Source organism: Pandoraea anhela, from assembly GCF_902459655.1.
In the GTDB taxonomy this organism is placed as follows: domain Bacteria; phylum Pseudomonadota; class Gammaproteobacteria; order Burkholderiales; family Burkholderiaceae; genus Pandoraea; species Pandoraea anhela.
The window spans coordinates 1-54,796 of sequence record NZ_CABPSB010000023.1 but is presented as its reverse complement, the minus strand read 5'-3'; the positions used below and the strand labels follow the sequence as shown (position 1 = coordinate 54,796).

Genomic DNA, 54,796 nt, shown 5'->3' with positions numbered 1-54,796 from the left:
GCCTACCTCGTGTCCAAGGCGATTCGTGCGGCCCGCGTGCTGGCCTTCGAAGACCTCGGCATGGAAGCCATCTACGAGTTCGACGTCAAGGACATGCCGGTAACGGTGGCCGTCGATGCAACCGGCGTGTCGGTGCACCAGACCGGACCGAAGGAATGGCAAGCCAAGATCGGCAAGATTCCGGTCGCTGCGGAATAAGTTTCATCTTTATCCGCATCGCTCGGATGTCACGCGCGCAAGGGCCGACGGCTTCGCGCCATCGGCCCGCAAGAGAAAGCCCGGCATGGTCCGGGCTTTTTTTCGTCTGACGCCGCTCGGGAAATCAGTGACGCAACCACCCGAAAATGTCATGTAACAAAGCGAGAATGGATCGCATTACCATTCGCACCTCGGTTCACGAAAAGCCTTGCAGGGCTTGGCTTTCCGAGCTTTTCAGGCTACTCTTCAACCGCTTGCAAAACTGCATAAACAGGGATCCGAAATGAAAGGCGACAAGAAAGTCCTCCAACTCCTCAACGAACAGCTCACCAACGAGCTGACGGCGATCAACCAGTACTTTCTGCACGCCCGGATGTACAACCATTGGGGGCTGACGAAGCTCGGCAAGCATGAGTACGATGAATCCATCGGCGAGATGAAGCACGCCGACAAGCTGATCGAGCGTATCTTCATGCTCGACGGCCTGCCGAACCTGCAGGATCTGCACAAGCTGCTCATCGGCGAGAACACCGAAGAGATCCTGCAATGCGATCTCAAGCTCGAGTACCTCTCGCAGAAGACCTGCAAGGAAGGCGTGGCGCATTGCGAAAGCGTGAAGGACTTCGTCTCGCGCGAAATTTTCAACGAGATCCTGCACGACACCGAAGAGCACATCGACTGGCTGGAAACGCAGATCGAACTCATCGGCAAGGTCGGTCTTCAGAATTACCAGCAGTCGGGCATGGCGTCGTTCGAAGAATAAGCCCGACACCCCGCAAAACCCAGATAAGAAAAGCGCCTCGCCGCACCGACATCGGTTCGCAGGCTTTGCGCTAGAATTTCGGGGCCGGCCACTTGCCGGCCCTTTTTCATTTGCCATGCCCTCCAATGCGCCGATTGGCGTCTTCGATTCCGGCCTCGGTGGACTCTCGGTTTTGCAGGCCGTTCGCGCCCGGCTTCCGCACGAGTCGCTGCTTTACGTCGCCGACTCCCGATACGCTCCGTACGGCGAACGCCCCGACGCGTTCATCGAGCAGCGCAGTCTCGCCATCGGCCGATGGGTGCGAGCGCGTGGCGCCAAGGCATTCGTCGTCGCCTGCAATACGGCAACGGCTCATGGCGTAGCCGCACTGCGGGCCGACGACTCATGGCCGGTGGTCGGCGTCGAGCCGGGCATCAAGCCCGCGGCGGCAGCGTCGCGCAGCGGCGTGATCGGGGTGCTTGCCACCGCCGCCACGCTGCGCAGCGCCCGCTTCTCGGATCTGCTGGCACGTCATACGGCGCAGGGACAGCGCTTCCTGTGTCAGCCAGGGCATGGACTGGTCGAGCGCATCGAAGCCGGTGACGTCGATTCGCCCGAGGTCATGGCGTTGCTGGATAAATACATTGCGCCCATGCTCGCGCAAGGCGCGGATACGCTGGTGCTCGGCTGCACGCATTACCCATTCCTGATTCCGGTCATCGAGCGGCATTTCGGCACGGCCCTCACGCTCGTCGATACCGGCGCCGCCATCGCACGCCAGCTTCAACGGCGGCTTGAGGCGGACGATCTGGCGTTGCCGGCAAACACCGGTGTTGTCGGCAATGTCGAGTTGTTCACGACCGCCAATACACACGCGTTGCAGACGATGGCGGACCGCTTGCTCGTCGACGCCCCCCAGGTGCAGCCGATCGAGATCGCGCTGGCCGCGCCGCACGTGGCAATGCCGGTAGCGCCCTAGGGCCATTGGCAGCGATGCACCAGCAGGCATCGGTAACACGGATAGCGCCGATAAGTGCCGATAAGTGCCGATAAGTGCCGGTAAGTGCTGGTAAGCGCCAGGGCACACCATCACCGCGTCGCCCTCCCGATGGACACGGCTCCCCGCCCCGCGCTCAGGTGCGGCAGCGCCGTCGGACCGTCCCCCGCCCGCCAAGGCGTGACGCGTCCGGCATCCGGCGAAAACCTTCCCATCATTCCCCGCGACACCCGCGCCACATATCCCTGTACGTACCATGGGATAGGTCGATGGCGCTTGCAAAAGGCGTCGACTTAAATAATAATTATTCTCATTAGTGTTACATTTTGACGTTTTCACCATGATCGTCTGCGTATGTAAATCCGTTTCCGACCGTCAGATCAAGGCTTGCCTCGACGCCGGCGCCACCACGATGGAAGATCTCCAGGTCGACCTCGGCGTTGCGCTGTGCTGCGGCAAGTGCGGTCCGTATGTTCAGGAAATGGTGAGCGGCGCCACGCCATGCTGTGGCCGCGCCTGCGGTGGCTGCTGCCAGTCCGCTCGCGTGGAAACGACGACGGAAGTCGTGGTGGTGCGTCAGGAACTCGCGCTCGCGGCGTAAGCGCTCGCAGTTCATCGGCGAGGCCCTGCCCTCGCGTTGTGCAACAGGTTGTTACCGGTTTCGAACGATTTGGAATTTCGCCCGCGTGGCAGACGATGCGTCAGCCACGGGGTAGTGGAGCCAGCCAGGCGTACCGCGACATTGCGGCGTCATGCGCCAGCCAGCGACGTTGTCACCCTGGAGGTGTCGGATGGAACTCCTGATTGGCTTTGTTTCGACGTTATGTTTGTCGTTTTTCCTATTTCGAAGGTGAGTTTGCGCACCGTTTTTGACTCACAGCGTTCGCCGACCGCGCCCCATGGCGCGGTTTTCCTTTGATCGTACGTCCGGCCTATCCGCACCCCGAGGCTTCGCACACCGCGCTTCACTCACCGTTCATCGCCGCAATTTAGCGTACCCTAGCCGTTATCATGTCGACCGCCGTGCCCCCCGCCGTGCCCTCATCCGGCCTTGCGCTCACGCAATTCCGCGATCCGCTGACGTCGCCGCGAGCTATCGCGATTGCCGCAGCGATCGTCGTCGTTCACATTGCTGTACTGGTCGGACTGTCGCACCTGCGCAACGAACCTGAAAAGGCGACGATCGAGCCGACGACCTTCACCGCGACGATCATTCCGCTCACCCCCGCCCCGACGCCGCCGCAACCCGCGCCGCCCAAACCGCAGCCGGAGCCGCCCAAGCCGAAGGTTGCGCCGCCGCCGCCCAAACCGCGCGAGCAACCCAAGAACGCCATCACGCAGAAGGCTGAGCCGGTGGCGCCGCCGCAACAAACGACGACCGAGCCGGTGCAGCAAGCCGCACCGACGCCCCCGGCACCGCCCGCCCCCGCTCCGGCGCCCGCGCCGTCCGGTCCGATCGAAGGTCTGGCGGTGAAGTGCGACGAGCCGCGCGTGGTCTACCCGACGCAGTCGCGCCGCGTGGGCGAAGAAGGCACCGTCACATTGCGCCTCGTGATCGACACCCGGGGTGTGGTCTCGAGCGCCAATGTCGTCAAGTCGAGCGGCTTTCCGCGTCTCGATCAGGCTGCGCGTACCGCCGCACTGGCGATGCGCTGCGCCCCCCCGATGCAAAACGGCCGCGCGGTCGAAGCCGCTGCGACCAAACCGTTTAACTTCAATCTGAACGATTAACGTAACGATCTACGAACTGGATCTTCCGAGGAACGAAAAATGCAAGAGTATGGTTTGAGCCACGTCTGGTCACAGGGCGATTTCGTCACCCGCGCCATCGCGATCGTGTTGCTGCTGATGTCGGTGCTGTCCTGGACGGTCATCATCATCAAGGGCACGCAGGTCTTCCGCCTGACCCGCCTCACGCGCACGGCCGAGCCGGACTTCTGGCACTCGGAGAATTTCTCCGCCGGCTTGCAAAAGCTTGGCGAGTCGGGTCAGAACAACCCGTTCCTCGCACTGGCGCTGGCCGGTCAGGACGCGGCCGAACATCACCGCCAGAGCCAGCCGCATCTGCACGACAAGATGGACGTGAGCGACTGGATCACGCGTGCCCTGAAGAACTCGGTGGACGATACGGTGTCGCGCCTGCAAAGCGGTCTGGCCATGCTGGCCTCGATCGGCTCGACCTCGCCGTTCGTCGGTCTGTTCGGTACGGTGTGGGGTATCTATCACGCCCTGCTGGCCATTGGCGCATCGGGCCAGACGACCATCGACAAGGTGGCCGGCCCGGTGGGCGAAGCCCTGATCATGACGGCCTTCGGTCTGTTCGTCGCCATCCCCGCCGTGCTCGGCTTCAACGCCCTGACGCGCGCCAACAAGGGCATCGTCTCGAAGCTCAACCGCTTCGCGCACAGCCTGCACGGCTACTTCCTGACGGGCGCCAGCGTGCACTCGACGCAGTTCGCCAGCAATGTCACGCCGGTGCGCAAGCCCACGTCGGCCAGCGCCAGCTAAGCCGCCGCGCAAGAGAAGGAGTTCGCTATGGCTATGGGTTCATACAGCAGCGACGACAGCGCCGATGACGCGATGATGAGCGAAATCAACATGACGCCGCTCGTCGACGTCATGCTGGTGCTGCTGATCATCTTCATCGTGACGCTGCCGGTGCTCAATCACGCGGTCAAGCTCGATCTGCCGCAGGCGAGCAGCCAGCCGGAAGACACCAAGCCTGCCAAGGTCGACCTGTCGATTCAGGCAGACGGCAGTGTCTTCTGGGACAAGCAGCAGATCGACGACGACACGCTCAAGGCGCGTCTGGCACAGGCCGCCGATGCGCAGCCGCAACCGGAACTGCACCTGTTCGCCGACAAGAACGTGCGTTACGAGAGCGTCGCCAGAGTGCTTTCCGAAGCCCAGGCGGCAGGCGTTACCAAACTCGGCTTCGTGACCGAACCGGCTAAGTAAGCCGGTCCCTGCACGAATCGCAGAAGCTCAGGCGCGGTGCCGGTCACCGCGCTTTTTTTCGTTCATACGGTTCATTCGACGCGAAAGCGTCGCTATTGCGATCGACTTCTCGCTAACTGTTCCAATCCGGTAACAATCCTTCCTGCGTTACGGACTACTCCCGGTGCCATCGCCCCCGATATAGTGGGGACATGACAACGGATACCCACGTGCCGCAAGTCCCAAGGCGGGTATCCCCACAGGAGAGTTCCTCATGAGCACCCCCTACGCCCGTCCGGTCGCCCGTGTCTTTACGGCAGCGAAAACGCAGGAAGGCGCCGGTTTCTACGTCAACCGCCCGTTCCCGACACGCATGCTGATGGACTTCGATCCGTTCCTGCTGCTCGACGAAATGGGGCCGATGCAAGTGGCCCCCGGCGATGCCAAGGGCGCCCCCGATCATCCGCATCGCGGCTTCGAGACCGTCACTTACCTCCTCGCCGGCCAGATGGAGCATCGTGACTCGCAAGGTCATGCCGGTAAGCTCACGCCCGGCGACGTGCAATGGATGACGGCCGGCGCCGGCGTGATCCACTCGGAGATGCCGTCGCAGGCGTTTCAGCAACGCGGTGGCGAAATGCATGGCTTCCAGTTGTGGGTGAACCTGCCGAGCGCCGACAAGATGATGACCCCGCGCTATCAGGAACTGCCGGCTGCCGGTATCCCGACGGCGACGAGCGACGACGGCAAGGTCGCCGTTCGCGTGATCGCAGGCGAGGCGCTCGGTACGCGGGCGGCCATCGAGACACGAACACCGATCCTGTATCAGCATTTCACGCTCCAACCGCAGGCGCTGCTCGATCATCCGGTGCCGGCCGACTTCAACGTCTTTGCGTATGTCATCGACGGCGAAGGACATTTCGGCGCAGAAGCCACCGCAGCGAAGGCTCATCAGATGGTCGTGTTCGGCAACGACGGCGAAGGCGTGACCGTGCGTAACGACAGCGACGCGCCGCTGTCGTTTCTGCTCATCGGCGGCAAGCCGATCGGCGAACCGGTCGCGCGCTACGGCCCGTTCGTGATGAACACGGAGAGCGAGATTCGTCAGGCGATTCTCGATTTTCAGGCCGGACGCATGGGGCATATTCCGGCATCCGTCTCGCGAACCTGAAGGAAGACGCGCGAGCGAGCGTTGGAAAACACGCGCCCGAAGGTGCCGCCAGCGTCGTTTTCGCCGGCCCGGTGAAATTGGGTCACAATGACACTTAAAGTACGCAGAGTGTGTTGTGGCCCGCGGTTTCGCCGGGCCGCTTTCATTAGCACCCGTCTGGACCCACAGGAGCCACCATGGCCGCAGAAGCGATTGTCACCGCCCATCTGGGCGCTGCCGGATATACCACCCATCTGTCGGACGGCAAGCACGAATGGATCGCCGACGAACCCGAGTCACTCGGTGGCGGCGATCTCGGCCCCGCGCCGGCGGCGTTGCTGCTGTCGAGTCTGGGTGCCTGCACGTCGATTACGCTGCATATGTACGCGCGCCGCAAGGAATGGCCGCTCAAGGACGTGAAAGTCACGCTCGCGATGAATCCGGACGGCAAGCCGCCTGCGGGCACCACGCAAATTACGCGCAAGATCGAGCTGGCCGGCGATTTGTCGGAGGAACAGCGTCAACGCCTCTTGGAAATCGCCAATGCGTGCCCAATTCACAAGGTGTTGTCGGGCACCGTCGCCATCGAGAGTTCGCTGATCGAGTAAAGGTCAGGTCGCGGTCAAATCAAGGCCGAGCCAACGCCCGGCGCTGTGCGCTAACGCGCAATGCGTTGCCGTCAGGGCACGGCATTGCGTCACGGCGCGTACCGGCTCACATGGCAACCGCTTACCGTCGGGCGATTCGCGGTCATCAACGCCATCTAGGGGAAATAGTCTTGCAGTACGAACACCTGATCGAGGTCAACGACCTCCTGAACCCGCTGGCCCTCGCACTCACGCGCGATCAACTGTGGCGTGGCCTCGTGCTACGCGCCGAACAGCCTGAGGCGTTCGTGCTGGGGCTCGACGCGTGCGTGATGCACGAACGCACCGAGAACACGCTGAACCGCGAACTGCGTTTCGGCGAGACGGTGGTGCTCGATCGGGTCGTCTTCGAGGCGCAGCAATCCGTGCGTTACGAGACGGCTGCGACCGACGCCCACGCTGGCGGCACCCTTACCATGCGTATCGAAGAGCCCAACCCCACGCATTACTTCGTGCGATTTACGTACAGCACGACATTGCCGGAAGACGCCGCGACCGCCGATACGCGCTATAGCGAGTTTGTGAAATCCGCCTATCGCGAAGCGGACATCGACACCGTTCGGCGTATCCGTGAACTCGCCGAGCGAGGCGCGCTGGGCTAATCCGGCGTTAGCGGCCCATTTGCCGGACGATGGCGTCCACTCGTCCGGCCCCATCATTTAGAAAAAACTACCGAACAAATAAATCAATAGTCAAATTCAAATATAAATGGGAATGATTCTCATTTAATATTCTTCTCACAGTCAGCCACACGGATGAGCGAGATGACCGCAAGCCACACCACTGCCCGCCAGACCACGCCCGCCACGGCGCCACGCCGCACCTTGTCGGTGTCGCGTTCGCAAGTGGCCAGCCCGGCGGCGGAAAAGCCGGCGAGCCAGGCCACCGGTCGCGTGCTGACGAGCGATCACCTGTTGCAGGGCACGCAATGCGTGAACATCCTGCACAACGGACAGACCTACCAACTGCGCGCTACGCGTTACGGCAAGCTGATCCTGACGAAGTAAGTTTCTGGATTTGAAGCAGTCAAGCATTTTGGCGGTGGCAAGACCACGACCTTGCCGCCACCTTCACCGAGTTTTGTGGGGACCACCTCGCCTAAGAGGTGTTTGGCAGTAGCCAGCGAACGCAACGCGATCCCATGTAGTTACGGCAAGCCCCTCTCTACCTGCGTTGCGCGCCAGCCAAGCCGCTTTTTTTGTCCGTCCACTCGGGTTTCATTGATGTTCTCCTCGTGGCGCAACCTGCCAAGCCTCAGGTTGTGCCGGCCGGCCTGACAAGCCTTTGACCCGCTCCAACGAGCGGGTTTTCTTTTTGGGCTTCATCGTCTGCCGCAACACGCTCGACGATGTCCGTCCGCAAAAAAAGCATCGCCGACGTGAGCTGGCGATGCTTTTTTACGTTCGTTGGCGCCCGTTGGCGTCCGTTTGCGAGTCCGTTACCGCCCCCCCGTTCACGAAGGCACGGTCCCGTCTCAAGCGATATCAGGCACCTGTCACGGCGGCGATACCGGCGCGAGCGATCTGCGCGTCCTGCGCCGACTTCACGCCCGACACGCCCACAGCGCCGATGACGTTGCCGTCGACGACGATGGGCACACCGCCTTCGAGCATCGCCGTGTTCGGTGCGCTCAGGAACGCGTAACGGCCACCGTTGATCATCTCTTCGAACGCGCCGCTCTCGCGACGGCCGACCGCCGAGGTCTGCGCCTTGCCCAGCGACATCATGGCCGTGCTGGGCGCCGCGCCGTCCATGCGGTGCAGCGACAGCGCATGACCGCCGTCGTCGACGATGGTGATGCACACGTTCCAGCCGTTCGCGGTGGCTTCCGCCACGGCGGCCGCGTTGATCTTCTGCACATCTTCAACGCTCAGGACAGCTTTCGTCTTCATACGTCTCTCTCGTTTAAGGTTGGCAACTCAAGGGGCACGCAGTAGCGCTCCACCCCGGAAAATCGTTCCTGCGTTTTGTGCCGCGCCGACCCTGCCGGGCAGGCTTAACGCGTTACAGGCGGCGCGGTTCGCTCAGTGTCCTACGCTCAGCGCCATCCATTCACGCAGCGTGGCACGCGTGATGCGCAGACTCTCGAGGGTGGGCCACCAGCCGGGGGCGGCGTCGGCTTCCAGCGCATTGGCGTGGCAGCACGGTGCAGGTACCACCGTCAGACCCGCTCGCTCGAACTGATCGCGAGCCCGGCGCATATGCCAGGCGCTCGTGACCAGATAAACGCGCGATACGCCGACGTTCGTCAGCATGCGCGCGCTGAAGACGGCGTTTTGCGCCGTGTTCAACGACTGTCCTTCCACCCAGCGCACCGGTACGCCGAACTCCTCGGTGGCCACCTGCGCCATGACCGGCCCCTCCGACACGCGACCGCTCGGACTGCCGCCGGACACCAAAACGGGCAACTGCGCACGCCGGGCGAGGAATGCACCGTAGCGCACGCGGGCCAGCGTGACATCGCTCAGATCTGCGCCCTTTTCGCGACCGTACTCCGGCGCACCGAGGCTCATGCCGCCGCCCAGAATCACCACCGCCTGCGGCAACTTGGCGACAGCGCCGGGCGCCTGACGCGCAGCATCGAGCGTGCCCGGATCGACCGCCGCCCCGATGTCGAGCGACTGCGAGAGCTCGCGGGCGACCCACGGCATCGACTGCGTCCATAGCACCAGCACGGCAATGACCGCCAGCGCCCTGCCCGCGCGCGGAAAGCGCCGCCAGAGGACGAGCGCCAACCCTGCGAGCACCAGCACGTTGGCCGGTGGCAGAAACACGCTGACGAGAAGATTGCGGGCGAGCCAGTCGAAAGGCATCCGGCGAGTGTACTGGACTGGCCCGTCGAGTGCACCCTTTCTCTATACGGCACTCCCATGCGATAGCACACGAGAGTTGCGGGATGAGAAAACGCGGCAGTCGTGCGGTTGCGCCAGTTGAACCCGAAAGCAAAAAGCCCGTGCAAGGGCACGGGCTTTTGCGGCGTTGAAGCTGAAGTCGAAACCTTGGTCGAAACCGAGGCAGGCGCCGGAACCGCTTACGCCAGCAGGCTGCGCAACATCCAGGCGTTCTTCTCATGCAGTTGCATGCGCTGCGTGAGCAGGTCGGCGGTCGGCTCGTCCGATGCGGCGTCGACGATCGGAAAGATGCCGCGTGCGGTGCGTGTTACGGCCTCCTGCCCTTCGACCAGTTGACGAATCATCTCGTCGGCCGCCGGCACACCGTCGGCCTCGGGAATCGACGACAACTTCGCAAACTCCTTGTAAGTGCCCGGGGCCGGATAGCCCAGCGCACGAATTCGCTCGGCGATCTGATCGACGGCCAGCGCAAGTTCGTTGTACTGGCCTTCGAACATCAGATGCAGCGTGTTGAACATCGGCCCCGTCACGTTCCAATGGAAGTTGTGCGTCTTCAGATACAGCGTGTAAGTGTCTGCCAGAAGATGGCTCAATCCCTCGACGATGCGCTTGCGATCCTTGTCGCTGATACCGATATTCACGCTCGCCACGTGGGTCGCATTGCCTTTCTTTGCCATGATTTGACTCCATTTGCTGTGCCGTCTCCGAAAAATCCGAAGACATGCTGAATTGAAATTGCCGATTTACCGATGCCCGGCAAGCACCGCGCGAGTGTACCGGCCCCGTGTGGGCGTCGTATGACACCGCATCCACCCACCGATGCGCATTCGGCTGTGATGCCATCGAGCGCGCAATGTTCCACGCGGCCGATCTCCGTACTTTCCTCAAGACGTTCGGCACGGTATTCCGGTTACACTGCGTCCATACTTCCGACACCACCCGATATCAGCGACACCGCCCCGCCGAGACGTCTGCCGCCTCGTACGATGCCGCGATTCAGACGACGCGACGGACCCAAGCCGACTCCGCCTACCGCCCCTCGATGCCCCTACGTCCCGCAGGAACGTCGCGCGTGAGCGCCAAAACCCACCACGATGCCAGCACTTCCCCCGGCCACCCCCTGACCGCGGCACTGCCTCGCCAGTTGCTGGTGACGCCGGATGTCACCTCGCGCACGCACATCGCCGAGTTCGCCTCGCAACTCGCGCAGGCGCTGGCGCGCGGCACGCGTCTCGTGCAGCTTCGCAATCGTTCGCTCGACGCGGACGGCTACCGCGCGCTGGCCGAAAGTGCGCTCGCGCTCACCCACGCGGCCGGGGCGCAACTCATCCTGAACCCGCCGCACGATGTCGCCGACCGGTGGCTCGCCGCCGATGGCGTTATCGCCGGCACGGTCCCGCAAGCGGACGGCTGGCATCTCACGAGCGAACGCCTGATGAGCTGCGCGACACGCCCCGTCGGCTGGAAGATCGTCAGCGCCGCCTGTCACGACGCCGCACAACTCGCCCAGGCCACACGGCTCGGCCTCGACTTCGTCACGCTGTCACCGGTGCTCGCGACCGCAACGCACCCCGACGCCACGCCGCTCGGCTGGCCGACGTTCACCACGCTCGCGGCGCAAACGTCGCTGCCGGTGTTCGCGCTTGGCGGCATGCGTGCCGAGACGCTGACGAGCGCCCGCAACGCCGGCGCGTACGGTATTGCCGCGATCCGCGCCTTCTGGCCCGCCGGCTGAACGACGCCCATTCCGGACCGCCGCGAGCGAGTCGCGCCCGACAACTCACGCGTCACGATTCGCAATACGCGCCACGGACGCCATAAACATCACAAACGCCACAAACGCCCGCGCGGGGACGGCATTCGCCGCCCCCGCTGTACTTTCCTCACGTCCTGCGCGATCCCCGGCAAACCTTCTGCCGGCGCATCCGAACCGCGATGCCTTACTTCGCCAGCGCCTTGCGAGCGGCGATCACGCCTTGCGCATACGCAGGATCGATCTTCGCGAAGTGACCGATCTGACGCTCGGCGACGTCGTCGGGCACCCCCTGCATCGACGCTGCAATGTTGCCGAACAGACGCGCCTTCTGGGCGTCGTCGAACAGACGGAACAGCGCGCGCGGCTGCGAGTAGTAATCGTCATCGTCGCGGTGATCGAAGCGATCTGCCACGGCGCCCACCGCTTGCTGCGGCTCGCGATACTCGGGCTGCTCGGCAAATGCGCCGTACCGGTTCGGCTCATAGTTCGGCGTGCTACCGAGGTTGCCGTCCACACGCATCGCACCGTCGCGGTGGAAGCTGTTGTGGAACGGGCACTTCGGCGCATTCACCGGAATGGCGCTGTGATTCACGCCAAGGCGGTAGCGCTGCGTATCGCCGTACGAGAACAGACGCCCCTGCAACAGGCGATCCGGCGAGAAGCCGATACCCGGCACCACATTGCCCGGATTGAACGCGGCTTGTTCGACATCGGCGAAGTAGTTCTCCGGATTGCGATTCAGCTCCAGGACACCCACGTCGATCAACGGGTAATCGCCATGCGGCCATACCTTGGTGATGTCGAACGGATTGAAGCGATACGTCGCCGCATCCGCCTCCGGCATCACCTGCACCTGCATGCGCCAGCGCGGGAAGTTACCGGCTTCGATGGCCTCGAACAGATCGCGCTGATGGCTTTCGCGATCGTCGCCGACGATAGCCGCCGCCTCGGCGTTGGTCACATTCTCGACGCCCTGCATCGACTTGAAGTGGAACTTCACCCAGAAGCGCTCGTTGGCGGCATTGATGAAGCTGAACGTGTGCGAGCCGAAGCCATGCTGCTGGCGGTAGTTCTTCGGCAAACCGCGATCGCTCATGAGGATAGTGACCTGATGCAGCGATTCGGGCGAGCGCGACCAGAAATCCCAGGCAGCCGTCGGGCTACGCATGTTGGTCTTCGGATCACGCTTTTGCGTATGGATGAAATCGGGGAACTTGAGCGGATCGCGAATAAAGAATACCGGCGTGTTGTTGCCGACGAGATCCCAGTTGCCTTCGTCGGTGTAGAACTTGAGGGCGAAGCCGCGAACGTCGCGCTCCGCGTCGGCGGCGCCACGCTCGCCGGCTACGGTCGAGAAACGCAGGAACACCGGCGTTTCCTTACCGACGGCTTCGAACACGCGGGCACGGCTGTACTTGGTGATGTCGTGGGTGATGGTCAGCTTGCCGAATGCGCCCGAGCCTTTCGCGTGCACGCGACGCTCAGGAATCACTTCACGGTCGAAGTGGGCGAGCTTTTCGATCAGCCACATGTCTTGCAACAATGCCGGGCCGCGCGGGCCGGCCGTCAAGGTGTTCTGGTTGTCGGTGACCGGTGCACCGGCTGCGGTTGTGAGTTTCTTCGTATCGGACATGTGACGCTCTCCTGTTTCCTGGTTCCTGATCGGGCAAACGTTTGCGACTTGGTAAGTCAGGCGCCCATCAGCGCAAAGTCGGCAAGTACGTGTTCCAGCGTGGTTTCGATGTCGTGCAAATAAGCCTTGAGTTGGGTCATCTCGGGCACCTTCGAATGCGTCTTGCTGCGGGGGACTCGTCGGCGTTCGGTCATGCGCGCCTCGGGAGACGTCGGTTTCGAACGCGTGTTGCTAGATTAATTATTTATATTAAAACGGTCGAATTAATCGTTTTTATATATGTCATAGGCAAAAACAATACGCCGCGGCACAAGGCGGCGGCGTATTGATTGGCGGCGGGTAGGGCGAGCGGGGCGAGCGCCGCCCTGGGTCCGATCAGTTGGATGTGGCGGGAAGATCGAGCGGGATCACGCCCGGCAAGTCGCACTTCGCGATGGCCTGTGCGACTGCCTCGATGGCCGGCAGCCGCGTGAAGCTCTTGCGCCACGCCAGCACCACACGGCGATCGGGCACCGGCGCCGAGAACGGCACGTAACTCAGCAGGCTGTCCGGCGATTGCGTCTCCGGCACCGACGTCTTCGGCAACACGGTAATGCCGACGCCACTGGCGACCATGTGGCGAATCGTCTCCAGCGACGAACCCTCGAACGTCTTCTGAATACCGTCGGCATTCTGCGAGAAGCGCATCAACTCGGGACACACCCCGAGCACATGATCGCGGAAGCAATGACCGCTGCCGAGCAGCAGCATCGTTTCCTGCTTGAGATCGCCGGCGTCGATTTGCGTTCTGCCGGCCCACGCATGCGAGCGCGGCATCGCCACGACAAACGGTTCGTCGTACAGCGGACGCACCATCAAACCGCTTTCCGGGAACGGCAACGCCATGATGGCTGCGTCGATCTCGCCCTGCTTGAGCAACTCGATGAGCTTGAGCGTGTAATTCTCCTGGAGCATCAGCGGCATCTGCGGCGTGGTCTCGATCATTTGCTTGACGAGCGCCGGCAGCAGATACGGTCCGATCGTGTAGATGACGCCGAGACGCAGCGGCCCCGCGAGCGGATCGCGTCCCTGTTTGGCGATTTCCTTGATGGCGATGGTCTGTTCGAGCACGCGCTGCGCCTGCGCCACGATCTGCTCGCCAAGCGGCGTTACGCTCACCTCGGCCGCGCCGCGCTCGAAAATCTGTACGTTCAGCTCGTCTTCGAGCTTCTTGATGGCCACCGAGAGCGTCGGCTGGCTGACGAAACACGCTTCCGCCGCCCGACCGAAATGGCGTTCACGCGCCACCGCCACGATGTACTTGAGTTCCGTGAGGGTCATGTCGTCCTAACCTGTGTAAATTAATCGAACAACCGCAATCGATAGATTTTGTTTTTTATAGCACAATCGGGCGGCCAATGCCCGTTTTCACCGATTTCGGGCGACGCTCCCTGCGTCACGTGCCTCCCCTTTTGCCGCAACGCCACCGCGTCAGCCCGGTTTGTTGACGGCGCTCCACGCCCCACTCCCTACGTCCTGCTGTGCCGCCGCCGGTCCGACGCACGGTCGGCGCGTGCTCAAGCCTTCAGATAGTCTTCCCTCGCGCCGAGCCAGCGCTCAAGATGCGCCGCGACCGCCCCCGGATGCGACCTCAGCAATTGCTCGGCCGCTTCCTGCGCCCCCGGGATCAGCCAGGCGTCTTCGTTCAGATCGACGAAGCGCAGCATAGCCGCCCCCGACTGACGCGCGCCAAGAAACTCGCCGGGGCCCCGAATTTCCAGATCGCGCCGGGCGATGACGAAACCGTCCGTCGTCTCGCGCATGGTCTGCAAACGCGCCTTCGCGCCCATCGACAGCGGCGACGCATACATCAGCAGGCAAACCGATTCCGCGGAGCCGCGACCGACGCGTCCGCGCAGCTGATGCAACTGCGCCAGACCGAAGCGCTCGGCATGTTCGATGACCATCAGCGACGCGTTGGGCACATCGACGCCGACTTCGATCACCGTCGTCGCCACCAGCAGGTGTGTGTCGCCGCGCGTGAAGTCCTCCATCACGGCCGCCTTCTCGGCGGGCGAAAGACGCCCGTGCACGAGCCCGACGCGCAACTCCGGCAATGCCGCCACCAGTTGTGCATGCGTGTCGACGGCGGTCTGCAATTGCAGCGCCTCGCTCTCCTCGATCAACGGGCACACCCAATACACCTGACGACCGGCGAGCGCCGCCGCACGCACGCGGTCGATCACCTCGGGCCGCCGTGTATCGCTGACCAGCTTCGTCACGACAGGGCTGCGGCCCGGCGGCAATTCGTCGATGACCGAGACGTCGAGGTCGGCGTAGTACGTCATGGCGAGCGTGCGCGGAATCGGCGTCGCGCTCATCATCAACTGATGCGGCATGGCATTCGGCCCCATGCCGGCCGTCTGCATCTTGCTGCGCAACGCGAGGCGCTGCGCCACGCCGAAGCGATGCTGCTCGTCGACGACGGCCATGCCCAGACGCGCGAACGTCACCGTATCCTGAATAATGGCGTGCGTGCCGATGACCAGTTGCGCCTCGCCACTGGCCACGCGGGCGAGCGCCTCGCGCTTTTCCTTGGCTTTCATGCTGCCCGCGAGCCAAGCGACCTCCACGCCCAGCGGCGTGAGCCACGCCGAGAGTTTGCGCAGATGCTGCTCGGCGAGGATTTCCGTCGGCGCCATGATGGCGGCCTGGAAACCGGCGTCGATGGCTTGCGCTGCCGCCAACGCTGCGATGATCGTCTTGCCGCTGCCGACATCGCCCTGCAACAGCCGCTGCATCGGATGCGCCTCGGCCAGATCGGCCCGAATCTCGGCCCACACGCGCTGCTGCGCGCCCGTCAGACGGAACGGCAACGTGGCTTCGAAACGATCGAGCAGACCGCCCGGCACCTGCTGGCCGAGTGCGGGCGCGCGCAAACGGCGACGCGCCGCCTGCGCCCGCTTGAGCGACAACTGCTGCGCGAGCAACTCTTCGCATTTGATGCGTAACCACGCCGGATGCGAGCGCTCCATGAGCGCCGCCTCCGAGACATCGGGCGGCGGCGCGTGCAGCAGGCGGACGGCATCGGCAAGCGCGGGCAGCGGATGATCGGGGCCAATGGCCGCTTGCAACACGCCTGACGGCAACAACTCGGGCAGCGGCGTGCGGTCCATTGCATTGTGGATCGCCTTGCGCAGATAGGCCTGCGACAGACCTGCGGCGCTCGGATACACCGGTGTGAGCGACTCGGGAAGCGGCGCAGCCGCGTCCTGGACCACGCGATAGGCCGGGTGCACCATCTCCAGACCGAAGAAGCCGCCACGCACTTCGCCGCGAACACGCACGCGAGTGCCGATGGCAAGCTGCTTTTGCTGACTGCCGTAGAAATTCAGAAACCGCAGCACCAGTTCGTGGCCTTCGTCGGCGATGCGCACCACCCACTGGCGTCGCGGACGATAGGCGACGTCGCTCGCCGTCACCACGCCCTCGACCTGCGCCAGTTCGCTCGGCAGCACCTCGCCGATCTTGCGCAGCGTGGTCTCGTCTTCGTAGCGCATCGGCAGATGCAGGATCAGGTCGATGTCGCGCTTGAGGCCCAGTTTGGCGAGTTTGTCTGCGCTGCCCGCAGCTTTCTTCGCAGCAGGCTTGTCGTCTTTTTCCTTGTTGGTGGCCTTGGTGGCCTTGGTGGCCTTGGTGGCCTTGGTGGCCTTGGTGGCCTTGGTGGCCTTGGCGGTCGTGCCCGGTTTTTCAGACGTTACGGACTTAACAGACGGTTCGGGCGCACCTGCCCCTCCGCCTGCCGCGTCGGTATCCGCGCTTGCGCGCGCGGCGCTACGTTTTTCGCGCTTCGCGGCGGGACGGGAGGCGGTGTCCGCCTGCGGACTTGCGGCACGGGCAAGCTCCACGAGGTCGGCGGGGGCGTCGTCAGGCGCGGTGGCGGGCATTCTGCGTTCGGTCATGCAGTCGCAAGTCGGGGCGTCGGAAGCGTTCTTTCTCGGTTCGCCGGCAAGACAGTCGACGGCGCGCGGTCGGTAGCGCACACACCGAACCGGCTGGCTTTCGGGCGAACCAAGTAAAATGTCGGTTTCAGGGTCTGGACAGACCTTAGCATTGTAAACGCTGATGTATACCCTTTCCGATTTCGATTTCGACCTGCCGCCCGAACTGATCGCGCAGACCGCGCTCACGGAGCGCACCGCCAGCCGCCTGCTGGAGGTCGACGGCAGCGTCACGCCGCCTCACCTGTACGACCGCCGCTTTGCCGATTTGCCCGGACTGCTCGCGCCGGGCGATCTGCTCGTATTCAACGACACACGTGTCATCAAGGCACGGCTGTTCGGCCATAAGGCCAGCGGCGGCAAGATCGAAGTGCTCGTGGAGCGTGTGATCGACGAGCGCACTGCGCTCGCCCAGATCCGCGCCAGCAAGAGCCCCGGACCCGGCACGTCGCTGCGCCTGGTCGATGCCTTCGACGTGACCGTGGGCGAACGCGTCGACCAGTTCTACACGCTGCACTTCCCGCAGGATTGCTACACGCTGCTGGAAACGTATGGACGCCTGCCGTTGCCGCCGTATATCGAGCACGATGCCGACGCAGCGGACGAGACCCGCTACCAGACCGTCTACGCCCGCAATCCGGGTGCTGTCGCGGCCCCGACGGCCGGCCTGCATTTCGACGACGGCCTCTTCGCCAGGCTCGATGCACTCGGCGTGCAACGCGCCACGCTTACGCTGCACGTGGGCGCGGGTACCTTCCAGCCGGTGCGAGTGGACAATATCGGCGAGCACAAGATGCACTCGGAATGGTATGAAATCACGCCGGCGCTGGTCGACGCCATCGCCGCCACCCGCGCACGCGGCGGGCGGGTGATCGCCGTGGGCACGACGTCGATGCGCGCACTGGAATCGGCCGCACAGGCGGCGCTGGCCGCCGGCGGCGCACCGGGCACGCTGCGTGCCGGCAGCGCCGAGACGGACATCTTCATCACGCCGGGCTATCGCTTCCAACTGGTCGATCGAATGATCACCAACTTCCATTTGCCCAAATCGACGCTGCTCATGCTTGTGTCCGCGTTTTCGGGCATGGACACGATTCGCGCGGCTTATCGTCACGCCATCGAACAGCGCTATCGCTTCTTCAGCTATGGCGACGCGATGATCCTCTCGCGCGTGGAAATTCAGGACGCGCCGAAGGCCGCCGCCTGAATCCGTACGGCCGTAGGATCCACGGCCGTACGAGCAAGTACAATAGCGCCTTGGCCGCGCATGGGGCGCGGACCGCTTTTATGACGTCCCGTGCGGGCGCTGGCTTGTTTTGCCGGTGGTGCCGGGGCGCACGACTCATGCTCAAGTTCGAACTCATCACTACCGACGGGCAGGCCCGCCGGGGGCGCGTCACGCTCAATCACGGCGTGGTCGAGACACCCATCTTCATGCCCGTGGGCACCTACGGCTCGGTCAAGGCGATGTCGCCGGCCGAACTGGTCGAGAACAACGCCCAGATCATCCTCGGCAACACCTTCCACCTGTGGCTGCGCCCCGGTCTGGAGACGATCGCCGCGCATGGCGGCCTGCATCGCTTCATGGGCTGGGATCGTCCGATTCTCACGGACTCGGGCGGTTTTCAGGTGTTCAGCCTCGGCGATCTGCGCAAGATCAGCGAAGAAGGCGTGAAATTCGCGTCGCCGGTGAACGGCGACCGTCTCTTTCTCTCGCCGGAAATCTCGATGCAGATCCAGCGCGTGCTCAACTCCGACATCGTCATGCAGTTCGACGAGTGCACGCCTTACGAAATCGACGGCCGCCCCGCCACGGAAGTGGAGGCCGGGCAGTCCATGCGCATGTCGCTGCGCTGGGCCAAGCGCTCCATCGACGAATTCAACCGTCTCGAAAACCCGAATGCGCTGTTCGGGATCGTTCAAGGCGGCATGTACGAACATTTGCGCGACGAGTCGCTCGCCGGGCTGTCGGCGCTGGACTTCCACGGTTATGCCATCGGCGGGCTGTCGGTCGGCGAACCGAAAGAAGACATGATGCGCGTGCTGGCGCACGTGGCGCCGCGTCTGCCCGCGAACAAGCCGCACTACCTGATGGGCGTGGGCACGCCGGAGGATCTGGTCGCGGGCGTGGCCGCCGGCGTCGACATGTTCGACTGCGTGATGCCCACGCGAAATGCGCGCAATGGCTGGCTGTTCACGCGTTTCGGCGATCTGAAGATCCGCAATGCGTCGCACAAGAGCGACACGCGTCCGCTGGACGAAACTTGCGGCTGTTACACCTGTCGAAACTTTTCGCGCGCCTATCTGCACCACTTGCAGCGAGCCGGGGAGATTCTGGGCGCGCGGCTCAACACCATCCACAACCTGCATTACTATCTCACGCTGATGCAGGAAATCCGGGATGCCATCGAAGCGCACCAGTTCGACGCGTTCGTCGCCAGGTTCAAGGCCGATCGCGCGCGCGGCGTGCAGTGACGGCCGGGGCCCGACGACGGTCGAATCGGGTACCGAATCCCCCGGGAACGGGGTCGGGCAGTGGTAAAATGCCGGGCTTGGATGCTGCATCCTCGCACCGAAACACACGCCGCGCGTGTCCGGAAGGCCGGCACACGCGGCTTTTACACGTCTTACATAAGGAGAACCGAACGTGCTGATTTCCGAAGCCTACGCTCAGACGGCTGGCGCCGCCAGCCCGACCAGCAGCCTGATGAGCTTCCTGCCGCTCGTGCTGATGTTCGTGGTGCTGTACTTCATCATGATCCGTCCGCAGATGAAGCGTCAGAAAGAGACCCGCAACATGCTGGCCGCGCTCACCAAGGGCGACGAAGTCGTGACCTCGGGCGGCCTGGCCGGTCGCATCTCGAAGGTCGGCGAGACCTTCGTGACCATTGAAATCGCCGACAACGTCGAAATCAATGTGCAGAAGGGCGCAATCACCACGTTGCTGCCGAAGGGCACCATCAAGGCGCTCTGATCCTGCGCACAACCGCCCGCGGCCGCCCTTACCGGCGGCCGCAGTGCATGGCGGCACCGGTCTACGCGCCGGCGCCACCTTGCAAGACGGTCTGAAGCACGGTTTGCCACGAGGCATCACCCTAGCCCGCCGCTATGAATCGCTATCCTCTCTGGAAATACATCGTCATTCTGGTGGCTCTTGCCATCGGGGTGCTCTACACGCTGCCGAACCTGTTCGGTGAAACGCCGGCGGTACAGATTTCCAGCGTCAAGGCGACCGTCAAGGTCGATCCCTCGACGCTTTCGCGCGCAGAAGACGCGCTCAAGGCACAGAACATCGCCTACAACGGCGCGGTGTTCGACAGCACGGGCAACAACCCGAGCGTGCGGATCCGCTTCTCGGATACCGACACGCAACTGCGCGCCAAAGATCTTCTCCAATCGACGCTGAACACCGACGCGACCGACCCGACCTTCGTCGTGGCGCTCAACCTGCTCTCGGCCTCGCCGGAATGGCTCACCAGAATCCACGCGCTGCCGATGTACCTCGGCCTCGACCTGCGTGGCGGTGTGCACTTCCTGCTGCAAGTCGACATGGCCGGTGCGATCACCAAGCGTCTGGACGCGGCGGCCGCCGACGCCCGCACGCTGCTGCGTGACAAGAACATCCGTCACAACGGCGTGACGCGTACGGACAACGGCATCGAAGCGGCCTTCAGCACGCAGGCGGATGCCGAGCGCGCCCGCGGCGCCCTGACCGACGGCCTGCCCGACCTCGCCTACACCACGCAAGCCGGCCCGAACGGCACGTTCAAGGTCGTGGGCGCTTTCACCGAAGCGGCCCGTCGCGCGGTGCAGGACAACGCCGTCAAGCAGAATATCGTTACGTTGCATAACCGCGTGAACGAACTCGGCGTGGCCGAACCGGTGATTCAGCAAGAAGGCCCGGACCGCATCGTCGTGCAGTTGCCCGGCGTGCAGGACACCGCCAAGGCCAAGGACATCATCGGACGCACGGCGACGCTCGAAGCGCGTCTGGCCGATCCGGACGCACCGCGTCTGATCACGGCAGACACGCCGGTCCCGCCGCAGGACGAACTGTTCCTGCACGGCAACGGCGCACCGGTCATGCTCAAGCGTCAGGTGATCTTCAGCGGCGACCGCATCACGAGCGCCTCGGCAGGTTTCGACGATCACCAGCAGCCGTCGGTCAACATCAAGCTCGACGCCGCAGGTGGCCGAGTGCTGCGCGACGTCTCGCGCGACAACATCGGCAAGCCGATGGCCATCGTGCTGTTCGAGAAGGGCAAGGGCGAAGTGCTGACGGTGGCGAACATTCGCAGCGAACTCGGCCAGAGCTTCCAGATCACCGGTATGGGCTCGGCGCAGGGCGCCAACGATCTCGCACTGCTGCTGCGCGCCGGTTCGCTCGCCGCACCGATGGAAATCATCGAAGAGCGCACCATCGGCCCGAGCCTCGGCGCCGATAACGTGCAAAAGGGTGTCGATTCGGTGCTGTACGGCCTGATCGCCATCGCCGTGTTCATGATGGCGTACTACATGCTGTTCGGCGTGTTCTCGGTCATCGCCCTGCTGTTCAACCTGCTGCTGCTCGTGGCCGTGCTCTCGATGATGCAGGCGACGCTCACGCTGCCGGGTATCGCCGCTATCGCGCTCACGCTCGGTATGGCCATCGACGCGAACGTGCTGATCAACGAGCGTATCCGCGAAGAACTGCGCGCGGGGGCGTCGGCCCAGAAAGCGATTTCGCTGGGCTTCGAACATGCATGGGCGACGATTCTGGACTCGAACGTGACCACGCTCATCGCCGGTCTGGCGCTGCTGGCCTTCGGTTCGGGCCCGGTGCGCGCGTTTGCCGTGGTGCACTGCCTGGGTATCCTGACCTCGATGTTCTCCGCCGTGTTCTTCTCGCGCGGTTTGGTCAACCTGTGGTACGGCGGCCGTCGCAAGCTGAAGTCGCTGGCGATCGGTCAGGTCTGGCGCCCGGACGGTGCGACGAACGCACCCGACGCAGGCGAGCAATAAGCGCAGGCGCGAGAGGAAACAGTCATGGAATTTTTCCGCATCAAGAAAGACGTGCCGTTCATGCGGCACGCCCTCATCTTCAACGTTGTCTCCGCACTCACCTTCGTGGCGGCGGTGTTCTTCCTGCTCACGCGGGGTCTGCACCTGTCGATCGAGTTCACCGGCGGGACCGTCATGGAAGTGGCCTACACGCAGGCGGCCGACCTCGAGAAGATTCGTGGCGAAGTCGGCAAACTGGGATATCGCGACGTGCAGGTGCAGAGCTTCGGCACTTCGCGCGACGTCATGATCCGTCTGCCGATCCAGAACGGTCCGGACGGCAAGCAGGTCACCAGCGCGCAGCAAAGCGACGCCGTGATGACCGCGCTCAAGGCCGACGCCCCCGACGTCTCGCTGCGTCGCGTGGAATTCGTCGGACCGCAGATTGGCCATGAACTCTTCACCGACGGTCTGCTGGCGCTGACCTTCGTGGTCGTGGGCATCATCATCTATCTGTCGTTCCGCTTCGAATGGAAGTTCGCCGTGGCCGGCGTGATCGCCAACTTGCACGACGTGGTGATCATTCTCGGCTTCTTCGCCTACTTCCAGTGGGAGTTCTCGCTGGCGGTGCTGGCCGGGGTACTGGCGGTGCTGGGCTACTCGGTGAACGAATCGGTCGTTATCTTCGACCGGATTCGCGAGACGTTCCGCAAGATGCGCAAGGCGACGGTGCAGGAAGTCATCGACCACGCCATCACGACGACGATGTCGCGGACCATCATCACCCACGCCAGTACGGAAATGATGGTGCTGTCGATGTTCTTCTTCGGCGGCCAGACGCTGCACTACTTCGCACTCGCGCTGACCGTGGGTATTCTGTTCGGTATCTACTCGTCGGTGTTCGTGGCGGCGGCGCTCGCGATGTGGTTCGGCGTCAAGCGTGAAGACCTCATCAAGCACAGCAACAAGGACGGTGAAGAAGGTGTCGATCGCAACGACCCGAACTTCGGCGCGCGTGTCTGACGTACGTTGCGCTCGATGTACGTGTTTGAGGTAAGTTTCAACGCGTCGTCTGAAAAAGCCGCCGGCATGCCCGGCGGTTTTTTTTCGTCCGGCGCGCGAGGCTCGCGCTCTCGGAAATCTCCGGCGTCATCGTGAAGACGATGCAGGCGGCGCAGCGAGCGCCGCCTTGCCGCCCCGTTGCATCTCGCTGTACCAATCCGCCAGGGCCAGCGACGCGTTCGCATCGAGGGCCTGTTGTCCGAGCAGCCCGGGATCGCCCCCTTCCGCGTGCATGTAGGTTACGCCGCTGCGCAAGTCCCGTGCGCCTGCCGTCGAAAACAGATACCGCTGTTGCGCCACGGCATAGCGTCGCGTTGGTGGCACGGGTCCGAACAACGGCTCGCCGAACCCGACGTAGGGCGTGTCGGAAAGGGCGAGGGTGTACAACGTCGGAAAAATATCGCGATGACCGACGAAGTCGTCGAGTCGCAAACGCGCGGCGGGGGTATAGCGCGGTGGCACTCGCAGATAGATCGGCACGTGATATTGCTCGAAAGGCGACAGTGACGCGTTGTCCTGATTGCGCCATTGCGGCGCGCGGTGATCGCCCGTCGCGGCGAGAATCGTGTGCGAACTCATCGGCGAATACTTCAGGCGATCGATGAAGTCACCCAGCGCGTCCATCGCGTACCGGTAGGCGCGCACACCGCGCTGACGCGCCTCGCGCTCGGCTTCGCTCGCCGGGGAAGCGCGCCATCCCTTCGTGAGATCGAACGGGCCCGTGGCCGCATCGCCCGGGACGTTGAAAGGCCAGTGATTGCTCATCGTCAGCGCGAAGACGAACAACGGCTGCCCTTTGGCGTCGGCGTCTTCCAGCATGTCGTGCACGTACCGCCAGAGATAGCCGTCGTACACGCCGTAGCTTCCCGTGTCGGCCTGCGGATATCGCGCGACGATTTCCGCTTGCGTGACGACATCGTCGAACCCTTGACGGCGCATCACCCGGTCGATGTTGCGCCACGTGCGGGCGCCGCCATACACGAATACGGTGCGGTATCCCCGCTGCTGAAACGGCCTTGCGGCGGCGGCATCGAACGCGACCGGTTTGTCGCCGTTCGTCAGCAGCAATGCCGGGCTGCCGCTGTTGATGAGCAAATGCTCGATCGCAGAGAACGTATCGGCGCGCGCGGCCACGGCGTGCCGGAACCACCACCCGGCTTCGAGATGCCTGCGCATCGCGCCCGCGATGGGAAAGCCGTCGGCATCGAGCGACAGGCCATAGCCGCCCCACCCTTCGATGAGGCCGAACACCACGTGCGGCGGATGGGCGGCGAGCCTCTCGCTCAGGGGCGTGCGATGCCATGGCGCGCGCAGCAGCGTAGTGTTCGGATCTTCGTCCGGCGTCGCCCCCTTCGATAGATCCAGTGCGCCCTCACTCGCCAAAGCCTTGACGAGCGCCGCCGCGTCGGCAAACCCATGGGAGCGCAACGCCTCGCGCGCGGCCTGCTGGGGCGACGTCTTCCCGGACGCCACCGCCGAAGCCCGCATCAGGGCGAGCGTCAGGCGCACGGGCGTGTTGACCAGCAGATCGTCCAACATCGGCTCGCGCGCCACGCTGATCCCCTCCCGGTCGACCAGACGCGCCGCCGGGCGCCCCCATCCCACGACCAGCAGCGTCGAGACGACGAGCACCTGCACCACGGCGTCACGCCACGTCGCCCCACGCTCGGGAACCAACGCCCACCGAAACGTGCACCAGGCTTGTACCGCACCGAGGCACGCGGCACTCGTCAACGCCATGCCGACGGGGAGAAAGTGCGTTGCGGCATCCGACGCGATGGCCACGTCGTCATCGAAGACGCTGAAGAGCTTCGGACCGAACGGCTCACCGAAGTACCTCAGGTAATAGTGCTCGGCCAAGGCCAGCGTGTTCGCGACGACGAACCACGCCACGACGCCTGCCACGAACGCGGTACGGACCACCGTCGTCGACGCGAACCGCGCCCGCAGGATAGCCAGCGGCAGCAGCTACACGACCATCCCCCAGCTCACGAGCAACATGTCGTAACGCAAGCCGTACCAAAGCCATTTGCCCCACTCATGGACATTGGTCTGCGCCCACGCGCCCGGCGCGAGCGTCGCCACCCCGAACAGGCGAATCAGCAGATTGCCCGCCCACGTCGTCAGCATGACACTCACGCTCAGACGCAATAGGCAGGGCAGACGATGAACGGTTTGCGAAGCGGGTGCCGTGACCGGGCTGTCGGCGGGAAGAGAAGTCATGAGCGGGCGGCCGCCTGTGCGCACACACGCGGGACGGGCATGGAGAATGTCCGCCAGCCTGACAGCGAACGCACGACGCCAGACGTGGGAAATCACTCAACCTGCATACTTACCCCAAACGTGCAGGCGTCACGGGCTTACGGTAATCTCGCGGAATTCGCTATTTACGAAATTTCACGCCAATGAAGCCGATTCGTATCTGGGACCTGCCCACCCGTTTGTTCCACTGGTCGTTCGTCGTGCTGGCGGTCGCCGCGTACCTGACGGCCAAAACCGGTGGCAACGCGATGATTTACCACTTCTGGTGCGGCTACGCGGTGCTCGCGTTACTGATCTTCCGTCTGATCTGGGGGATTACCGGCCCGCGTTATGCGCGTTTCTCGGCATTCGTCACCGGCCCGCGCACGTTCTTGCGCGCATGGCGCGATACGCGCGACGGGGCAGGCACAGAGGCTCGCTTCGCGGGGCACACGCCGCTCGGTGGCCTGTCGGTCGTCGCCATGCTGCTGTTCTTCGGCATTCAGGTCGGACTGGGCCTGTTCTCGAACGACGACATCTTCAACGACGGACCGCTCGTCAAGTTCGTCGACAAAGACACGAGCGATTGGCTCACCGGCTGGCATCTTCGCAATCAATGGGTGCTGATCGCGCTCGTGGCGCTGCATGTGCTGGCGATCGTGTACTACCGCATCGCGCGCAAGAAGGACCTGATCAAGCCGATGATTCTCGGGGACAAGACGCTCGCCGCACCGGTGCAACCGGCGCGTGACGACTGGCGCGTGCGGGTGGGCGCGCTCGTCCTGATCGTGCTGGCGTCGGCGCTGGTGTATCGCATCGTGAACCTGACGCCGGCCGTTGCGGCATTGCCGTCGTATTGACCGCTCGCCGACATCGCACAAAAAAAGCCGGTCGCGTGAAAACGACCGGCTTTTTCATGGGAACGTCGGGACAGTCAGCGTCGCTTACTTTGCGCGGAAGTTGTCGTGGCAGCTCTTGCAAGTCTGCGCGGCTTCGCCGAACGCCGTCTTGATCGACGCGAGGTCGCCGCCCTTGGCCACGGTGTTGAGCTTCGCCACGGCCGTTTCCATTTTGTCCGCAGCCTCCTTGAACTTCGCCTTGTCGGAGAAGGCTTCCGGCTTCGCCTTGCTCTTGCCGTTCGTCTGCCCGCCGTCGAAGGCCGGCCACGGCAGCTTCGAGAGCGTAGCGACAAGCTCGGCGTTCTTGGCCACGTCGTCCTTGTTGAACGGGGCATCGCCCTTCACGACAGCGCCGATACGGCCAAAATGGTTACCCAGGAGGAAAAGGGCCGACTGACGATACTCCACGGCGTCGTCGGCTTTGGCGAACTGCGCTTGCGCGGCGGCGGGCACAACGGTAGCAGCGGCGAGCGCTGCGACTGCGAGAGCGAACTTCATTTGTGGGATTCTCCTTATGGTTTGTGCGGCTATGATACACACCAACTTGCGTACCCGTATGACACAGTTGTCATAAGATCAGAAGCGGATCAGAAGCGGATCAGAAGCGAGTCAAAGCGGACCGGATACCGCCCATAGGGGCCACATAAGGGGACGTAGTGAGCCGTAGGGGGACGAAAGACGACGAGGAAAAGCGGGGATGAAGGGTACAGCGGAGTGCGAAGCGGGATGGCCCGATGCAAAACGGGCCGCAAATGCGGCCCGCTTCGTTACAACGCATACGGCGTGAGGCGCCGCTTATACAAACTTATACACGCTTAAACACGCTTAAACACCCTTAGACGCGCTTGGCGAGCGACTCGGCGATGCCCACGTAGTTGGCCGGGGTCATTTCCAGCAGACGCGCCTTGGCGTCTTCCGGAATCGCCAGTTGCTTGATGAAGATTTGCAGCGCCTCGCGGGTAATGCCCTTGCCGCGCGTGAGCTCCTTGAGCTGCTCGTACGGGTTCGGCACACCGAAGCGGCGCATCACCGTCTGCACCGGCTCGGCCAGCACTTCCCATGTGTTGTCGAGGTCTTCGTCCAGACGTTGCGGGTTCACTTCCAGCTTGCCCAGACCGCGCAGGCAGGAATCGTAGGCGAGCAGGCTGTAGCCGAACGCCACGCCGATATTACGCAGCACGGTCGAGTCGGTCAGGTCACGCTGCCAGCGCGACACCGGCAGTTTGTCGGCCAGATGACGCAACACGGCGTTGGCCAGGCCGAGGTTGCCCTCCGAGTTTTCGAAGTCGATCGGGTTGACCTTGTGCGGCATGGTCGACGAACCGATTTCGCCCGCCTTCGTCTTCTGCTTGAAGTAGCCGACCGAAATGTAACCCCAGATGTCACGATTCAGATCCAGCAGAATCGTGTTGGCGCGCGCCACGGCGTCGAACAGTTCGGCCATGTAGTCGTGCGGTTCGATCTGGATCGTGTACGGGTTGAACGTCAGGCCCAGACGCTGTTCGATGACCGTCTTCGAGAACGTCTCCCAGTCGTATTCCGGGTAAGCCGACAGGTGCGCGTTGTAGTTGCCGACGGCGCCGTTCATCTTCGCGAGCAGTTCGACACGGCGAATGCGTTCGAGCGCACGTGCCAGACGCACCGCCACGTTGGCGATTTCCTTGCCGAGCGTGGTCGGCGAGGCGGGTTGGCCGTGCGTGCGCGAGAGCATCGGCTGAGCGGCGTGTTCACGCGCGAGTTCGCTCAGCCGGGTCACGAGCGATTCGAGCGCCGGCACGATCACCTCGTCGCGCGCGCCCTTGAGCATCATGCCGTGCGACGTATTGTTGATGTCTTCCGAGGTGCAGGCGAAGTGAATGAATTCGCTCGCTTTTTCCAGTTCGGCCTGCCCCTGCACCTTCTCTTTGAGCCAATACTCGACCGCCTTCACGTCGTGGTTCGTGACTTTCTCGATATCCTTGATGCGCTGCGCATCGGCGTTCGAGAAGTTGGCGGCCAGATTCAGCAGGAACGTCTCCGCTGCCCCCGAGAACGGGGCGATCTCGGCAAAACCGGCCTTGGACAGGGCGATCAGCCAATGGATTTCGACCTTCACGCGATTGCGCATGAAGGCCGCTTCGGACAGCCACGGACGCAGGGCGTCGGTCTTGCTGGCGTAACGGCCGTCGAGCGGGGAAAGCGCGGTCAATGGGGAGAATTCGTCGGACATGGCACTGGGCACCGAAAAAGAAAACCGGGGGAGCCGGCGATGCGCCAACTCGGAAAGGCCAGTATTTTACCATTCCCCGGCCCCGACCATCCCGCACGTTATACTCTCCCCCGCGCTAAAGCGATTTATCAAGGATTCACATGAAGTTGATCGGTGCCCTCGCCAGTCCCTACGTTCGAAAAGTCCGCATCGTGCTGGCTGAGAAAAAGCTCGACTACAAGCTCGAGCTGGAGAACGTCTGGGCCGACGACACCCGCATCCAGGCGTCGAACCCGATCGGCAAGGTGCCGTGTCTGGTCATGGAAGACGGCGAGGCCGTATTCGATTCCCGGGTGATCTGCGAGTACCTCGACACGCTCTCTCCCGTCGGCAAGCTGATCCCGCCGTCAGGCCGGGAGCGCGCTGAAGTGCGCTGCTGGGAAGCCCTTGCGGATGGCGTGACGGATGCCGCCGTGCAGATTCGCGTCGAGTGCATGTTCCACAACGAAGCCTCGCGTTCGCAGAAGTTCATCGACCGCCAGTTGAGCAAGATTCGCGAAAGCGTGCTGGCGATGGCGCGCGGGCTCGACGACCGTCAGTGGTGCGCGAGCAATCGCCTGACGCTGGCCGACGTGGCCGTCGTCTGCTCGCTGGGCTACCTCGATTTCCGCTTTCCGGAGATCGACTGGCGCGACGCCTATCCGAACCTCGCCCGTCACTTCGAGCGCATGTCCGCACGCGCCTCGGTCGCCGATACGGTCCCGACGGACGCGGCTCCCGCCCCGACACCGACGCCTGCCCTCTGATTACCCTGGAAGTTACCCGGGAAATTACCCGGGAAGCGTGGACGCCCCGGCGTCCCGCCCGGCTGGCCGAAGCGCCGCACCGGTCGTCCGGCCGCGACCGCTCGACGGCATGACAACCGCCGGCCGGTCGCGGTCGCGCATCGCCTTCCCAACGCGCGGCGCGCCGCCCGCATCCGGGCTGCGTGTAATCAACTCCCCCAGTCCTCGCAAAAGGCGCCACGCGCGGGCGGACTTTGCCCTCTCATCGGTCTCACTGGACGTTTCGACGTCGTCGGCCTTGCGGGCACGGCTCGCGGCGGCCGCCCCACCCACGCCACCGGCCACGTAAGTGCCGTCCTCGCGCGCAGACGAGACGAGCGCGGCCGCGGCAGGCGGCATACCGACGGCGGTGGCGGCAGACGCGGGGGCCGAGGCCGAGGCCGACGTCAGCGCAATCGCACCGGGCGCCACGCCCCCCCTCGAACTCGTCTCCGTACCGATCCTCGCGCCATCGTCATCGCCGGCGGCGCTCACGGCGTTCACAGCGTTCACGGTGCTAACGGTGCCAACGGCGCTGACCGTGCCGGACACCCCCGCTTCCCGCTGACGCCGCAAACGCGTATAGCCCGCCATGACCCTGCGCACGTATTTCTGCGTCTCCGGGAACGGCGGCACCTGACGTCCATAACGCAATACGGCCCCCTCGCCAGCGTTGTAAGCCGCGAGCGCAAGGCTCACATCTCCGTCGAATCGCGAAAGCAGCCAGCGCACGTAAGCTGCCCCAGCACGCAAATTTTCGGCGGGATCTTCGAGACGCCGCACGCCGAACCGCTGGCCGGTGCGAGGCAGCACCTGCATCAACCCGATGGCCCCGCGCTCCGACACCGCTTGCGGGTCGTATCCCGACTCGGTGTCGATAATCGCGTGGAGCAAGGCCGCGTCCACCGATGTCGCGTGGGCGGCTCGGCGGACCAGCGCATCGAAGGGGAGCTTCTCCGGGAACGGGGGCGATACGGCCGGGGCGGTACCGAAAGAAGCAGAAGACGCCTGCGAAGCGGACTGCGATGCCATCGATCTCGGCGTCGATGCCTGTGTCGATGCCTGTGTCGATGCCGCTATCGGCACGTCTGTCGCGGCGACGATCGGTGCATCCGTCGGCACTGCCCCCGGCGATCTTGCCGACGCAATACCGACCGGCTTCTCGACCGCCGGATCACGCAGCGGCGACACCAGTCGCCGGGCGGCCTCTCACGGATCGCCAGGCGGCGTACCCTGCGACGCCGCGGAAGCCGTATCGAAGGGGATATCGCCGCGCCGGGCCGCCGCGTGGTCCACCGGAGCGTTGGCCACCGGCACGGCGATCTGCGCATCGGCTACCCGCGGGTGATGCGGCAGCAGCCCCCGGTCTGCGGCCTTCGTAGGAAGCCCGCTCAGCATCAGCGCACCCGACATGAGAACGACCGCACGCCAGACGCGACGGGACAGCAAGTGATGTCGCGTGCTCATGCGGTATCTCCCGGCGCCGGTCTTTCGGCGGAACTCACGTCGGTCGTCGTCCCGACCTCGTAAGGAAGATCGAGCGCCAACCGCAGGATCGCGGCCACCGCATCAAACAGATCGGGGGGAATCGGCGCGTCGATCTCGACGTCATCCATCAAGCGCCGCGCGACCGGCACATGCTCGACCACGGGCACACCTTCTCGCTCGGCGATGCGCACAATCGTGCGTGCGCGCTCATTACGGCCCTTCTCGATGACGAGCGGCACCGCCGTCTCGCCGGGAACGTAACGCAGACAAATGGCGAGCCGCGTCGGGTTGCGCACGACCGCCGTGGAGCGTTTGACGTTATGGGATAGGCTGCCGCTCTCGATCGTCTCCCGATGAATGTCGCGCCGCTTGTTCTTGATCTCGCGGTTGCCCTCGACCTCCTTCGACTCGCGCTTGATTTCGTCGTGAGACATCATCAGTTGCTTGCGCAACTGGTACTTCTGATACGCGAAATCGAGTCCCCCGAACACCACGTAGGCCACCACCAGCACGGCCATCAACCAGAACAGCAACCGAACCGTCAGCGCCAGTCCGCACGCCGGCCCGCACTGCGGCAGCACCGCCAGCGACGGCGTGTACTGCCGGATCAGATAGAAGAACACCACGCCCAGCACGGCGACCTTGATCAACGATTTGCCGAACTCGAAAAGCGACTGCATCGAAAACAACTGCTTCGCCTTGGCGACGGGATCGATACGCTCGTACTTGGGACGCACGGCCTCGGGCGCGACCAGCGCCCCCACTTGCAACACCATCGCCAGCCATGTCGTCACGATCAGCAGGACCGCCAGTCCGCCCGCGAAACGAACGAAAATCAGTAGCGACGGGCCGAGCATGCCCTGCACCGCTTCGTCGACCGGGTCGCGCAACACGAGCAGCATGCGCGAGACGAGCGCCTGGAGTGCGTCGTAAAGCGCCGGCCCCTCGAACGTCAGCCAGGCCAGAACCGCGCCGAGTTGCATGCAGACGGCGAGGTCGACGCTCTTCGCAACGCGTCCCTTTTTGCGTGCGTCTTCGATCTTCTTGGGCGTCGGCGGGAGGTTTTTTTCGCTCATGCTTGCCTCACAGCGCCGGCAGTGCCAGCGCAGACCACGCGCGGAACACGTCGGGCAGGCGATACCAGTGCGCAAGCGGCACCGCGATGGCAAACGGCAGACTGGCGACGGTCACGAGCAGGGCCATAGCGCTCTTGACCGGCATGGCGAGAAAGAACACGTTGAGTTGCTGTGCGGCGCGGTTCACGAAGCCCATCGACATATCGACGAGCACCATCACGACCATCGCCGGCAGCGCCACCGCCACGCACATGACCTGCATTGCCTGCCAGAGCGACAACAGCCACGCCTGCGTGGCGTCTTCCCAATGCCACGCGCTGCCCACCGGCAATGCGAGGTAGGAGTCGTAGAGCGCCGTGAGCACCGCGTGCGCCGCCGGCGTCACGAAGAACAGCACACAGAGCATTTGGGTAAGCGCGATGCCGAAGATCGACGACTGAGCCCCCATGAGCGGATTGAGCACGCTCGCCATCGACGCCCCGCGCATCGTGTCGATGACGTACCCCGTCATGTCGACGGCCCAGAACGGTAAGGTCGCCACGAATCCGAGCAACCCGCCGATACACAGCTCACGCAGGATCAGCGCGGCCCAAGCCCCCCATTGCGCCGGCATTTCCAGGGTGGCGTGCACCAGCGAGACAACCGGCAACGCCAGCGCCAGCACGAGGGCATTGCGTAACATGCCGGCGCCGAGCATGCCGATGGACAGCACCGGCAGCAGCATCGCGATGCCCAGCGGGCGCAACATCGCCACGCCCCACGCGAGCAGCCAACCGAACAGGTCGGCCCACAACGGAGCGAGCAAAGTGCCGGAAGACATGAGCATCGTCGTCACCCCATGCGGCTGATTTGCGAGAACGCATTGCCCGCGTAATTGAGCAACACGTGCCCCATCCAGGCGTAAGTCGCGGCCAGCGTGACCGAGACGGCGATGAGCTTGATGAGGAACTGCACGGTCTGGTCCTGCACTTGCGTCAACGCCTGCACCAGCGAGACGAGCACCCCCACGGCAGAGGCGACCACGACGGTCGGCAAGGACATCAGCAACGTGAGCCAGAGCATTTCGCTCGTGAGATTGACGACGATGGCTTCACTCATCGGCAAGCGCCCCCGTCGTCATGCGTACGACAGCATCAACTGCCGCACGAGTTGTTCCCAGCCGTTCATCATCACGAAGATGAGCAGCTTGAACGGCAGCGCGATGGTCATGGGCGAGACCATCATCATTCCCATCGCAAGCAGGATGTTCGAAATGACGAGATCGATCACCACGAAAGGCAGATACAGCAATAAGCCGATTTTGAAAGCCTCGGCCAACTGACTCAGCGCGAACGCCGGCATCAGCACGAGGAGGGAGTCGGCGCCGAGCCGGCCGTGATGGGCTTGCGGCCAGGTCTCGTTGCCGATGCCGGCAAAGAAATCCCGCTGCCGGGCATCGGTGTGACGCGTGAGGAATTTTCGGTACGGGCTGAGCACAGAGGCATCAACGTCCGCCACGAAACTTTTGGACGACAGGGAGACCGGACGCGCACCGAGGTTCTCCTCGATGTCGAACGCGACCGGCGCCATGATGAAACAGGTAAGCACGAGCGACAGGCCGTAAATCGCGATGTTGGGCGGAATCTGTTGCGTGCCGAGCGCGTTGCGCAGCAATGCGAACACCACCGCCAGTTTGAGAAACGCAGTCCCCAACACCACCAGCAACGGCATGATCGAGAGCAGCGAAAGCAGTACGACGAGCTGCACCGGATGGTCGAGCAGGGACATACGAACTCCAATGGACATCGCCGCTCACCGGGCGCGAGCGCCCGTGAGGTGCGACAAGAGAGGCTGCAATGGGACGGTGCGAACGCAGGGCTTCGCCGCAGGCGCTCGCACCGAAGCGCCTTCATTGACGGATCATGTGCAGATCGGGCGAAGATCAGGCGTACATCAGACGTGAAAGCGGCGCGCGGAAACCGTGCGCGATGCCCCTGCACGACGACCGCTGGCCAGACGCAATGCCCCGCGAAACGGCTCCGGGAATGTTAGGACGTTGCGGAATACATGCCCATCGGGTCACGACCCGAAATGGCGTCGGGATCGCTGGGAGGCTTCGCTAAATTCGTCGTATTCACAGCGCTCACTGATTCCGACTGCCCTTCCGGGCCTACCGGACACGTTGCGCTCATCGCATGCGTTGCATTCGTTGCATGCGTTGCCTTTGTCTCGGCCGTCGCACTTGTCGCATCTATCGCATTCACCTCCCTCGTCGAATCGGAGCGACTCGTCGCGTCAGTCGGGGGCTCAGGCGTGTGATCGATTTTTACAGCGAGGCGTCCGTCTCCGAAACGCAGCAGACAGCCATCCGTCCAGGGAACGCCGTCTCGCCAAAGTGCCAGGCGGCTTACCGTCAGCGCGCTGTGCGTCGTCGGCGGCGGTGGCGTGATCTGACCGTTGCGCCACGCCGTCAGCCAGGGCACGGGAACTTGCCTTTCGGCGATGACCGCAACCAGCCGGATACATCCCGGCGCCCCCGCTTGGCGAATACTTTCACCGGCCGTGTCGAGTGCGACGACATGGCGCCCGGCAGGCTGTCCGTCGCGCATGGCGATGGCATCGTCGCCATCGATGAGCCAGTACTCTCCGGAAGTGACGTCGGCGGCGACGTCGAGCAATACGGCGCCGCCATCGAGAAGGCCGTCGCACATCGACGCGGGCAGCGCCGCCCATCCCACCGCCATGACGCACCGGCGCTCGGGAAAACCGCTTGGATCGAGCGGCCCCTCGCACGGCGAGGCATGACGACAGCGCGCCTGCAACCACGAGGTCATGCCATCGAGATACGGCAACGCCAACTGGCGTCCTCCGCGACGGAGCACCATGCCCATCCGCCATGTCGTCTCGACACGCTCGCGCATGACCGATACCCCGCGAGGCCACGGCGCGAGGGATGACTCGGCATCCGATGTGCCCTCCTCCGGGCTTTGCGTCGCGAAGGTGAGCGATGCGGCGCTGGCTTGCCACGCGGGCGGCAAGGCATCCCACGACGGCACCGGCAAGCTCGGCGAAAGCCATTCGATCCACTGCTGCGCGTCGCACCAAAAGCGCACTTCGCCTGCCACGCCGTCATCGACATGCGCCGTCACGACAAGCCCTTCGCCGCCGATGCGCAGCCACCCGACACGCACCTCGATATCCCCCTCGGCAAATGTCAGGCACCCATGACCTGCCAGTACATCGTCAAGCGATCCGGCGACGATCGACGCCCCACGCACGATTCCCGAACCGACATCCGTCTCAGGGGACATAGCGCGCCTCGACTTCGATGGTGACAGGGAGGGCCAGACGTGAGGTCAACGTGCGGGACAACGATCCACGGTGCGCCAGCAGACGCCGATACATAGCGAGTTGGACACACAGCAGGCTCACGGTAATGCCCTGGCGGCCGCGTCGCGCTTCGACCACCAGTGCATCGAGCGCACCACCGTGCACCATGACGCGCAACACGCTCCCCCCCTCCCAGCTGGCTTCCTGTCTTTCATGCCAAACCCGCAGCCAGCGGAGAATATCGACCGGCCCGGCAACTCGCGCCGTCGATTCGCTCGCCAGCGTAAAGGCCCGCTCGCTCCGCGCTTCATCGCGCCCGAACCGGCGAGTTGAGGTGTCGCTTCGATGTGTCAGATGCGAAGGCGATCGGTCGGCCCGACTGCCGAATGCATCGAGTGAAAGGCCACTGCGGCGGATCGTACTCATCTTGTATTCCTCCTGATGGCAAGGGATGGGCAACCGTTGAAATGCGTCTCGCATCGACAGGCGTCGACGGTTCAAGCGCGGTAGCACGTGAGTAGTTCACGCAGCTTCTCCTGTTTGCGCGCGTTGTCCCGTAATCGTTGCTGCTGCTCGAGCCAATGTGCCCGGGCCTGTCGCGCATGCTCCAGCGCCCGGAGATGGCGCGCCTTCGCCTCATTCAGCGACACCCGCTCCTGCTCCACCGAGTGCGACGCGCCCGCCGCTTCGCGAGGTCCGTAGACACCGCCTTGCGTCAATGCGTCCAGCCACGTGCGATGCTGCGCATCGCGCTCACGCTCGCAAGCGTCGACCGCAGTCTCGGCGTCACGCAGCGCCACCGCCAGACGCGCCAACGCGGCGCGCATGCCTCGCTCCCGACGTCGTGCGAGCATCGCCAGCGCAGCGATGCCGTCACGGTCCTTCAATTCGCGAGATGTTCCAGCCATGAGAGGGTATCGTCGAAGGGCGCCACGTCGTGCTGCGCCTGGCAAAGGAATGCGCGGATATCGGGCGCCCGCGCAAGCGCGTCATCGGTATCGGGATCGTTGCCGGACTGATACTCGCCGACACGCACCAGCAACTCCACGTCCGCCGCAAGTGCCATCGCTCGCCTGACGCGTGCCGCACACGCCACGTGTCGCGGGTCTGCCACTTGAGACATCACACGGGAAAGACTTCTCGACACGTCGATGGCGGGATAGTGGTTTTCCTGCGCCAATCGCCGCGACAACACGATATGACCGTCGACGATCGAGCGCACTTCGTCGGCCAGCGGTTCGTCGAGGTTGTCACCTTCGACGAGCACCGTGTAGAACGCCGTGATGCTGCCGCGCTCTCCCGTGCCTGCGCGCTCGAGCAACCTGGGCAGGCGCGCGTAAAAGCTGGGGGGCAGTCCGCTCGTCGCGCCGAGAGGCTCGCCAGCCGCCATGCCGATGTCGCGCACCGCACGTCCGAAGCGCGTGAGGGAATCCATCAGCAACAGTACGTCTTTCCCCTCGTCACGAAACGCCTCGGCAATCGCGGTGGCCGTATAGGCAGCCTTCATTCGCTCCAGCGCGGGACGGTCGGACGTGGCCACGACGCACACGGTCCGCGCCCGGGCTTGCGGCGTTAGCGCCTGTTCGATGAACTCCCGCACCTCGCGGCCGCGTTCGCCGATCAGCGCCAGCACGATGACGTCGGCCCCCGCGCCCTGGCACATCATGGCGAGCAAGGTGCTCTTGCCGCCGCCCGCCGCGGCGAAAATACCCAAACGCTGACCGCGCCCGCAGGTCAGCATGCCGTCGATGGCGCGAATGCCGATGGGCAGGCATGCGGACACCAGCGCCCGACGCATCGCCGGCGGTGGCTCGGCCTCCAGCGCTCGCCACTCGACTTCCAACGTATCTGCGTTGTCGGACACGAGCGACGCCCCGGCATCGGCCTGCGAAGCGCTAGCCCCCAATGGACGACCCAGCCCATCGAGCACCTGGCCAATCAGATGACTGCCCACCGCCACACGCGACGCCGTCCCCAAAGCCTGCACCAACGCCCCATTGGCCACGCCATTCGGTTCCGCGTAAGGCGCCAGCCAGACGTGTCGGCCTTCGACGGCGATGACCTCGGCCTCCAGCGCGGGCGACACCACGCGGCACCGCTCGCCGAGCGCCGCACCGGGCAAACGCGCGCGCATGGCGTTCGGCGTGATCTTGTCGATGCGGCCATAGCGCACCTCGCGGCGCGCGCCCCGGCGCAGGTCTTCGCACGACTTTCGCTGGGCGTCCAGCGTGCGACGCAGTCCGTTGGCGATTCGCAAGGCGTCGGGGCGTCGCATGTCAGAACGCTCCCTGTACGTCGATGGTGCCGAGCACGCGCACATGCGGTTCGTCGGCGACTTCCTGAAACGACAGTACCGGCAAGTCCGCCCGCTCACGCTCGATCAGTTTTCGAACGAATCGCCGCACGTCCATGGCCGTGAACAGCACGGCAGGGGTGCCGTCGTGAGCGTTGAGCGCTCCGTCGATGGCATTCAGGATGGCATCCGTTTGCGCCGGATTCAGGTCGGCGTAAGAACCCGATGAGGTCTGCCGAACCGCTGCACGTACCACGTCCTCGATACCCCGCCCCACGTTCCATCCGGTGATATGCTCCGTGCCCCTGCGAAAACGCCGGATGATGTGGCGGCGCAGACTCAGCCGCACGTACTCCGTCAGCATGATCTGATCGCGCTCGCGTGGCGCCCACTCGATCAGCGCCTCGAACACGCGCCGCAAGTCGCGAATCGATACGCCCTCGGCGACAAGGCGTTGCAAGACTTCCGCCGTGCGGCTGATGGGCAACTGCCGCTGCAATTCCTTGACGAGTTCGCCGTAGCGATCCTCCATCGCATCCATCAGGAAGCGCGCCTCCTGAACGCCGAGGAAATCGGCGGCGTGAGCGTCGATCACCAGCGACACGCAATGCGCTATGCGATCCGCCCCATCGATCACCCGGCCGCCCCGGTCCGCCCACTCGGCGCGCTGCACGTCGTCGAGCCAGAACAGCGGCTGCCCGCCGAACCCCAATGGCGTCTCTCGCGGCGCACCGGCCACAAGGCTACGCAGCGCCACCACCGGATGCGCAGCGTCGTGATGTGCCAGCGCAGCGTCCGGCACGACGTCGATCGTCAGCACACTCTCGTGATACAACTGGACGTCCAGCGCAACGCCCGGCAGCGCGGTATCGACGACCACTTCGACCTCAGGCATCGGCACGCCGAAGTGCTCGAACTTCTGGTTTCGCAAGGCATCGATGCGCTCGGTAATCGTGGGAAGGCCACCACTGGCATCGGCCAGCGCCACCCCGACTCGCGCCAGCAGCGGTTGCGCACCCGGCCGCCCCGGTCTGGCCGCGCCGGCCCCGGGTTTGCCGGCGTCCTTCGCGCTCCTGCCGTCTCCCGCAACCCGCCCGACCCACCATGCAGCCCCGCCCGCCAGCACACCGAGCAAGAAGAAGTAATGCATCGGGAAACCGGGAATCAGGCCGAACAGCACGAGCACAACGGCGGCCAACATCAGCGAGCGCGGCTGCGCTGCCAACTGGTCGGTGAGCTCGCGCGCCAGATTCCGACGCTGCTCCCCCGGCACACGCGTCACGATGATCCCGGCCGTCACGGCGATCAGCAATGCGGGAATTTGTGACACCAATCCGTCGCCGATGGACAGAATCGCGTAGATCGCCGCGGCATCCCCTGCGCTCATCCCACGCATGAACACGCCGACACCAATGCCTCCGAGCAAGTTCACGACGATGATGACGAGCCCGGCGATAGCGTCGCCCTTCACGAACTTCATCGCGCCGTCCATTGCGCCGTAGAACTGACTCTCTTTCTGGACGACACGTCGCAGACGCTTCGCCTCGGCAGCATCGATGGTGCCCGCGCGCAGATCGCCGTCGATGCTCATCTGTTTGCCCGGCATGCCGTCGAGCGAGAACCTTGCACCGACCTCGGCAACACGCTCCGAGCCCTTCGTGATCACGATGAAATTGACGATGGTGATGATCAGAAATACGATCATGCCGACGACGATGTTCCCCCCGGCCGCGAAGTCGCCGAAGGTGTAGACGATGTCGCCGGCATCCGCATGCAGCAGGATCAACCGGCTCGTGCTGATCGTCAGCCCGAGCCGGAACAGCGTCGTCATCAGCAGGACAGAAGGGAAGGCGGAAAAATCCAGCGGTTCGTTGATGTAGAGCGCCACCATGAGAAGCAGCAGCGATACGCCGAGATTGAGCGCGATGAGCAGATCCATCACCGACGGCGGCATCGGAATGATGATCATCAGCACCGTCACGAGCAGCAATGCGGCAAGCACGATGTCCTGACGCCCGGCAGCAGCGCGCAGCCATGTCAGCACATACGTCATGAACGCACCTCCCGTTGTTGCTGCGCGTCGATACGTTCGAGCAGCCGGCGCATGCGGGTCAGACACGAAAACCACTCGACGACCTGCGAATCGGCGCTCGCAGGTGGCGTGGCGATCAACATCGGACGTCCCTGCGCGACACAGGCGCGCACCGGAATGCCCAGACTCCATTCGGGCACACAGGTCTGCAAGAGCAGGGGCAACCATCGCTGTGCACGTACGGCGCGCTGCATCAACGTTACCGCCAGCGTGACGCCATGCATATCCACGTCCGTCATCAACACGCACGGCGCAAGCGACACACGCATTCGCGGCATAACGCGTTGCGGCGGCAATGCCAACAATTCGAAAAGCTGTTCGAGCTTGCGCTGGGTCTGGGTGTCCATCGATGCCGTGCGTCGGGAGAGCGCTTGCACGATACGCAAAGCGCGGAGAGCATTCTGAAAACAGGAGCGAAGATGGTCTCCCATTCGCTTCGAGATCGGCTATCCGGCGCAGACCTGAAATTCTCTTCGGGCATTCGGACGATTACTCGTACCGGCGATCCGACAATGTTCGGCTTGCGTATCAGATCATCATGCGCAACCGATGCGCCCATCGCACGATGTCGGCAACGTTGTGCGCGTCGAGCTTCCGCATCATGTTCAGGCGATGCGTCTCCACCGTCTTCACGCTGATCGACAGCAGTTGCGCGATGTCCCGGTTACGTTGCCCTTCCGCCACCAGCTTCAGCACCTGGCGCTCGCGCAGCGTCAGCAGCTTCTCCGGGACCTCGACGGTGCACGGATCCAGCGTCGGCGGCGCGCCGGTCGGGTCGTGTACGATGCCGAACACTGCCGGATCGACAAAGCGCTCGCCGCGCATGACGACGCCCACTGCGTTGATCAACGTGTCGCGCGAACTGCTTTTCAACACGAACGCCCCCGCCCCCGCTTCGAGCGACTGACGCGCCCGTTCGCCGTCGTCGCTCGCGGAATGCACGACGATCCGCAATGCCGGCCAACGCTGAATGCACTGCCGGATCACATCGATGCCGTCCATACCGGGCAAGCCCAGATCCAGCACCATCAAGGCCGGCCGGTGCATGACACAGGCTCGGTACACATCGAGCCCGTTTTCGACTCTTGCCAGCACACATCCTCCGAGTTCGTCTTCAATCAAACGGCAAAGCCCATCGGCCAGCAACTCGTGGTCCTCGACAACGATGACACCCATACACCCCGTCATTCGCAGCTCCTCGACAGTTCAGTTAATCGTTAGCACTCATGCGGATTTTTGTTCACTCTCTTTCGACTTTGGGCAAGCCGGGCGAATCTTGTGCCTTCACCTGATACGCGACATAGGAAAACACCGCAAATCTCAAGATTCGGCAACGACTTCAGGTCTGCGCCGGATGGCGTTCACGACACAGCGCTTGATAATGACGGTCCTTGTTCGCGATGCCTGACGGTCCACAACGGCAAGCACGACGGCCTGTGCGCATGCGTCGGCAACGTTGGCGCCGTCGTCACTGTCTCCGACCGTCGCAACGTGGGCGGCGCGCCCTGCCGGAACACGTCCGCCATTCTTCCCCGGTGCCTTGTGCGCCACCTCCGACAGATACCTATGCGTTTGCCATTTGCGCTTGCCGCTCTCGACTGGATTGCCCCACGCGACGTTCACGGTGCGCGCACCCTGCTCGACCTCGGCGGCAAACGCGGTTGGACGTGCCGGGCCGTCGGTGGCTACTGCGTGGCAACGGCAGTGGAACTTCCCAGACGTCAGGCGTCGCCGGCACAGCCGCTTACGACAGAACCGCTTATTGCGGCCTTGGCAGCGGATGACACGGGCGACGCTTCCCTCGTGCGCTGGCTCGCACGCATCTCGCTCGTGCTCGCCGGACAGACCGAGTTGCGCGACGACAGCTTGTGCATCGCGAACGAAACCGTCTGGTGGGTTCACCGCTTCGACACCGACATCTGCGCGGCGCAGGTCGAGGTGCAGCTTCGTCGCCAACTGCTTGCCTGTGAGATGCTGTCGTCGCAAGGTGCCGAGGCCTCCGGCACGATGGCCGCCTCCACGACGCCGACCGCAGATCACACCCGTATGGCGAACAACGCCGGTGCGGCCGGCACGGCGCGGCCTCCTCATTCGCTGCGGCACGGTTGACCATGCGGCACGCACCCAGCTATTGCCCCCGCCACGCGTGGCCCACGCCTTGCCGCGTCTCATGGATCGTGCGGCTCGCCGCGATATGCGTGATGGCCCTGACGGCGATCGGACTCGCCACGGGAACAGCCGACGCGGCGCAGCCGGCCCCGACGAACACGGCAACTTCTCAGGCCGTGCCGATGTGGCGTGGCGGACCCTTCGTCTTCCAGAGCGCCGGAACACCGCTCGCGGAACTATTGCGCGACTTCGGTGCGCATCATGGCATTCCCACGGTCGTCAGCCCGCAGGTGGACGATCGATTCATCGGCACCTTGCCTGCGGGCGCCGCGCAAGCCACGCTGGATGCACTCTCGGAACGTTATCGGCTTTCGTGGTACTTCAACGGGCAGACGCTCAACATCTATAAAGCGAGCGAAGCGACTCGCCGCGTGATGCCCCTGCGTTACGCCTCCCCCGGCGACCTTCTCGGGCACCTGCGCGATGCTGGTGTCCTCCACCCGCAACACTGCGTCGCACGGGCGATTCCGGCAACACATGCCCTCGAAATTGCCGGTGTTCCTGCGTGCATCGAGACCGTCTCCATGCTCGCGGAATATGTCGAGCGCGACGCGCGCGACCGGCAGGAGAGCGAAGAGACCATCAAGATATTTCCCCTGAAATTCGCAACAGCGGACGACACGAGGTACTTTTATCGCGGGCAGGAAGTCGTCGTCCCGGGCGTAGTCAGCGTACTGAAGGATCTGATTCTGGGGGCCGGGCCGCTCGTCGCCACATCGACGGGCACGCATGCACAGGGGGTGCCGGGGGGCGCGACGACCTCGACCGAAATCGCCGTCTCCAGCGTTACGCAAAACGGCACCCCCCGTTTCTCCGCAGACCCTCGCCGCAACGCCGTCATCGTGCGCGAGCGCCGCCGCAACCTGCCGATCTACGGGGATCTCATCGCCCAGCTCGATGTCCGTCCGCGTCTGGTCGACATCTCGGTCGCCATCATCGATGTGAACGCCAGCGACATCGCCGAACTGGGCGTCGACATCTCCGGCAGCGCGCGTCTCGGCGGCTTCGGCAGCGTGTCGCTCAACGGGCAGGGAGGCCACGCCGGCGATGGCGACTCGGGCACCTTCACGACGCTGGTCGGGGATACCAACAAGTTCATGCTCAATCTGAGCGCACTGGAGCGCAACTCCAAGGCGCGGGTGCTATCGCGCCCGTCCATCGTTACGCTCGACAACATGCAGGCCGTACTCGATCGCAGCGTGACCTTCTATACGAAAGTTTCGGGCGAAAAGGTCGCGAAGCTCGAAAGCGTCACGTCGGGGTCCTTACTGCGGGTCACGCCACGCCTCGTGCCGAACGAAAGCGGGGAGGACCGGACGGACATGAGCAGGTGATGCTCACACTCAACATCGAGGACGGCGGGGAGGTCCGCAGCGATCGCAATGTCCGCAACGAAGTCCCGACGATTCGCAACTCCTCGATTTCGACGCACGCCACGCTGCAAGCGGGGCAATCGCTACTCCTCGGCGGTTTTGTGCAGGACGCGCAGCATGAACATGAGCGCAAGATTCCGTTGCTGGGCGACCTGCCGCTCATCGGACGATTGTTTAGCTCCACAAGCAACCGCAACGACAGCGTCATGCGTCTGTTTCTGATCAAGGCCGAGCCCGCGGCCGCACTACCGAGCGCCTGACGATGCTGACACTGACGCTCCTCGACGGCCCGCTCGCCGGGCGCCCGATGCCGCTACCGCCGGGCCGGCTCACCATCGGCAATGGCGACGCCGACATTGCGATGACGCTCGAACACGACGGACAAGCCGTATTGCATGTCGACGGCAATCAGGTACGTCTCGTCACACGCATGCCGGTCTGGGCGGGGGGTTTGCCGCTTGCCGAAGCGAATGACGCGAATGAAGTGGATCAAGTGGACGAGACGAACGACGCACGTCAAACCTCGCGCCTTCCCCTGCATACCGTCATCGATCTTGCCGGCCTCGGACTGTGGCTGAGCGACGGCAGTCAGGCACTGCCTGCGCCACTGCCCAGACGGCCGGCGAGACATGACGCGCAAACGCCTTGCGCGAACGCCGGGACAAGTCACCTGCCCACAGGCCATCGCCGAAACCACAACGAGCGCCGCTCTCCTGCCGCCTGGCTGGCAGTCACGGGGCTATCCCTGCTGATCGCAGGCGCCGGCGTTGCGATGTGGCGAACAGGCACTGCCAACGTGATTTCCCGACCTCCTCAACCCGATGCGCTCAAGGCGTTGGCCAAGCACATCGCCCCCAATGTCGTTCTGAGTACGACTGGCAACGCGGTGCGACTGTCCGGCGGCTGCATCGACGACAACGCACGTGCACGGTTACGCGCCGAGGCGCGCTGGCTGGGAAAAGCGCTGAGCGACGACACATGGTGCGCGCAAAGTGCCGTGCAGACGGTGAGCACCCTACTGCGCATGCATGGTTTCGGTCACGCACAGGTGAGCGTCGCTGCCGACGGTGCGCTGCTCGTGAGCGGACCGCTCGTCGCCGATGCGCGCTGGCGCGCCGCCTCGGATGCACTCGATGCACTCGCACTACCCCATGGCTGGCGCGTTGCCGATGGGACGGCAGGCAGTTTCGACCGACTGGTGAAGACGTTACGCGAAGCAGGGCAGTTGCGGGGTGTCGACATTTCACGCGACCGCAATGGATGGCGGCTGACCGGCGCGCTATCTGCGGGACGTCAGGCGTCGCTCAGAGGCATTGCCAATGCGTGGAATCTGACGGGCCATGCCATGCCGCTGCGTATCGAGCCACTGCCGCCCCCCATCCCGACGTTGGGCGAGACAGGCTTCTCCGCACCGCTGGTCAGCATCGGCGGCTCGCCCGGGGCGCCCCAGATCACCCTTGCGGATGGCACCCGCCTGGCGCAAGGCGTTCGCCTGCCTGGCGGCACGCGTATCCTTGCGATCCATCCGGATGGTGTGTCGATCGCCGCGCATGACAGGCTTTTTTATCTGCCTCTCACACCGGAGACCCAACATGACGATTCATCTGACCCGGATTGAAGACGCGCTTGCCGCGTCGCCTCACGCGATATCCCGCGATGTCGGCGCTCAACTCGATGCCGCAAGCAAAACGCTCGACACCGCGCTTCGGGCGCCACTCACGCCTGCGCAACACGCTCAGGCGCTCGCGCAGAAGCAGGCGGTCTGCGCAGCCGGAGCGATTCTTGAAAGTATTACGCGCCGCTATAGCACATCGTATGGAAAAGCGCCGTAAGAAATCGCCAATCAGAAGCTGCGCGACACGCGCGATGCAGACACCCACGCCGAACACAGCCGACGGCATGGTGCGCAGGTGCCCGGAAGCGACAACGCGGTACGCGCGACCAAAGTCCCGGGAGACTGATCGTGGGAACCTTCTCCATCGTCCCCCGGTCGCGCGGCTCGCATTCCTGCTTTGCCCCATGACGCCCGCACGGGGCGCGTCATCGACTTCTTCCACTCTCAACGCTTATCATGCCCAGTTACGATCTAGCGCAAACACTCGTCGAAGCCCTGAAGTTGATCGGCTGTGACCCCAGCAAGATCGACGCCGTCGATAATCACTCGCCCATCGAACTGACGTTCAACGCTTCACCGAGCATCATTGTGGAAACGCTCGATAATCAGGTGTGCAGCATTCACGCCGTGGTAGCCACCGACGAAGCTGCGCGTCTGCACAGAGCGAACAGCGAGCGGCTGCTCCAGTTCCTGATCGAGCCTGCGGAATGGGCGGTCACCGGGCACGTGCAGTTGCGTGAGCGCGACAACCGTCTGATTCTCCACGCACAGGTCAAGGAAGACGCCGCAGCAGAAGCAGAACCCTTCGCGCAGGCGCTCACCGATTTCTACGACCGTATCAAGCTCTGCCGGGAACACTTGCGGGCCTGATTTGCATGGCGCATGGTTCATGCGCCAATTGCATTGGCCCCCGCCGCCCACCCCCGCCGACAACTGCCTATCCCCGTCTGCACACCCACCGCCGACACTCCACAGATAATCCACCGACATCCACCGACACGCCGCAGAAACCCGTCAACACCGGCCCATCTGCCCATCTGCCGATATGCCCCCGGGTCATCCGGCGGCGGCATCACTTTCCTGCGCGAGGTCGGTGCGCCAGACATCGAGCGCCTCTTCCAGCGTTTCCCGTTGTGTTTCGTCACGAAAACACCCCTCATGAGCCGACTTGATCAGTTGCGTGAGGCCTCGCGCAAAGGCATATCTGACATCGACGCTCGCCATTCCCAGATACGCCGCCCGCTGTGCGAGCCAGTCGGCGCCGACCCATGACTGGTCGAGCAGCGTGAGCATCTCGGCAATCATGGCGTCCGTCTCGAACGCCCGCATGCCCGCTGCGCGCAAGGCATGCGCCGATTGCTCGCAGGCAGACTCCAGTGTCAGAAACAGCACGACACGTCGCAGGTCGTCGACGACCGCGCTCAGACGCTGCGTATCGACGTCGGCATCCGCGTGCTTCGCCCCCAACTCCAGCCCGAGCGCCTGCATGAGCACCCGCAATCGCGCGTGACGCTGCGGCAACCGACGACACGCTTCGAACCACTGCGTCAGCGTTCTGTGCGGCCCCTGCGACTGACGAAACAACGATTTTAGCTGCTGCATCAATGCCGTTCCCGGCGACTTTCCGTCGCCGCATTCGAGCGCTGCGAATGCCTCGATGCTCCACGTATCGGACGCCGTCAACGCATCGAGCGTCCGTCGCAATCGCGCGCGCGTGCCCGCATCCAGCCCACCGTCCGCCAGCCACGCGGCGACGACCAGCGCGGCATGTCCCGGGGACATCTGTGCCTGTCGAATGAGTTGCTGAGGATCGGGGACGAACGGCAGGTCGCGAAGTTGACTGCGCAGTTTCTCGAACTGTGCGCTATTCACACGCGCCAACCGATGCATCTGCTGCTCGAACAGCGCTCGCGCGCGCTGCTTGTCGTCCCGCACGTCCCGCTCGCCGGGACGTCGGAAGCGCACCCCCAAAGCAAAGCTGAGGTTCTCCTGCGACTCGGCGAACGCCGCCTCCTCGTTCTGCGCGATGGTGGCCTCGATCAGCGCGACATGACCGGGAACCTCCGAGAGCGTTCCCCGAGACGACTGAGCATCCGCTTCGAGCCCCTGCCATTCGTCGGCCAGAATGCGAGCCCGGGCCTTGTTCTCCTGAGGTGTCTGAACGCGCGCATTCGCGGATGCCGGCAGGCGCTCAACCATAGGCCACCTCCAGACTCGGACCGACACGCAGTCGCTCGATGACCGCAGCCAGATCCGCATCCAGATCGAGACATACCGTGACCCACTCGCTTTCGATACGCGCCTGACGGTCGGTGAGCGTCGCGTCCGGTGAGCATGGCAGGACGATATCGGCGTCGCGCAGCGCATTGGCGATCGCGTCGTGCTGGGCCGGCGCCACCCGCATGAGCAGCGCCCCTTCGCGCACGAGACCCGGCAAGGCTTGTCCCACGCGATGAGCGAAACGCTCGCCGACATCGAGTTTGTCGACGAAATTCTTCAATGCCCCGGTCAGCACGTCGGCCACCCGTCGCTCCAGCGAGCGCACGATCTCACGCTCCATCGACGCCTCATCCACGAGCCATTGCACTGTCTGTGCGACAGCTGCCTGCCGCGCGGATTCGGCCATCGCGGCCGCCTCCGCTTTTATCCGCGCCTGCGCCGCTTCCTGCCACGCACTGCGTTGTGCGTCAATCTCGCGCCGTGCCTGTTCGAGTGCCGCCTGCGCAGCTTCGCGCTCGGCGCGTGCCGCCTCCATCCAACGAACGCGCAAACCGGCCTCTTCACGCAAGCGAGTGAGCGTATCGCCGGAGACCACCGGCCCTGCCGGTGCGGGGCCAGCAATCGTTTCCATCGGTGTCAGTGCATAGTCGATGACATACATAGCATCCTCTCCAACGCCGCAAGACGCGGCCAGATGTCGTCTACGACGGGCAAATCGGACGGCAGCGTCGGCGCGTTGTCCGGCGGCGGCAACAAGATTCGCGCCGCCATGTGCGCAGTGACGGCATCGCTATCGGATATCGGGGACGCGAGCGACGCGGCGTCGAGACAAGCACCGGTTACCGCCAACGCGGCCGAAGCGATCGACTCGGACGGAAACTCGGGACTCGACGGCCAGTCACGGCGCATCAGCAACAAGCGATCGCATTGCCACGCGTCGAGCCAGCGCGAGAGCGCGCGGCGATAAGTGCCGAGCAGCAGATAGTCCGGGCAGCCCAGCCAACGCAAGCCATAGGCCAATGCCACGCGACGCAGGTTGGGTAGCAGATTCAGGATGGTGTTCGCCACATCGCTTTCGGCCGGCACGCAGCCCCGCGTCCGGGCGACAGAGGGCCATCCGCGCCGCTCGATCAACAGTCGATCGACGTGCAAACGACACGCGGGATGTCGACGGTAAGCCGCCTTCCACGCCGAGAGTCCCAACACGTCCCACCACCCGTCGTCCATATGCAAGCCGGGTTGCCAGATCAGACAGGCCAGTCGCGTGCTTGCGATCACGATGTCCTCATGACACGCCGACGAAGGCGTGCGATCCAAACCTCCCTTCGTCGCCAGGTCACGACGCCGGCAAATCCGAGCACCGCCACTGCGCCGGCAAACATGCCCCATCCCAGCCACGGTCGCCACTGTCTCTCACCCCCTGTGCTATCCGCCTGCACACCGGCGCCGGCCTCGATCGCCGCACGCGGCAGCCGATAGTCGGCGGGCTGCAACACGATGCTGATACGCTCGGGCGACACGCCGGGCACGCTGTCGTGCACCAGACTGCGGATATCCGTCATACGCTGCACCATATTGATCTCGGGGCTGTACTTGACGAAGACGGCAACGCCCGGTGGCAGCGTCGCGCGCCCCGCCGAGTCGGTCGGCACCTGCGCGATCGACACTTCCGCGACCATCACGCCGTCGAGCGCCGCCAGCATGCGCTCCAGCCGTTGCTCCTTGAGAAAGATGAGTTTCGCCTGCTCCTGCACCGGAGAGCTGACGAGTTGACCCGGCGGGAACACGTCTTCGACCGACGCCCGCTTCTGACGCGGCAAGCCGTGCTGACGAAGTACTTCGACCCCGCGCACGAAATCGCTGCGTTCGATGCGAACGGTAATGCCCGCCGTATCGGCACGTTTGTCGGCCTGAAGCCCCGAGACGAGCAACAGCGCCAGCATCTGATTCGCTTCGGTCTCGCTCAATGCACGATGCAATTCGACCTTGCAGCCGGCGAGCATGAGCAAGACGACGCAAACGAGCCAGCCTCGGCCATGCATACGTCCGTGGAAAATCGCCATGATGAAATCTGCGATATGCCTGCTTCGGGTCATTGCATATGAACCAGCTTGTTCACCCCCTGGGTCGTCGCGCCGGCCACCTTGGCGACGATCTCCAGCGCTAGAACGCGCTCGCTTATCTCTCGCTGTGCGGCGAGCATTTGCGTCGGATCGTCGAGCGTTCGCTCGTCCAGCGCAACCCGCTGCGCGAGATGCTCCGTATTGCCAGCGAGTTTGCCCGCCGCGCTGAGCAACTGATGTTCGGGCAACGACGGCGCGTTCGCCAATGCCTGTTCGAAGCGAGCGGCATCGATATCGGTCCCGCCCAACGCGCTGGATGCCGTGGACGCGACTTTTGCCGACGTCTCAGCAGTCGCGGTGGGTGAGCGCACCGAAGATGGGGAGGCGAGGGAAGGAACGAAGGCAGTCGTCATGACGAGGGAACCAAAAGAGAGGGAGGAGAAGAAGTAGGAGGAGTAGTCGGAGTAGTGGGAGTAGGGGGAAACGATGCAGACGACAATGATGGCGATGATGGCGACGCTGGCGAAGATAAAGCGGCGCCAGGCCGTGATTGCACCGCGTCCGTGGCGTCGAGCCAGTGTCGTAGCACGTTGGCCGTAGGCACATCGGTCTCGCCACGTGCGACGAGTTCCGCAAGGCAATCCCGTGCCGCCGACGTGTCGCCCAGGGCGATGAGCAACGCTGCATTCAGGCACTGACGCGCCTCACGCTGCGGCACCAGAGACGGAAGCGCCCGAAGAATCACCCTCGCTTCGGCTTTCATGCCATGATGCGCGCCGGCGAGTGCGAGTTCGACAATGCACTGGCGAACCGCGTGGTCGAGCCACGGCGTGACGACATCTTCCGGACGATCCGCTAACGAAGGGAGCGACGACACCGATTGCATCGTCATCACGCGATCTTGGCGATGATGCCCATCAACGTGTCCTTGATGAGCTTGATGGCCGCACTGTGCAGCCCGATCGCCGTCGCGAACTGCTGCAACTTGAACTGCACGTCGAGCATGTGCCGGGCATCGTTGGTGCCCTCCGTACGCACCGCCTGCGACGCTTCGTCCGACATGCGCCGCACACTCTCCCCCATACCCCGATGGATTTCCTCGACGTTCATAGCACCCCCGCATCGGTAATCGCGCCGTGCCCTGCCACCAGATCGGCACGCATCGCCGCGTAAGCATCGGCGCGCGGCATCGCAACGCGGCGACCGCCGCGCTGCGGTGGCGTGCCCAGACGGATCTCCGTCGGCGCGCAATCGAAACGCTTGCGAAACGTATCGGTGAAGTGGGCGTGATTGGTGAAACCGCACTCCAGCGCGATATCGAGCACCTTGTGACGCGTTGAGAGCAACAGATCGCGCGCCAGCCGCAACCGTCGCTCCAACAACCACTGCTTGGCCGGCATGCCGTACGTCTGCTGGAAAAGGTAACGAAATTTGCGCAGTGGCATGCCGAACTCCTCCGCGAGACGCCCCACGGGCCATGGCCGGTGAAAATTCGCCTCGACGAAGTCGAACAGCGAATGACTGCCCGCGATCGTCTGCCGCAGCATCGCCGAGAAATAGCGCTGATCGCGGCACAAACAATAGACGTAGAAGAAACGCAGCATCGCCATTCGGTCGACGTTCTGCAATGTCATGGCCACATCCACCATCGTCGGCTCGAGAATCAGCGTGCGCGCCGCCTGACGGTGGAAGACACCCAGCGGACGACGGTCGAGCAGATCGACGACGTCCGGATACAGCGCCTGCAAGTCGCAGGCATGAAAATCGTGAGACACCACTGGCCCGTGGGCTTCGATCGTCGCATCCGAACTGGTTGCGGTCATGCTGCCCGCAGGCAACGCATGCACAAGGCCGTTCACATTGAGTTTGACGTCGTGGCGGCTGATCAGAAATCGCACCGTACTCATAGGCTCCTCCTCTGACGACAATCCGTCGGCGGGATGACAAAGTCGAAGCCCACACGATAGGCGAGTACGCGCGCGAGCATCATCCGGTGGACACCTTAATGTGAGTCGCCACAGGCTGCGCTTTTGGTATTTGGGAAGAAAACTATCGGGAACCCAAAAAAACCCGACGCCACATTGCGTCGGGTTTTTTGTCCGGACAGGAATCCGGCGGTATCGCCCGGGTCCGGTCAGACGACGGCAGCGGGGGAGAAACTGTCGGCCCGCGCCAGCGGCCAGTACTTTTCGTACAACTGGTAGCGGAACTGGCCGCGCAGCAAATCGCCCGGCGCCAGGTACTTGAGCGAATCGGACATGAGACGAATCTCATTGGACGACACCCGTTTGACGATGTGGTGCGCCCGCAGATCCGACGGATGCGACAACCCCGCCGCCTGAATCAATTCCCGCAAGGCATGCAACGTATGGGCGTGGAACTGATGCACGCGCTGCGCCTTGTCGGGCACCACGAGCGCGCGCTGACGCAACGCATCTTGCGTAGCCACCCCCGTCGGGCAACGGTCCGTATGGCACTTCTGCGACTGAATACAACCGATAGCGAACATGAAGCCACGCGCCGAGTTGCACCAGTCGGCGCCGATCGCGAGCGTGCGCGCGATGTCGAAGGCGGTGACGATCTTGCCCGACGCGCCGACGCGGATCTTGTCGCGCAACCCTGCGCCCACGAGCGTGTTGTGCACGAGCAGCAGCCCTTCCTGCAACGGCGTGCCCACGTGGTCGGTGAACTCCAGCGGTGCGGCGCCTGTGCCGCCCTCCGAGCCGTCGACCACAATGAAGTCGGGCAGGATGCCGCTCTCGAGCATCGCCTTCACGATGCCGAAGAATTCCCACGGATGTCCGATGCACAGCTTGAAGCCGGTCGGCTTTCCTCCCGAGAGCGTGCGCAGCTTGTCGACGAATTGCAACAGGCCCAACGGTGTGGAGAACTCGCTGTGGCGCGACGGCGAGATGCAGTCCTGCCCCATCGGCACACCGCGCGTCGCGGAGATTTCCGGCGTGATCTTTGCGGCGGGCAGCACACCGCCATGCCCCGGCTTCGCCCCCTGCGAAAGCTTCACTTCGATCATTTTCACTTGCGGCGTGGTGGCCTGCGCAGCGAATTTCTCGGCGCTGAACGTGCCGTCGTCGTTGCGACAACCGAAGTAGCCCGACGCCACTTCCCAGATCAGATCGCCGCCCTGCTCACGATGATGCGGGGAGATCGAGCCTTCGCCGGTGTCGTGAATGAAGTTGCCGAGTCTGGCGCCGCGATTGAGCGCGCGGATCGCATTGGCCGACAACGCGCCGAAGCTCATCGCGGAGATGTTGAAGATCGAGGCCGAATACGGCTGCGCCCGGTCGGGCCCGATGGTGATGCGAAAGTCGTGGTCCTTGAGCACGGTCGGGGCGAGCGAATGGGCGATCCATTCGTAGCCGGTGGCCCTGACGTCGACTTCGGTGCCGAACGGGCGGCTGTCGACGTCGCCCTTCGCGCGTTGATAGACGATGCTGCGCTGTGCGCGCGAGAACGGTGTCTCGGAGGTGTCGTCCTCCACGAAATACTGGCGGATTTCCGGGCGGATGAATTCGAACAGGAACCGCAAGTGCCCCCATAGCGGGTAATTGCGCAGCACGGCGTGACGCTGCTGCACGACATCCCAGACCCCGAGGGCGACCAACGCAGCGAACGGTATCGGCCAGAGCGGATGCCATCCGTCGGCGAGCACCAGCATGAGCGTTGCAACGAGCAACGCCACGGCGATCCAGAGAGCCAGAAATCGGCGCGAAAACATGAAACCTCCTAGGCTTTTGCGGGGGGACACGCACCGGCACGCTGCCGGGTGTCTCCCCGGCGAGCGCCGGCGGCTTCAATGCGTATTGAGGATGATGTGTTTCGAGGCAGTCGCCTTGCCAGTTGCTTTGTCAGCGGCTTGGGTGAGGGCGTCGCCCGTGCCCTCGTGCGCGCCCGAGACGGCAGGCGTGGTGGACGCGATGATGCCGCCGCCCAGGCACACCTCGCCGTCGTACAGCACGGCCGACTGGCCCGGCGTGACGGCCCATTGCGCGTCGGAGAACGACAGTGTGAGCACACCGGCCCCGGCGCGCACGACTTCGCACGCGGCGTCGGCCTGACGGTAGCGGGTCTTCGCGCCGCAGCGCGTGCCCTCGGCAGGCGGCTCACCCGCGACCCACGAGAGGTCTTCGGCATCGAGCGTGCCCGAGAGCAGCCACGGGTGATCGTGTCCCTGAACGACATACAGCGTATTGCTCGCCATGTCTTTACGGGCGACGAACCACGGCTCGCCGGAGCCGTCGCGACTGCCGCCGAGACCAATGCCCTTGCGCTGCCCGAGCGTGTAGAACGCCAGGCCGACGTGCTCGCCCACGACGGCGCCGTCCGGCGTCTTCATGGGCCCCGGATGGGTCGGCAGGTAGCGGTTGAGGAAGTCGCGGAACGGCCGTTCGCCGATGAAGCAAATCCCCGTCGAGTCCTTCTTCTTCGCGTTCGGCAGACCGATCTGCGCGGCGATTTCGCGAACCTTCGTCTTCGGCATGTCGCCCAGCGGGAACATCGTACGCGAGAGTTGTTTCTGGTTCAGGCGGTGCAGGAAGTAGCTCTGGTCTTTCGTGTGATCGAACGCCTTGAGCAATTCGAAGCGCCCGTCCCGCTCGCGCACGCGCGCATAGTGACCGGTCGCGATGGTCTCGCCGCCCAGCGCCACGGCATGATCGAGGAACGCCTTGAACTTGATCTCGGCGTTGCACAGCACGTCCGGGTTGGGCGTGCGCCCGGCCGAGTATTCGCGCAGAAACTCTGCGAAGACGCGGTCTTTGTACTCGGCGGCGAAGTTCACCGCTTCGACATCGATGCCGATCAGGTCGGCGACCGACACCACGTCGATCCAGTCCTGCCGGGTCGAACAATATTCGCTGTCGTCATCGTCTTCCCAGTTCTTCATGAACAGACCGACGACGTCGTAGCCTTGTTGTTTGAGAAGCCACGCCGTGACCGACGAATCGACGCCGCCCGACATGCCCACTACTACGCGTTTTTGACTCATGTGTTGCCCTGCCCCCCGGTCAGCGCCGGATGGGTCTGAAGTATGTCGAGGTCGTACCGCACCCCTCGCAGGTAATCGTCCATGCAGCGCTCAAGGATGGGCGAGCGGTGCCGCGTGCGTTGAGCGCGGACTTCCTCGGGGGTCAGCCAGAGGGTGCCGACGATGCCGTCGTCGAGCGTGCGCGACGCATCCAACTCGCCCAGCACACCGGTGAAGGTGAACCGCAGGTAGACGATGTCTTCCGGTCCCGGAGCGAGATAGATGCCGAGCAGATGCTGCGGTTCGAACGTATGCGCCGTTTCTTCGAGCACTTCGCGGCGTACGGCATCGAGGATCGACTCGCCCGGCTCCAGATGACCGGCCGGTTGGTTGATCAGCAGGCCTGCGCGCTTTTGCTCTTCGACAAACAGAAAACGGCCGTCGCGTTCGACGACCGCTGCAACCGTCACGTTGGGCTTCCAGCGTGCATTCATGGCACATCCTTGCGGGACGCGGGGAGATTACCCCGATAAAAGCGTCATTTTACCGTCTGACGGGGTTTGGCGCTGGAGACGGCCACTTTCACGACCGACCGGTCGGTCGGGGCACCGACAGCGCCGACAGCGAATTCTTGCGTACGCCTCGCCGAGGCATACCCAAGGGCTCATATTCATATGCCGTTTCGCGCAATAGGCGCGTTTGTCATCTTCGGGTAAGCTTCCAGCACCAGCAATGTGCAGTTGCAGTACCGCATCACCGGTTTTTGCAGAAGTTCGAATGCAGTGGTTTGTGCAGGACTAATGTCATCAGCGGCGAAACAGGTAGTGCGTCTGCCCCGGCAGCGCAGACGCTGCGGCTCCTTGGCCATCGTTCGTGGCGCTTGGTTTTGGCCTCTGATGAGATCAGTTCACAAACCCAAGGAGATAGGCAATGAAAATCGGCATCCCCGCCGAAACGCTCGCCGGCGAATCCCGTGTCGCGGCGACGCCCGAGACGGTCAAGAAGCTGGTCGCGTCGGGACATCAGAT

The 54,796-nt window shown here is 63.9% G+C and carries 61 protein-coding genes (1 of these 61 cut by a window edge); 26 read left to right on the top strand and 35 right to left on the bottom strand.

Features of this window, described 5'->3' with window-relative positions; genetic code table 11:
• The 11 genes from PAN31108_RS22945 to hemP form a co-directional block, all read left to right on the top strand.
• Positions 1–198: the 3' end of a fumarate hydratase gene (locus PAN31108_RS22945; RefSeq protein ID WP_150671076.1), read on the top strand. It extends 1,326 nt beyond the left edge of the window; the window shows 198 of its 1,524 coding nt (coding positions 1,327–1,524); its start codon lies off the left edge, out of view; the stop codon is at positions 196–198.
• A gap of 283 nt (positions 199–481) precedes the next feature.
• Complete coding sequence (gene bfr / locus PAN31108_RS22940) at positions 482–961, top strand: bacterioferritin (protein ID WP_150671075.1); 480 nt, start codon at positions 482–484, stop codon at positions 959–961.
• 115 nt (positions 962–1,076) lie between these two features.
• Positions 1,077–1,919, top strand: coding sequence for a glutamate racemase (gene murI, locus PAN31108_RS22935; RefSeq protein WP_150671074.1), 843 nt, complete (start codon positions 1,077–1,079; stop codon positions 1,917–1,919).
• 358 nt (positions 1,920–2,277) lie between these two features.
• Positions 2,278–2,538 (top strand): (2Fe-2S)-binding protein, encoded by a 261-nt coding sequence (locus PAN31108_RS22930; protein WP_150671073.1) that lies wholly within the window; start codon positions 2,278–2,280, stop codon positions 2,536–2,538.
• 410 nt (positions 2,539–2,948) lie between these two features.
• Positions 2,949–3,668 carry an energy transducer TonB gene (locus tag PAN31108_RS22925; RefSeq protein ID WP_150671072.1) on the top strand — a complete coding sequence of 240 codons (720 nt, stop codon included), beginning with the start codon at positions 2,949–2,951 and terminating at the stop codon, positions 3,666–3,668.
• A 39-nt stretch (positions 3,669–3,707) separates the two neighbouring features.
• A complete protein-coding gene (locus tag PAN31108_RS22920; RefSeq protein ID WP_150671071.1) occupies positions 3,708–4,445 on the top strand; it encodes a MotA/TolQ/ExbB proton channel family protein in 738 nt (245 codons plus the stop codon).
• 27 nt (positions 4,446–4,472) lie between these two features.
• Positions 4,473–4,895, top strand: a complete 423-nt coding sequence (locus PAN31108_RS22915; protein WP_150671070.1) for an ExbD/TolR family protein — start codon at positions 4,473–4,475, stop codon at positions 4,893–4,895.
• 253 nt (positions 4,896–5,148) lie between these two features.
• Positions 5,149–6,045: a pirin family protein gene (locus PAN31108_RS22910; protein ID WP_150671069.1), complete on the top strand. Its 897-nt coding sequence runs from the start codon at positions 5,149–5,151 to the stop codon at positions 6,043–6,045.
• Between the two features lie 176 nt (positions 6,046–6,221).
• A complete protein-coding gene (locus tag PAN31108_RS22905; RefSeq protein ID WP_150671068.1) occupies positions 6,222–6,632 on the top strand; it encodes an OsmC family protein in 411 nt (136 codons plus the stop codon).
• Positions 6,633–6,802: 170 nt separating this feature from the next.
• Positions 6,803–7,273, top strand: coding sequence for an SRPBCC family protein (locus tag PAN31108_RS22900; RefSeq protein WP_150671067.1), 471 nt, complete (start codon positions 6,803–6,805; stop codon positions 7,271–7,273).
• Positions 7,274–7,426: 153 nt separating this feature from the next.
• Entirely contained in the window at positions 7,427–7,678 is a 252-nt protein-coding gene (gene hemP / locus PAN31108_RS22895; RefSeq protein ID WP_150671066.1) for a hemin uptake protein HemP, read from the top strand.
• A gap of 477 nt (positions 7,679–8,155) precedes the next feature.
• Here the strand turns inward: hemP and PAN31108_RS22890 are convergent, their stop codons facing one another.
• The 3 genes from PAN31108_RS22890 to PAN31108_RS22880 all read right to left on the bottom strand — a co-directional run bounded on the left by PAN31108_RS22890 (position 8,156) and on the right by PAN31108_RS22880 (position 10,200).
• Positions 8,156–8,563, bottom strand: coding sequence for a GlcG/HbpS family heme-binding protein (locus tag PAN31108_RS22890; RefSeq protein WP_150671065.1), 408 nt, complete (start codon positions 8,561–8,563; stop codon positions 8,156–8,158).
• Positions 8,564–8,695: 132 nt separating this feature from the next.
• Positions 8,696–9,484, bottom strand: coding sequence for a YdcF family protein (locus tag PAN31108_RS22885; protein WP_150671064.1), 789 nt, complete (start codon positions 9,482–9,484; stop codon positions 8,696–8,698).
• Positions 9,485–9,702: 218 nt separating this feature from the next.
• Positions 9,703–10,200 (bottom strand): Dps family protein, encoded by a 498-nt coding sequence (locus PAN31108_RS22880; protein WP_150671063.1) that lies wholly within the window; start codon positions 10,198–10,200, stop codon positions 9,703–9,705.
• Positions 10,201–10,643: 443 nt separating this feature from the next.
• On the opposite strand from PAN31108_RS22880, the gene PAN31108_RS22875 reads away from it, so the two are divergent.
• Positions 10,644–11,258 (top strand): thiamine phosphate synthase, encoded by a 615-nt coding sequence (locus PAN31108_RS22875; protein ID WP_246184106.1) that lies wholly within the window; start codon positions 10,644–10,646, stop codon positions 11,256–11,258.
• A gap of 205 nt (positions 11,259–11,463) precedes the next feature.
• Here PAN31108_RS22875 and PAN31108_RS22870 read toward each other — a convergent pair whose 3' ends face one another.
• The 4 genes from PAN31108_RS22870 to recG all read right to left on the bottom strand — a co-directional run bounded on the left by PAN31108_RS22870 (position 11,464) and on the right by recG (position 16,853).
• Entirely contained in the window at positions 11,464–12,912 is a 1,449-nt protein-coding gene (locus PAN31108_RS22870) for a catalase (protein WP_150671061.1), read from the bottom strand.
• Positions 12,913–12,968: 56 nt separating this feature from the next.
• Positions 12,969–13,106, bottom strand: coding sequence for a hypothetical protein (locus PAN31108_RS26505; RefSeq protein ID WP_174995113.1), 138 nt, complete (start codon positions 13,104–13,106; stop codon positions 12,969–12,971).
• A 181-nt stretch (positions 13,107–13,287) separates the two neighbouring features.
• Complete coding sequence (locus PAN31108_RS22865; RefSeq protein WP_150671060.1) at positions 13,288–14,232, bottom strand: LysR substrate-binding domain-containing protein; 945 nt, start codon at positions 14,230–14,232, stop codon at positions 13,288–13,290.
• A gap of 236 nt (positions 14,233–14,468) precedes the next feature.
• A complete protein-coding gene (gene recG / locus PAN31108_RS22860) occupies positions 14,469–16,853 on the bottom strand; it encodes an ATP-dependent DNA helicase RecG (protein ID WP_150671059.1) in 2,385 nt (794 codons plus the stop codon).
• 163 nt (positions 16,854–17,016) lie between these two features.
• Here recG and queA point away from each other — a divergent pair, with 163 nt between their 5' ends.
• From queA to secF, 5 genes are all read left to right on the top strand, one after another.
• Entirely contained in the window at positions 17,017–18,099 is a 1,083-nt protein-coding gene (queA, locus tag PAN31108_RS22855; protein ID WP_150671058.1) for a tRNA preQ1(34) S-adenosylmethionine ribosyltransferase-isomerase QueA, read from the top strand.
• 137 nt (positions 18,100–18,236) lie between these two features.
• Positions 18,237–19,367: a tRNA guanosine(34) transglycosylase Tgt gene (tgt, locus tag PAN31108_RS22850; protein ID WP_150671057.1), complete on the top strand. Its 1,131-nt coding sequence runs from the start codon at positions 18,237–18,239 to the stop codon at positions 19,365–19,367.
• Between the two features lie 232 nt (positions 19,368–19,599).
• Positions 19,600–19,866: a preprotein translocase subunit YajC gene (gene yajC, locus PAN31108_RS22845; protein WP_246184105.1), complete on the top strand. Its 267-nt coding sequence runs from the start codon at positions 19,600–19,602 to the stop codon at positions 19,864–19,866.
• A 134-nt stretch (positions 19,867–20,000) separates the two neighbouring features.
• A complete protein-coding gene (gene secD / locus PAN31108_RS22840) occupies positions 20,001–21,893 on the top strand; it encodes a protein translocase subunit SecD (protein WP_150671055.1) in 1,893 nt (630 codons plus the stop codon).
• A gap of 24 nt (positions 21,894–21,917) precedes the next feature.
• Positions 21,918–22,895, top strand: a complete 978-nt coding sequence (gene secF / locus PAN31108_RS22835; RefSeq protein ID WP_150671054.1) for a protein translocase subunit SecF — start codon at positions 21,918–21,920, stop codon at positions 22,893–22,895.
• Between the two features lie 126 nt (positions 22,896–23,021).
• Here secF and PAN31108_RS22830 read toward each other — a convergent pair whose 3' ends face one another.
• Together PAN31108_RS22830 and PAN31108_RS22825 are read right to left on the bottom strand one after the other, a co-directional pair.
• Positions 23,022–24,857: an LTA synthase family protein gene (locus PAN31108_RS22830; RefSeq protein WP_150671053.1), complete on the bottom strand. Its 1,836-nt coding sequence runs from the start codon at positions 24,855–24,857 to the stop codon at positions 23,022–23,024.
• 45 nt (positions 24,858–24,902) lie between these two features.
• Positions 24,903–25,157 (bottom strand): hypothetical protein, encoded by a 255-nt coding sequence (locus tag PAN31108_RS22825; protein ID WP_150671052.1) that lies wholly within the window; start codon positions 25,155–25,157, stop codon positions 24,903–24,905.
• A gap of 182 nt (positions 25,158–25,339) precedes the next feature.
• On the opposite strand from PAN31108_RS22825, the gene PAN31108_RS22820 reads away from it, so the two are divergent.
• The gene (locus PAN31108_RS22820) at positions 25,340–26,035 is read left to right on the top strand and encodes a cytochrome b/b6 domain-containing protein (RefSeq protein ID WP_246184102.1); all 696 of its coding nucleotides are present in this window, start codon (positions 25,340–25,342) and stop codon (positions 26,033–26,035) included.
• Positions 26,036–26,119: 84 nt separating this feature from the next.
• Here the strand turns inward: PAN31108_RS22820 and PAN31108_RS22815 are convergent, their stop codons facing one another.
• Together PAN31108_RS22815 and purB are read right to left on the bottom strand one after the other, a co-directional pair.
• Entirely contained in the window at positions 26,120–26,572 is a 453-nt protein-coding gene (locus PAN31108_RS22815; RefSeq protein ID WP_150671051.1) for a c-type cytochrome, read from the bottom strand.
• Between the two features lie 337 nt (positions 26,573–26,909).
• Complete coding sequence (gene purB / locus PAN31108_RS22810; protein ID WP_150671050.1) at positions 26,910–28,283, bottom strand: adenylosuccinate lyase; 1,374 nt, start codon at positions 28,281–28,283, stop codon at positions 26,910–26,912.
• Between the two features lie 140 nt (positions 28,284–28,423).
• On the opposite strand from purB, the gene PAN31108_RS22805 reads away from it, so the two are divergent.
• Positions 28,424–29,068 carry a glutathione S-transferase family protein gene (locus tag PAN31108_RS22805; RefSeq protein WP_150671049.1) on the top strand — a complete coding sequence of 215 codons (645 nt, stop codon included), beginning with the start codon at positions 28,424–28,426 and terminating at the stop codon, positions 29,066–29,068.
• 24 nt (positions 29,069–29,092) lie between these two features.
• On the opposite strand, the gene PAN31108_RS26875 is transcribed toward PAN31108_RS22805, so the two are convergent.
• The 13 genes from PAN31108_RS26875 to PAN31108_RS22740 all read right to left on the bottom strand — a co-directional run bounded on the left by PAN31108_RS26875 (position 29,093) and on the right by PAN31108_RS22740 (position 40,532).
• Positions 29,093–30,118 (bottom strand): lytic transglycosylase domain-containing protein, encoded by a 1,026-nt coding sequence (locus tag PAN31108_RS26875; RefSeq protein WP_246184101.1) that lies wholly within the window; start codon positions 30,116–30,118, stop codon positions 29,093–29,095.
• A 177-nt stretch (positions 30,119–30,295) separates the two neighbouring features.
• Positions 30,296–30,553, bottom strand: coding sequence for a hypothetical protein (locus PAN31108_RS22795; protein WP_150671048.1), 258 nt, complete (start codon positions 30,551–30,553; stop codon positions 30,296–30,298).
• Entirely contained in the window at positions 30,550–31,650 is a 1,101-nt protein-coding gene (locus tag PAN31108_RS22790) for an EscU/YscU/HrcU family type III secretion system export apparatus switch protein (RefSeq protein WP_150671047.1), read from the bottom strand. Before PAN31108_RS22790 ends, PAN31108_RS22795 begins: the two co-directional genes overlap by 4 nt.
• Before the next feature lie 7 nt (positions 31,651–31,657).
• Positions 31,658–32,470 (bottom strand): type III secretion system export apparatus subunit SctT, encoded by an 813-nt coding sequence (sctT, locus tag PAN31108_RS22785; protein ID WP_246184100.1) that lies wholly within the window; start codon positions 32,468–32,470, stop codon positions 31,658–31,660.
• Between the two features lie 11 nt (positions 32,471–32,481).
• Complete coding sequence (gene sctS / locus PAN31108_RS22780) at positions 32,482–32,748, bottom strand: type III secretion system export apparatus subunit SctS (protein ID WP_150671045.1); 267 nt, start codon at positions 32,746–32,748, stop codon at positions 32,482–32,484.
• Between the two features lie 18 nt (positions 32,749–32,766).
• On the bottom strand, positions 32,767–33,417 hold the full coding sequence (sctR, locus tag PAN31108_RS22775) for a type III secretion system export apparatus subunit SctR (RefSeq protein WP_150671044.1): 651 nt from the start codon (positions 33,415–33,417) through the stop codon (positions 32,767–32,769).
• Between the two features lie 260 nt (positions 33,418–33,677).
• Positions 33,678–34,940, bottom strand: a complete 1,263-nt coding sequence (locus PAN31108_RS22770) for a type III secretion system protein SepQ (RefSeq protein WP_150671043.1) — start codon at positions 34,938–34,940, stop codon at positions 33,678–33,680.
• The gene (locus PAN31108_RS22765; protein WP_150671042.1) at positions 34,930–35,385 is read right to left on the bottom strand and encodes a hypothetical protein; all 456 of its coding nucleotides are present in this window, start codon (positions 35,383–35,385) and stop codon (positions 34,930–34,932) included. The genes PAN31108_RS22770 and PAN31108_RS22765 overlap by 11 nt, the downstream gene beginning before the upstream one ends.
• A gap of 71 nt (positions 35,386–35,456) precedes the next feature.
• A complete protein-coding gene (locus tag PAN31108_RS22760; RefSeq protein ID WP_150671041.1) occupies positions 35,457–35,867 on the bottom strand; it encodes a hypothetical protein in 411 nt (136 codons plus the stop codon).
• Positions 35,843–37,234, bottom strand: coding sequence for a FliI/YscN family ATPase (locus tag PAN31108_RS22755; RefSeq protein WP_150671040.1), 1,392 nt, complete (start codon positions 37,232–37,234; stop codon positions 35,843–35,845). The genes PAN31108_RS22760 and PAN31108_RS22755 overlap by 25 nt, the downstream gene beginning before the upstream one ends.
• Before the next feature lies 1 nt (position 37,235).
• Positions 37,236–39,305 carry a type III secretion system export apparatus subunit SctV gene (sctV, locus tag PAN31108_RS22750; RefSeq protein WP_150671039.1) on the bottom strand — a complete coding sequence of 690 codons (2,070 nt, stop codon included), beginning with the start codon at positions 39,303–39,305 and terminating at the stop codon, positions 37,236–37,238.
• Positions 39,302–39,691 carry a hypothetical protein gene (locus PAN31108_RS22745; protein ID WP_150671038.1) on the bottom strand — a complete coding sequence of 130 codons (390 nt, stop codon included), beginning with the start codon at positions 39,689–39,691 and terminating at the stop codon, positions 39,302–39,304. Before PAN31108_RS22745 ends, sctV begins: the two co-directional genes overlap by 4 nt.
• 181 nt (positions 39,692–39,872) lie before the next feature.
• Positions 39,873–40,532, bottom strand: a complete 660-nt coding sequence (locus PAN31108_RS22740) for a two component system response regulator (protein WP_150671037.1) — start codon at positions 40,530–40,532, stop codon at positions 39,873–39,875.
• Between the two features lie 378 nt (positions 40,533–40,910).
• Here PAN31108_RS22740 and PAN31108_RS22735 point away from each other — a divergent pair, with 378 nt between their 5' ends.
• From PAN31108_RS22735 to PAN31108_RS22715, 6 genes are all read left to right on the top strand, one after another.
• Positions 40,911–41,453: a hypothetical protein gene (locus tag PAN31108_RS22735; protein ID WP_150671036.1), complete on the top strand. Its 543-nt coding sequence runs from the start codon at positions 40,911–40,913 to the stop codon at positions 41,451–41,453.
• Between the two features lie 92 nt (positions 41,454–41,545).
• Positions 41,546–42,847: a type III secretion system outer membrane ring subunit SctC gene (sctC, locus tag PAN31108_RS22730; RefSeq protein ID WP_217426352.1), complete on the top strand. Its 1,302-nt coding sequence runs from the start codon at positions 41,546–41,548 to the stop codon at positions 42,845–42,847.
• Positions 42,847–43,146: a secretin GspD/PilQ domain-containing protein gene (locus PAN31108_RS26640; RefSeq protein ID WP_217426351.1), complete on the top strand. Its 300-nt coding sequence runs from the start codon at positions 42,847–42,849 to the stop codon at positions 43,144–43,146. Before sctC ends, PAN31108_RS26640 begins: the two co-directional genes overlap by 1 nt.
• A gap of 2 nt (positions 43,147–43,148) precedes the next feature.
• Positions 43,149–44,504 (top strand): type III secretion system inner membrane ring subunit SctD, encoded by a 1,356-nt coding sequence (gene sctD / locus PAN31108_RS22725; RefSeq protein WP_150671035.1) that lies wholly within the window; start codon positions 43,149–43,151, stop codon positions 44,502–44,504.
• The gene (locus tag PAN31108_RS22720) at positions 44,479–44,718 is read left to right on the top strand and encodes an EscE/YscE/SsaE family type III secretion system needle protein co-chaperone (protein WP_174995112.1); all 240 of its coding nucleotides are present in this window, start codon (positions 44,479–44,481) and stop codon (positions 44,716–44,718) included. The genes sctD and PAN31108_RS22720 overlap by 26 nt, the downstream gene beginning before the upstream one ends.
• Before the next feature lie 239 nt (positions 44,719–44,957).
• Positions 44,958–45,371 (top strand): InvB/SpaK family type III secretion system chaperone, encoded by a 414-nt coding sequence (locus PAN31108_RS22715; protein ID WP_150671033.1) that lies wholly within the window; start codon positions 44,958–44,960, stop codon positions 45,369–45,371.
• 186 nt (positions 45,372–45,557) lie between these two features.
• On the opposite strand, the gene PAN31108_RS22710 is transcribed toward PAN31108_RS22715, so the two are convergent.
• The 11 genes from PAN31108_RS22710 to PAN31108_RS22665 form a co-directional block, all read right to left on the bottom strand.
• Complete coding sequence (locus PAN31108_RS22710) at positions 45,558–46,700, bottom strand: TyeA family type III secretion system gatekeeper subunit (protein ID WP_174995111.1); 1,143 nt, start codon at positions 46,698–46,700, stop codon at positions 45,558–45,560.
• Positions 46,693–47,382: a hypothetical protein gene (locus PAN31108_RS26500; protein ID WP_174995110.1), complete on the bottom strand. Its 690-nt coding sequence runs from the start codon at positions 47,380–47,382 to the stop codon at positions 46,693–46,695. The genes PAN31108_RS22710 and PAN31108_RS26500 overlap by 8 nt, the downstream gene beginning before the upstream one ends.
• Entirely contained in the window at positions 47,358–47,999 is a 642-nt protein-coding gene (locus tag PAN31108_RS22705) for a type III secretion system domain-containing protein (RefSeq protein ID WP_217426350.1), read from the bottom strand. The genes PAN31108_RS26500 and PAN31108_RS22705 overlap by 25 nt, the downstream gene beginning before the upstream one ends.
• Positions 47,996–48,784, bottom strand: a complete 789-nt coding sequence (gene sctJ, locus PAN31108_RS22700; protein ID WP_150671030.1) for a type III secretion system inner membrane ring lipoprotein SctJ — start codon at positions 48,782–48,784, stop codon at positions 47,996–47,998. The genes PAN31108_RS22705 and sctJ overlap by 4 nt, the downstream gene beginning before the upstream one ends.
• Positions 48,785–48,813: 29 nt before the next feature.
• Positions 48,814–49,197, bottom strand: coding sequence for a type III secretion system inner rod subunit SctI (gene sctI, locus PAN31108_RS22695; RefSeq protein ID WP_150671029.1), 384 nt, complete (start codon positions 49,195–49,197; stop codon positions 48,814–48,816).
• The gene (locus PAN31108_RS27210) at positions 49,194–49,670 is read right to left on the bottom strand and encodes a DUF1039 domain-containing protein (protein WP_370819718.1); all 477 of its coding nucleotides are present in this window, start codon (positions 49,668–49,670) and stop codon (positions 49,194–49,196) included. Before PAN31108_RS27210 ends, sctI begins: the two co-directional genes overlap by 4 nt.
• 5 nt (positions 49,671–49,675) lie before the next feature.
• Positions 49,676–49,894 (bottom strand): EscF/YscF/HrpA family type III secretion system needle major subunit, encoded by a 219-nt coding sequence (locus PAN31108_RS22685; protein WP_150671027.1) that lies wholly within the window; start codon positions 49,892–49,894, stop codon positions 49,676–49,678.
• The gene (locus tag PAN31108_RS22680) at positions 49,891–50,691 is read right to left on the bottom strand and encodes a helix-turn-helix transcriptional regulator (protein WP_246184099.1); all 801 of its coding nucleotides are present in this window, start codon (positions 50,689–50,691) and stop codon (positions 49,891–49,893) included. Before PAN31108_RS22680 ends, PAN31108_RS22685 begins: the two co-directional genes overlap by 4 nt.
• A 227-nt stretch (positions 50,692–50,918) precedes the next feature.
• Positions 50,919–52,520 (bottom strand): FMN-binding glutamate synthase family protein, encoded by a 1,602-nt coding sequence (locus tag PAN31108_RS22675; protein ID WP_150671026.1) that lies wholly within the window; start codon positions 52,518–52,520, stop codon positions 50,919–50,921.
• A 75-nt stretch (positions 52,521–52,595) separates the two neighbouring features.
• The gene (mnmA, locus tag PAN31108_RS22670) at positions 52,596–53,789 is read right to left on the bottom strand and encodes a tRNA 2-thiouridine(34) synthase MnmA (protein WP_246184098.1); all 1,194 of its coding nucleotides are present in this window, start codon (positions 53,787–53,789) and stop codon (positions 52,596–52,598) included.
• A complete protein-coding gene (locus PAN31108_RS22665; RefSeq protein ID WP_150671025.1) occupies positions 53,786–54,262 on the bottom strand; it encodes an NUDIX hydrolase in 477 nt (158 codons plus the stop codon). Before PAN31108_RS22665 ends, mnmA begins: the two co-directional genes overlap by 4 nt.
• Positions 54,263–54,698: 436 nt before the next feature.
• Between PAN31108_RS22665 and PAN31108_RS27045 the strand changes: the two genes are divergently transcribed.
• A partial coding sequence (locus PAN31108_RS27045) for a hypothetical protein (RefSeq protein ID WP_150671024.1) occupies positions 54,699–54,796 on the top strand: 98 nt, incomplete at its 3' end.

Excerpts from the sequence above, each read along its gene's own strand:
- bfr (WP_150671075.1), top strand. The coding sequence starts at position 482 with ATGAAAGGCGACAAGAAAGTCCTCCAACTCCTCAACGAACAGCTCACC.
- murI (WP_150671074.1), top strand. The coding sequence starts at position 1,077 with ATGCCCTCCAATGCGCCGATTGGCGTCTTCGATTCCGGCCTCGGTGGA.
- PAN31108_RS22930 (WP_150671073.1), top strand. The coding sequence starts at position 2,278 with ATGATCGTCTGCGTATGTAAATCCGTTTCCGACCGTCAGATCAAGGCT.
- PAN31108_RS22925 (WP_150671072.1), top strand. The coding sequence starts at position 2,949 with ATGTCGACCGCCGTGCCCCCCGCCGTGCCCTCATCCGGCCTTGCGCTC.
- PAN31108_RS22920 (WP_150671071.1), top strand. The coding sequence starts at position 3,708 with ATGCAAGAGTATGGTTTGAGCCACGTCTGGTCACAGGGCGATTTCGTC.
- PAN31108_RS22915 (WP_150671070.1), top strand. The coding sequence starts at position 4,473 with ATGGCTATGGGTTCATACAGCAGCGACGACAGCGCCGATGACGCGATG.
- PAN31108_RS22910 (WP_150671069.1), top strand. The coding sequence starts at position 5,149 with ATGAGCACCCCCTACGCCCGTCCGGTCGCCCGTGTCTTTACGGCAGCG.
- PAN31108_RS22905 (WP_150671068.1), top strand. The coding sequence starts at position 6,222 with ATGGCCGCAGAAGCGATTGTCACCGCCCATCTGGGCGCTGCCGGATAT.
- hemP (WP_150671066.1), top strand. The coding sequence starts at position 7,427 with ATGAGCGAGATGACCGCAAGCCACACCACTGCCCGCCAGACCACGCCC.
- PAN31108_RS22890 (WP_150671065.1), bottom strand. The coding sequence starts at position 8,563 with ATGAAGACGAAAGCTGTCCTGAGCGTTGAAGATGTGCAGAAGATCAAC.
- PAN31108_RS22885 (WP_150671064.1), bottom strand. The coding sequence starts at position 9,484 with ATGCCTTTCGACTGGCTCGCCCGCAATCTTCTCGTCAGCGTGTTTCTG.
- PAN31108_RS22880 (WP_150671063.1), bottom strand. The coding sequence starts at position 10,200 with ATGGCAAAGAAAGGCAATGCGACCCACGTGGCGAGCGTGAATATCGGT.
- PAN31108_RS22870 (WP_150671061.1), bottom strand. The coding sequence starts at position 12,912 with ATGTCCGATACGAAGAAACTCACAACCGCAGCCGGTGCACCGGTCACC.
- PAN31108_RS26505 (WP_174995113.1), bottom strand. The coding sequence starts at position 13,106 with ATGACCGAACGCCGACGAGTCCCCCGCAGCAAGACGCATTCGAAGGTG.
- PAN31108_RS22865 (WP_150671060.1), bottom strand. The coding sequence starts at position 14,232 with ATGACCCTCACGGAACTCAAGTACATCGTGGCGGTGGCGCGTGAACGC.
- recG (WP_150671059.1), bottom strand. The coding sequence starts at position 16,853 with ATGACCGAACGCAGAATGCCCGCCACCGCGCCTGACGACGCCCCCGCC.
- queA (WP_150671058.1), top strand. The coding sequence starts at position 17,017 with ATGTATACCCTTTCCGATTTCGATTTCGACCTGCCGCCCGAACTGATC.
- tgt (WP_150671057.1), top strand. The coding sequence starts at position 18,237 with ATGCTCAAGTTCGAACTCATCACTACCGACGGGCAGGCCCGCCGGGGG.
- yajC (WP_246184105.1), top strand. The coding sequence starts at position 19,600 with ATGAGCTTCCTGCCGCTCGTGCTGATGTTCGTGGTGCTGTACTTCATC.
- secD (WP_150671055.1), top strand. The coding sequence starts at position 20,001 with ATGAATCGCTATCCTCTCTGGAAATACATCGTCATTCTGGTGGCTCTT.
- secF (WP_150671054.1), top strand. The coding sequence starts at position 21,918 with ATGGAATTTTTCCGCATCAAGAAAGACGTGCCGTTCATGCGGCACGCC.
- PAN31108_RS22825 (WP_150671052.1), bottom strand. The coding sequence starts at position 25,157 with ATGACTTCTCTTCCCGCCGACAGCCCGGTCACGGCACCCGCTTCGCAA.
- PAN31108_RS22820 (WP_246184102.1), top strand. The coding sequence starts at position 25,340 with ATGAAGCCGATTCGTATCTGGGACCTGCCCACCCGTTTGTTCCACTGG.
- PAN31108_RS22815 (WP_150671051.1), bottom strand. The coding sequence starts at position 26,572 with ATGAAGTTCGCTCTCGCAGTCGCAGCGCTCGCCGCTGCTACCGTTGTG.
- purB (WP_150671050.1), bottom strand. The coding sequence starts at position 28,283 with ATGTCCGACGAATTCTCCCCATTGACCGCGCTTTCCCCGCTCGACGGC.
- PAN31108_RS22805 (WP_150671049.1), top strand. The coding sequence starts at position 28,424 with ATGAAGTTGATCGGTGCCCTCGCCAGTCCCTACGTTCGAAAAGTCCGC.
- PAN31108_RS26875 (WP_246184101.1), bottom strand. The coding sequence starts at position 30,118 with ATGGCATCGCAGTCCGCTTCGCAGGCGTCTTCTGCTTCTTTCGGTACC.
- PAN31108_RS22795 (WP_150671048.1), bottom strand. The coding sequence starts at position 30,553 with ATGAGCACGCGACATCACTTGCTGTCCCGTCGCGTCTGGCGTGCGGTC.
- PAN31108_RS22790 (WP_150671047.1), bottom strand. The coding sequence starts at position 31,650 with ATGAGCGAAAAAAACCTCCCGCCGACGCCCAAGAAGATCGAAGACGCA.
- sctT (WP_246184100.1), bottom strand. The coding sequence starts at position 32,470 with ATGTCTTCCGGCACTTTGCTCGCTCCGTTGTGGGCCGACCTGTTCGGT.
- sctS (WP_150671045.1), bottom strand. The coding sequence starts at position 32,748 with ATGAGTGAAGCCATCGTCGTCAATCTCACGAGCGAAATGCTCTGGCTC.
- sctR (WP_150671044.1), bottom strand. The coding sequence starts at position 33,417 with ATGTCCCTGCTCGACCATCCGGTGCAGCTCGTCGTACTGCTTTCGCTG.
- PAN31108_RS22770 (WP_150671043.1), bottom strand. The coding sequence starts at position 34,940 with ATGTCCCCTGAGACGGATGTCGGTTCGGGAATCGTGCGTGGGGCGTCG.
- PAN31108_RS22765 (WP_150671042.1), bottom strand. The coding sequence starts at position 35,385 with ATGAGTACGATCCGCCGCAGTGGCCTTTCACTCGATGCATTCGGCAGT.
- PAN31108_RS22760 (WP_150671041.1), bottom strand. The coding sequence starts at position 35,867 with ATGGCTGGAACATCTCGCGAATTGAAGGACCGTGACGGCATCGCTGCG.
- PAN31108_RS22755 (WP_150671040.1), bottom strand. The coding sequence starts at position 37,234 with ATGCGACGCCCCGACGCCTTGCGAATCGCCAACGGACTGCGTCGCACG.
- sctV (WP_150671039.1), bottom strand. The coding sequence starts at position 39,305 with ATGACGTATGTGCTGACATGGCTGCGCGCTGCTGCCGGGCGTCAGGAC.
- PAN31108_RS22745 (WP_150671038.1), bottom strand. The coding sequence starts at position 39,691 with ATGGACACCCAGACCCAGCGCAAGCTCGAACAGCTTTTCGAATTGTTG.
- PAN31108_RS22740 (WP_150671037.1), bottom strand. The coding sequence starts at position 40,532 with ATGACGGGGTGTATGGGTGTCATCGTTGTCGAGGACCACGAGTTGCTG.
- PAN31108_RS22735 (WP_150671036.1), top strand. The coding sequence starts at position 40,911 with ATGCGTTTGCCATTTGCGCTTGCCGCTCTCGACTGGATTGCCCCACGC.
- sctC (WP_217426352.1), top strand. The coding sequence starts at position 41,546 with ATGGCCCTGACGGCGATCGGACTCGCCACGGGAACAGCCGACGCGGCG.
- PAN31108_RS26640 (WP_217426351.1), top strand. The coding sequence starts at position 42,847 with ATGCTCACACTCAACATCGAGGACGGCGGGGAGGTCCGCAGCGATCGC.
- sctD (WP_150671035.1), top strand. The coding sequence starts at position 43,149 with ATGCTGACACTGACGCTCCTCGACGGCCCGCTCGCCGGGCGCCCGATG.
- PAN31108_RS22720 (WP_174995112.1), top strand. The coding sequence starts at position 44,479 with ATGACGATTCATCTGACCCGGATTGAAGACGCGCTTGCCGCGTCGCCT.
- PAN31108_RS22715 (WP_150671033.1), top strand. The coding sequence starts at position 44,958 with ATGCCCAGTTACGATCTAGCGCAAACACTCGTCGAAGCCCTGAAGTTG.
- PAN31108_RS22710 (WP_174995111.1), bottom strand. The coding sequence starts at position 46,700 with ATGGTTGAGCGCCTGCCGGCATCCGCGAATGCGCGCGTTCAGACACCT.
- PAN31108_RS26500 (WP_174995110.1), bottom strand. The coding sequence starts at position 47,382 with ATGTATGTCATCGACTATGCACTGACACCGATGGAAACGATTGCTGGC.
- sctJ (WP_150671030.1), bottom strand. The coding sequence starts at position 48,784 with ATGGCGATTTTCCACGGACGTATGCATGGCCGAGGCTGGCTCGTTTGC.
- sctI (WP_150671029.1), bottom strand. The coding sequence starts at position 49,197 with ATGACGACTGCCTTCGTTCCTTCCCTCGCCTCCCCATCTTCGGTGCGC.
- PAN31108_RS27210 (WP_370819718.1), bottom strand. The coding sequence starts at position 49,670 with ATGCAATCGGTGTCGTCGCTCCCTTCGTTAGCGGATCGTCCGGAAGAT.
- PAN31108_RS22685 (WP_150671027.1), bottom strand. The coding sequence starts at position 49,894 with ATGAACGTCGAGGAAATCCATCGGGGTATGGGGGAGAGTGTGCGGCGC.
- PAN31108_RS22680 (WP_246184099.1), bottom strand. The coding sequence starts at position 50,691 with ATGAGTACGGTGCGATTTCTGATCAGCCGCCACGACGTCAAACTCAAT.
- PAN31108_RS22675 (WP_150671026.1), bottom strand. The coding sequence starts at position 52,520 with ATGTTTTCGCGCCGATTTCTGGCTCTCTGGATCGCCGTGGCGTTGCTC.
- mnmA (WP_246184098.1), bottom strand. The coding sequence starts at position 53,789 with ATGAGTCAAAAACGCGTAGTAGTGGGCATGTCGGGCGGCGTCGATTCG.
- PAN31108_RS22665 (WP_150671025.1), bottom strand. The coding sequence starts at position 54,262 with ATGAATGCACGCTGGAAGCCCAACGTGACGGTTGCAGCGGTCGTCGAA.